Source organism: Massilia sp. TSP1-1-2 (assembly GCF_049896185.1).
Lineage (GTDB): Bacteria > Pseudomonadota > Gammaproteobacteria > Burkholderiales > Burkholderiaceae_D > Telluria_A.
The window spans coordinates 57,472-115,142 of record NZ_JAFCTU010000012.1 but is presented as its reverse complement, the minus strand read 5'-3'; the positions used below and the strand labels follow the sequence as shown (position 1 = coordinate 115,142).

Sequence of the window (57,671 nt, the reverse complement as noted above, 5' to 3'; positions counted from 1 at the left end):
TCTCTAGCTTTGATGTAGCGGTATGCGTTGGGTCAATCCACCACCGGCTGCGCGAACGTAATGACGAAGCGCCCGCTCGCCTTGTGGGCGGCAACAGCGTCGTAGCGGTACTCGTAATCGAGCGTCGCTTCGTTGTTCAAGCATAGTTCGCGCGCCAGGTACAGGCCCAGACCGGTTCCCTTGTTCGAGGTGGTGTAGAACGGTTCGAACAGGTGCGAGCGCACGTCCGGCGTGATGCCCGGGCCGTCGTCCTGCACGTGCAATTCGATGCGCCCGGCCTTGTCGCTGACCGCGTAGATGCGGATACTGGCCGCCGCGCCGCTTGCATAGCGCACCGCATTGGTGAGCAGGTTGACCAGCACTTCGCGCAAGTGCAGCGGATCGAAGCGGACCGGCGCCGTGCCGATGTTGCCTAACCACATCATATCACCGCTCAGGCCGTGAGTTTCCTGGAATTCGTTCTTCAGCTCGCTTAAAAAACTGTCCAAATGCAACGGATCGCCATTCGGCTGCACTTTGCGCGACAGTTGCAAGATGTCTTCGACCATGCGGTTCACACGCGCCACATTGTCGCCGACGATTTTCAGCAGGCGCACATGGCCCGGTTCGCCCAGGTCTTCGGCCAGCAGCGCCGTCGCGTGGCCGATCGCCGACAGCGGGTTGCGCACCTCGTGCGCGATGCTCGCCGTCAGGCGCCCCATGGAAGCGAGCTTGAGCTGCTGCGCCTGGTTTTCGATGGCGGTGACGTCCTGCATGAAGATGACGCAGCGCTCGGCCGCCTCGTCGGGCGTGTCGACGCGCGCAAAACGCAATTTCAGGTGCGCCGACAAATCGCGCCGCCCGGTCCACGCCGGCGCCTGCCCGTCGGCGAAGGTGACATGCGGCTTGACCGTGACGAAGGCCGTGCGCGGCGCCGGCCTGGCCCCGGCCTGCGCCAGCCAGGCCGAAAACGCTTGCCCGATCGGCGCCAGGGCCGGCATGTCGGCCAGCCGGAAATCGCGCTGCTCTTCCGACAGGCCAAGCATGAACTGGGCCGCCGGGTTGCCGGTAAACACGCGACCGTCGCGCCCCACCACCAGGATGCCGTCTTCGACGTCGGCCATGACGATCTCGTTGATCGCCTGCTGGATCTGCAGGTCGGCGCCGCGGCGGGCGGCCAGTTCTTCCTGGCCGATCAGCTTGGCGGCCAGGCGGCTGACAACCAGTACGATGGCAAAAAACACCATGCCGTACAGGCCCGCCTGGGTCAGCGGCACACTGCGGTCGCCCACGAACACCTGGTACAGCGTTTCGCCAAGCAGGAACAGCGCCACCAGCGACGCCGACAGCAGCGCCAGCGTCAGCGGCGCCAAAATGGCGGCGCCCGCCAGCGGAAACAGGTACAGGATCACCAAACCGCTGCGCGCGCCACCGGCCGTGACATACAGCGTCGAGATGATGGCGATGTCGACGCTGATCTGCGCCACGACCTGCAGCAGGAAGCGCCGGCGCACGTAGAACGAGAGCGCGCTAAAGCCGATCGCCAGGATCACGTAGACGATGCAGGTTTCGGCATACAGGTAGTAACTGGGGGCGTAATCCTGGCGGTCGAACGTCAGGTACAGCAGCAGCACCGCGGCGATCACGATGCGCGTGCCGTTCATCGCATTGAGCGAGCGCCAGAAGGTATCGCGCGACTCGCGCGTGAGCGCGCTCCAGCGGCGCATGCCTTATTGCCCGGGCAGGCCGACGTGGCCGGGACTGCAATACTCCAGTGCGCCAACGCGCACCGATTCGGAGGCGGGAAAATACACGTGGCAATGGGCGCAGCACGCCATCGCTTCGCCTTCGTCGAGCTGACGGGCGCCGCGCAGGGGGTCATTCTGGCCCTTGTTCAGCTTGCGCAACTTGCTGCGTACGGCAAACACGACCAGGATCAGCAAGGCCAGCCAGAACAGGGCGCGCATGATCATGCCGCACCCCGCTGCAAGACCACTTCCAGCACGAAGTGGCTGCCGACATAGGCCAGCACCAGCGTGGCGAAACCGGCCAGCGTAAAGCGCAGCGCGGTTTTGCCGCGCCAGCCGCGCCAGCGCCGCCCGATCAGCAAGGCGGCAAACAGGATCCACGACAACAGCGTAAAGATGCTCTTGTGGTCCCAGCGCATGACCTTGCCAAAAACCTGCTCCGAAAACACCAGCCCGGACAGCACCGTCAGCGTAAGCAAAATAAAACCCATCCAGATCAGCCGAAACAGCAGCTTTTCCATGGTCAGCAGCGCGGGCAGTTGGTCGACCGCGTGCGCCAGCCAGCCGCCCTGGGCGACCGGCACGTGCAGGCGCGAGAGCTGCAGCGTCATCAGCACCGCGTGGAAGGCGGCAATGGTCAGCATGCTGTAAGCGAGGATGGCGACCGCGATATGCCAGGCGAAAGCGGGCGGGCGCCCTTCGAGCTGCAGCACGCTGCCGGCAAACAGGGCCGGCAAGATGGCGGCGGCGGCGGCGCACGGCATCACCAGGCGGCGCAGGCCGTCGAGCGCGACATTGCGGTTTTCGATCCAGTAGGCCGATACCGACAGCCACAGCGCGGCCGAAATCATCAGCGCAAAGCCGATGCGCAAGGTGCCGGGCGCGAGCATGTCGAACCAGAGCGCGCCGCCGTGCAGCAGCCAGGCGCCGGCGGTGATGCCGGAAATCAGGCCGCCGCGGCGGGAAGGGAGAAAGGCGCACACCGCGTACAGCAGCGCCGCAAGGACAAAGAGAGTGATTTGCATGACGCTGAGTTTACACTATCGGACCGGGTGGCTGCTAGCGGCCCGCTTTGCGGACGGCATGTCGCGCACATCGCGCCTGCCGAGGCGGCAAGGGCAAAAACGCGCACCGGCACAGCGCTTCTTCACTGCGTTCATTGGATTTCCCGAGGCCGATTGCGTGCACCGGCTGGTGCTGGCCGCAAGACTATACCGACAGGCAACAAGTGTCAAACAGCGCGAGCGGCCGGCCTTATTTGACGGCCAGGCTTTTTTTGGCGGCCTCCAGCAGGTCGGTGCGCACCCATTCGCGCGCCAGCGGCAGCTTGCCCGCAGGCGCGAGGCCCGTGCGCAGCATGGTGTCGGTGGTCACCTGGATGTGGCGCGCGCTGACGTCGAGCGCATAGGGGAAGTTGGCGCTCGCTTCGCGAAACTCGGCGCGGCTCAGCTGACCGTGGAACAGTTCGCTGCGCGCGTAGCGTTCGGCCAGCGCCGGGTCGGCAATAAAGTGGCGGGTCGCTTCGACGAAGCAGTGCATGAATTTTTCGGCCAGCGCGCGCTTGCGGTGATAAAACGCCTCGGTCATGAACAGCACGCGCACCGGTTCGCCGACCGGCGTTTCGTAGGGCCTGAGCACCTCGACCCCCTCACCCTTGATAATCGCCTGCGACGCCTGCGGCTCGGCCTGGAGCATGGCGTCGATCTTTTTCGATGCCAGCGCCTGGTTCAGCGCGTCCGGCGCCAGGTACACCAGTTGCACGTCGCGCCCGGGCGCGCTGCCGGTGGCCATGCCGGCGTCCTGCAGGCTGGCGGCCAGCAGCACTTCTTCAATGCCGCCCTGCGCCACGCCGACTTTTTTGCCTTTCAACCCTTGCAGGTTCCTGATATGTTGCCCGGGCCGCGCGACCAGCCGCAGGCCGCCTTTGGCAAAGCCGGCCACCACAAAAATGGGCGCCCCGCGCGTGCGGCCCACGATGGCCGTCGATGACGCGGTGGCGCCAACGTCCAGTTCGCCCGCGACGATGGCCGCCATCAGCTCGGCGCCCTGGGCATAGCTTTTTTCGTCGACCCGGATGCCGCACTTGGGCGCGATCTCTTTGATATACGACAGCGCGCCAAAGTGGGACATGCCGAGGTTGCCCAGCCTGACAAGTTCTTGCGCCTGGACGCCGCCCACCAGCATCACCGCAGCGGCGGCCAGGGCCGTCCGTAGTATTGCCAGAGCCATGCGCTTCTCCCAAGTTGATCCGACGAGTCAATTGCTGCACGGAAATATAACCGCTACCAACCAGGGTGTCCCTCGAACAGCGCAAGCTTTTGCTTTTTCGCGCCGGCATGCTCAACACAGGCCTTCCGGCTGCCGCGCCCCTGATCCAAGACATGCAAAAGCGAGCCGAGTCCATGCTGCGGCCCGCCGTCTTGGCAGCCTGCACATAGGGTAAAATGGTGCACCATCGGCACTGCGCCGAATCGCCTCTGTGAATCGCCACTATATATATTAGTCAGGTCTGCCATGCTCGATAACTTAACCCAACGCCTTGCCAAGGTCGTCAAGACCATGCGCGGTGAGGCGCGTCTGACCGAAACCAACACGTCCGAAATGCTGCGCGAAGTGCGCCTGGCGCTGCTCGAAGCCGACGTCGCTCTGCCCGCGGTGCGCGAGTTCATCGGCCGCGTCAAGGAAAAGGCGCTTGGCGAAGAAGTCATCGCTTCGCTCAGTCCCGGCCAGGCGCTGGTCGGCGTGGTGCAGCGCGAGCTGGCCATCTTGATGGGTGCCGATCTCGGCCCCGAAGCGTCGCAGCTCAGTTTTGCGCAGCAGCCGCCGGCGATCATCCTGATGGCCGGCTTGCAGGGCGTGGGTAAAACCACCACCGTCGGTAAACTTGCCAAGTACCTGAAAGAAGAGAAAAAGAAAAAGGTCTTGACGGTATCGGCCGACGTCTATCGCCCTGCCGCCATCGCCCAGCTCGAGTCGGTGACCAAGCAGGTCGGCGCCGACTTTTTCCCGTCGACGTCAAGCGACAAGCCGGTCGACATTGCGCTGGCCGCACTGGACTGGGCCAAGAAGCACTATCACGACGTCTTGATCATCGACACTGCTGGCCGCCTGGGTATTGACGAAGCGATGATGCAGGAGATCGCCGCCGTTCACAAGGCGGTGAACCCGATCGAAACGCTGTTCGTGGTCGACGCCATGCTGGGCCAGGATGCGATCAATACCGCCAAGGCCTTCAGCGACGCGCTGCCGCTGACCGGCATCGTTCTGACCAAGCTCGACGGCGACTCGCGCGGCGGCGCGGCGCTGTCGGTACGCCATATCACGGGCAAGCCCATCAAGTTTGCCGGCGTGTCCGAAAAACTGGACGGCCTGGAAGCGTTCGACGCGCAGCGCATGGCCAACCGTATTTTGGGCATGGGCGACATCCTCGCGCTGGTTGAGGAAGCGCGCAAGGGCGTCGACAGCAAGGCGGCGGCCGACATGGCCAATAAGATCAAGGCTGGCGGGCGCTTTGACATGAACGACTTCAAGTCGCAGCTTGGCCAGATGAAGAAAATGGGCGGCATGGCCAGCCTGATCGACAAACTGCCGGCGCAGTTCCAGCAGGCTGCCGGCGGCGCCAACATGGACCAGGCCGACAAGCAGGTGCGGCGCATGGTCGGCATCATCGACTCGATGACGCCGCAGGAGCGGGCCAAGCCGGAACTGATCAAGGCCACGCGCAAGCGCCGCATCGCGGCCGGCGCCGGGGTCCAGGTGCAGGAAGTAAACCGCATGCTGGCGCAGTACGACCAGATGCAGACCATGATGAAAAAGCTCAAGGGCGGCGGCATGATGAAGATGATGCGCGGGATGAAGGGCATGATGCCGGGCGGGATGCGCTAGCCTATTGGAGGCGGGCGCGCTGAAAAACCGGGGCGGCGGGGCCTCTCCGGGCGTAGAAGGGGCTTTTTCCCTTTAAAAAGGGCGATTTTTCTTGAAAAACACTTGCGTCATCCGGGAAACCCCACCAATATAAGCCGTGCGATCAATTGCGCAATTTCCCATGTGTTCGTTAAGGAGGCTCGAAGATGGCAACAGCCAAAAAAACCCCAGCAGCAGCGCCAGCAAAAAAGGCTGCAGCAGCCAAGCCAGCAGCAGCGGCAAAGCCAGCAGCAAAGAAAGCCGCTCCAGCTAAAGCAGCACCAAAAGCAGCAGCAGCAAAAGCACCAGCAGCGCCCCGCAAGCCGAACGCCGCTTTCATGAAAGCGATGACTCCTTCCGCGACCCTGGCCGCAGTTGTCGGCGCAGCGCCGTTGCCACGCACCGAAGTGACCAAGAAAGTCTGGGACTACATCAAGAAGCTTGATCTCCAGGACGCAGCGAACCGCCGCATGATCAATGCCGACGACAAGCTGAAAGCTGTCTTTGGCGGCAAAGCTCAGGTGTCGATGTTCGAAATGACCAAACTCATTTCCGATCACCTGAAATAATAAAATTTAGCTGTCCAAGCCGAATTCGCAAAAAGCCCCGGTCGCAATACCGGGGCTTTTGTGTTTGTGTGGAGCGCGAGCTTGATACTACTGGCCACCATAACATCGTCCTCGCGCGCGCGGCTGTAGCAAAAGGGCCAGCAGTGCCGCAGGAGTTACATCGTCCTCGCGAACGCGGGGACCCATAGAACGGATGCCAATCCCTCCTTTTGAATCAATTAGTTACAGCAATCAGATCGATTCAAGGGGAACGTGACTCGTCAGTTCTATGGGTCCCCGCGTTCGCGAGGACGATGTGGGCCATGCCGGGCGTACGTGGCGACTTTGCACGTCACTGCAACCACAAACCTTTCTTGCATCCTCGTGTTTAAAACCCGAACGCCGCCTTCATCAAGTGGAACACCTTGGTGTTTTCCATCGTCCCCTTGAACACCTGCGAACCCGCTCCGGTGGCGAACAACTTCACATCGCCCCCGCCATGCGATTCGCCGGCCATCCTGACCCCCGTCTCCTGATGGTAGTCGTCACCGAGCGCCACGGCGCTATCGACGTCGGCGCGCACGTCCGGCCGGTTAGGCCCGTTCCCGAACACCAGCGTGGTGTAGGTCTTGCCATCGGCATCCTTGGCCGGCAAGCCGTCGCTATAATTGCGCACGATGTCGAGCACGGGGTTACCCCGCTTGGCGTAGCCATTCATGACGATGGTGTGATCATGGTCGGCCGTGACGACGATCAGCGTGTTCTTCAAGCCAGGGTCGAGCACCCGCATGCGTTCCAGCGCGGCTTGAATGGCGTCGTCGAACGCAATCGTATCGACCAGCGCCCGTTTGGCGTTCGAGTCATGCAGGGCATGGTCGATCTTGCCGCCTTCGACCATCAGGAAAAAGCCATCCGGATCGGGCGCGAGCAAGTCGATCGCTTTCACCGTCATCTGCGACAACGACGGCTGCGATGGCCGGCGCTCGATCTCGTAATCGAGATGGCCCACATCGCTGTAAATGCCGACGAACTTGCGCCCCGGCTGCGCGGCGGCCATCTCGTCCTTGTTGGCGGCAACGGTGTAGCCTCTGGCCGCAAACTGCGCCATCAGGTCGCGCCCGTCCGCGCGGCCGTTGGGATTGCGCGTGGCGTCAAACGGCGTGAAGTGATTGCGCCCTCCTCCCATCAGCACGTCAACCCCATCCTGCAAGGCGGGGTTGTAGCCCGCGCCGCCGGGCACGATCTGCAGCGCGATGCTGTAGGACGCGTTGCGCTGGCAAATGTGCGCAAAGGTTGACGCGGGCGTGGCGTGCGTCAGCTCGGTGGTCGTGATCGACCCGACCGCCTTGCCGTGTGCCTTGGCCAGCTCCAGGATCGTGGTGGCGGCTTGCCCGTTGCCGGCGCCGCAGTCGTCGATGCCGGCGTTGCCATTGGCGTCTTTGCGGGCCGCGATCGGCTTGGCGTGCGCCATCGAGATGACGTCGTTATTGATTTTGATGCCCGTCATGTAGGCGCCCATTGACGGCGCGCTGTCGGTCGTCTGCGCGTCGTTCGAATAGGTCTTGATGCGGGCGCTGCGCTCGAGCCGCTCCATGTTGAGAAAACCCTCCTCCTTGTACTTGAAGATGCGCGCGGCGGTGATGGTAGTCGGACCCATGCCGTCGCCGAGGAAAAAGAGGATGTTTTTTGCCGCGGGTGCGGCGCAGGCGCCGGTGCTGCACAAGGCAGCGAGCAGCAGTGCGGGGAGTCGACGTGGCGTCATGGCGAATTCTCGGAAAAAGGGGAGCACGGCTTACCAGCCGCCGGCAGCTTTGATCAGCTCAAAGACACGCGTGTTGTCGATCGCGCCGTGGAAGGCGTCGGCGCCGGCGCCGATCGCACCGAGAAAAACATCGCTGCCGCCGTGGGTTTCGTCACCGGCAGCCGTGCGCACCACGGCTTGCTGGTGGTAGTCGTCGGCCGTCACGATGGCATCGGTCAGCAGCGGCGCCGCAGCGCGCTTGCCCTGGACCCGGCTTTCGCCCGTGCCAAAGCCGATGATGGTGAACGGCGCCCCATCCACATCCACGCGCACCTTGCCGTTGTCGACCCGGCGCACCAGCCCCAGCACGCCAGGTTCGGTCGGCGTGGTCTTGCCGGTGCGGCGCGCGTAACCGTTTAGCAGCAGCGTATGGTCATGGTCGGCGGTGACGACGATCAGCGTATTTTTCAGGCCCGGATCGATGGCCTGCATTTGCGCGATGGTGGCTTTGAGCGTGTTGTCGAACGAGACCACTTCCTGCAGCGCGCGCTTGGCGTGCGTGTCGTGCAGCGCCAGGTCGATCAGGCCGCCCTCGACCACGAGAAAAAACCCATTCGGCTTTTTCGACAGCACGCTGATCGCCTTGCTCGCCATTGCGGCCAGGCCCGGATCGCGCGCCGGGTTGCGCACGGCGTCGTAGCTGAGGTTTTCAGGCGCGAACAGGCCGACCAGGGGAGCGCCCGAGGCGGCGTCGACGGCGTTCAGTTGCGCGCTGTCGGCCACGCTGCGATAGCCCCTGGTGCGCAGTTCGGCCAGCAGGTCGCGGCCGTCGGCCCGCTTGCCGCCTTGGGCTAGCGGCAGGAAGGCGTCGGTTCCGCCGCCGAGCAGGACGTCAAGGCCGCCAAGCGCGCTGTTGTAACCGGCCCCGCCTGGCACCAGCGCGCTGGCAATGTCGGCTTCCTTGCTGCGGTGGCACGCATGGGCATACACCGCCGCCGGCGTGGCATCGGTCACGCTGGTGGTGGTCACGACGCCAACGGCCATGCCGCGCCGCCTGGCCAGTTCGGCCAGCGAGGGCGCGGCGCGCCCGCCGGTGCAGCCCTCGCGCGCGGGCGTGTCGGTGCTCATCGAGATGGCGCCGTTGTTGGACTTTATGCCGGTCATGTAGGCCGACATGGAGGCGGCGCTGTCGGTGGTTTGCGCGTCATTGGAAAACGTCTTGACGAAGGCCGATTCAGGCAAGGTGTCGAGCGTCAGGTCGCCGTCTTCGCCCACGGCGTAGATGCGCGCGGCGGTCAGCGTGTTGATGCCCATGCCGTCGCCGAGGAAAAAGAGGATGTTCTTGGGGTGGCTGGATACGGCCTGCGGCGGCTGGACCGACACGCAGCCGGCCAGGGCGGCCAGCAGTGCGGCGCCGACGATGGAAAAACGCATGGAAAACTCTCGTGCTTGGGGAGAAACGGGAAGTCTACACTGCGGGGAGGCTTGCGGCGGCAAAAAATGGGATGGCGTTCCGGGCGGCGCATGGCGAAAAAGGGGGCCGCCACTACCCTTGGAACTCCCACTTCTTCCACGCACTTAACACCGAGTTGGGATACTGCGGCTTGCCCCGGCTGCCGTTATACCGCCCCAGGGCCAGGTACAAATTGCCGCCTTCCATGTCGATATACATGCGCAAAATCGCGCACCCATAGCGCAGGTTGGTCTGCATGTGAAACAGCTTGCTGCGGTCGCTGTCACCGACCACCCCGGTCCAGAACGGCATCACCTGCATGTAGCCGCGCGCGCCCACCATCGACACCGCGTACTTGCGATACGCCGACTCGACCTGGATCAGCCCCAGCACCAGGCCCGGATCGAGACCGGCACGGCTTGACTCATACCACGCCGCCTCGAGAAACTCGAGACGCACCTGGTCGTCGGGCAGCTTGCGCTTGAGGCGTTCGGACATCTGCCCCAGCCACAGCTGGTAGCGCGCCTTTGCCGCCTCATCGCGAAAAGTTGGCTTGGGCGGGCGGGCATCGCGGATGGCGTTGGCCAGCGCCAGCCGGAGCGAGTCGGCAATCGCCTCTTCCTTCTGGTTGCCGGCCAGCGCCGCCCCCGGCCAGCACAGCGCAGCCAGCAGCAAGGCCGGCGCCGTCATGCGGGCAATATACGCGCCCCTGCTCACAAGCGCAGTTTGCCCTGGATGAACGCGACCATGTCCGCCACCGGTACCGCCGTGGCCTCGGTGTCGCGCCGTCCCTGGTATTCAAGATTGCCTTCCTTCAGGCCTCGCTCGCCAATCACGACCCGGTGCGGCACGCCGATCAGTTCCCAGTCGGCGAACATGGCGCCCGGGCGCAAGCCGCGGTCGTCGACGATCACGTCCACGCCCGCTGCCTGCAGGGCTGCGTACAAGGCTTCCACTTCGGTCTTGACCATCTCGCTGCGGTCCATGCCCATCGGGCACAGCACCACTTCAAAAGGTGCGATCGCGGCCGGCCAGATGATGCCCTTGTCGTCGAAGTTCTGTTCGATCGCCGCGCCCAAAATGCGCGTCACGCCAATCCCGTAGCAACCCATTTGCAGCGGTGCGGGCTTGCCGTTTTCGTCAAGAAAAGTCGCCTTCATGCTTTCCGAGTAGGACGTCCCGAGCTGGAACACGTGGCCCACTTCGATGCCCCGTTCAATCGCCAGCACGCCCTTGCCGTCCGGCGAAGCGTCGCCTTCGATCACGTTGCGCAGGTCGGCCACGACTGGTTCGGGTATGTCGCGGCCCCAGTTGGCGCCCGTGTAATGAAAGCCTTCTTCGTTGGCGCCGCAGACAAAGTCGGCCATGTTGGCAACCGTGCGGTCGGCAACGATGGTGACGGGCGTCCTGGTGCTGATCGGCCCCAGGTAGCCGGGAATGGAACCGTAGCACGCGAGGATTTCCGCTTCGGTGGCGAAACGGTGGTTCGCCAGGCCAGGCACTTTGCCGACCTTGACTTCGTTCAGTTCATGGTCGCCGCGGATGAGCAGCATCCAGTTTTCCAGGACGGGCTTGCCGGCTACTTCCTTCTCGACCGTCAGCGCGATGGTCTTGACCGTTTGGCTCAGCGGCAGCTTGAGAAAGTCGGCAACCGACTCGCACTTGGTGGCGCCGGGCGTGGCGGTTTTGGTCAGCGCGTTGCCGGCCGGGGCGCGCACGGCGGCCAGCGGCATCGCTTCGGCCGCTTCCATGTTGGCCGCGTAGTCGGACGTCGGGCAGTAGACGATGGCGTCTTCGCCGGTGCTGGCGATGACGTGGAATTCATGCGAGCCGGAGCCGCCGATGGCGCCGTTGTCGGCCGCCACCGCGCGAAACTTCAGGCCGAAGCGGTTGAAAATGGCGGTATAGGCGTCGAACATGACCTTGTACGACGCTTTCAAGCCTTCTTCGTTGCGGTCGAACGAGTAAGCGTCCTTCATGGTGAATTCGCGTCCGCGCATCAGGCCAAAGCGCGGCCGGCGCTCGTCGCGGAACTTGGTCTGGATATGGTAAAAATTGAGCGGCAGCTGGCGGTACGACTTGATCTCGGAGCGCACCACGTCGGTGATGACTTCTTCGGACGTGGGCTGGATCGCATATTCACGGCCGTGGCGGTCTTTCACGCGCATCAGTTCCGGGCCCATTTTTTCCCAGCGGCCGGTCTCTTGCCACAACTCGGCAGGCTGCACCAGCGGCATCAGCAATTCGATACCGTTCGCCTTGTTCATTTCGTCGCGGATGATCGCTTCGACCTTGCGGATGACGCGCAAGCCGGTCGGCATATACGTATAGATGCCCGAACCGAGGCGCTTGATCATGCCGGCACGCATCATCAGCTGATGGCTGACGATTTCGGCGTCGGAAGGCGCTTCTTTTAAAGTTGAAATAAAAAAACGTGAGGCGCGCATATCGGTGAATTCTTTTTAAAAAGAGAGGGTTATAATCAACCTAATTTTAAAGGATTAGCTGGCTGATGCGTCCAATCTTTATACAAATGGGCCCGTTTCACGTGTTTCCCGCCGTTTTCGTACCCCGAAAACCTGGTGGGGAACAGAATTTGTGGGTAAATATGTAAGAAGGCGCACTCCCGGCAGAAAGTTTCGAGGTGCACTATGCTCGACCGTGAAGGGTTTCGGCCCAACGTCGGCATCATCCTGCTTAACGCCAATAACGAGGTGTGGTGGGGCAAGCGGGTGCGCGAGCACTCGTGGCAATTCCCGCAAGGGGGCATTAAATACGGTGAAACGCCTGAGCAGGCGATGTATCGCGAACTCGAGGAGGAAATTGGATTACGTCAGGAGCACGTCAAGATTGTAGGCCGCACCCGGGATTGGCTGCGCTATGAAGTACCTGATCATTTTATCAAGCGTGAGATTCGCGGGCATTATCGTGGCCAAAAGCAGATCTGGTTTTTGCTGCGCATGTGCGCGCGCGACAACGACGTCAATCTGCGCCTGACCGACCATCCGGAGTTTGACGCCTGGCGCTGGCATGATTACTGGGTGCCGCTGGACGTGGTCATCGAGTTCAAGCGGGATGTGTACCAGCGCGCGCTGCAGGAATTGTCGCGCTTTTTGACGTGGCCGGCCAGTGGCGGGCATACGCAGGAACGGCGCCATACGGCGCGCTACCTGCGCCAGCCGCACGCGCCGCGCAGCAGCCAGGCGCCGGTGGTGCTGGCCGAGGACAGCGGTTGCGAGCAGGAGCCGCAGCAGCTGGTGCTGGTGCCGACCAAAGAGTAATCAAGCAATTGTAGGGGCTCCGTGCCCCGCGGAAAAAGGCGAAGCCTGCATTGTTCCATGAGTCCCCGGCGGCTCGTGGCGGAATGCAGGCTTCGCCTTTTTCCGCCCTACGTTCGACACCGGGGAACAATCCGCCCATGCTCGCACCACTTCCCGCCACGTGCGTTCTGCGAAGAAGTCATGTAGGGCGGATAAGGGCACAGCCCGCAATCCGCCTTGAGTCGTCGGCGGCTCATGGCGGATTGCAGGCTTCGCCTTTATCCGCCCTACGTTCGACACCGGGGAACAATCTGCCCATGCTCGCACCATGTCCCGCCACGTGCGTTCTGCGAAGAAGTCATGTAGGGCGGATAAGGGCACAGCCCGCAATCCGCCATGAGTCGTCGGCGGCCCGTGGCGGAATGCAGGCTTCGCCTTTTTCCGCCCTACGTTCGACACCGGGGAACAATCCGCCCATGCTCGCTGCAAAGAAGTTCATGTAGGGCGGATAAGGGCGCAGCCCGCAATCGGCCATGAGTCGTCGGCAGCTTCGACACACGGGTACAATACGCCCATGTTCACACCCTCATCCCACGACGTGCGGCGCTTCTTCTGCGAAGCGTTCCGCAAACAGCGCTCGGGCGACATCCTGACCCCGATGGACGCCATCGCGGCCGACTGGATCGTCCAGCACCCCGAATACGCCGACGCCCTGACCGATATCGACGCCGCCATCGCGCGCGACTATTCCGTCGACGGCGGCCAGGCCAATCCCTTTCTGCACCTGTCGATGCACCTGTCGATCGCCGAGCAGGTCTCGATCGACCAGCCGCCCGGCATCCGCGCCGCGTGCACCGCCCTCACCGCCCGCCTGGGCGAACACGACGCCCACCACCAGATCATGGAATGCCTGGGCGAGATGATCTGGAAGTCGCAGCGCGACGGCGCCCCTCCCGACGCCGCAGCCTACGTCGACTGTGTGCGCAAGCGGGCCGGTTAGCACTGCGCGCGCCACATGCAAAAATCCTTCCGGGCCGGCTGGTTCAGCCGGCGGGAAGGATTCAGGGGCAGCGCGAGGAAGATAAACTTAACGCTCGATCATTAACGCTTGAGCATTAACGCTCGATCATTAACGCTCGATCATTAACGCTCGATCATTAACGCTTGAACATCAACGCTTGATCACGAGCTCCGACGGCAAGCTTTGCAGATAGGCGGCGATGTTGGCCATGTCGGCATTCGACAAGGGCTTGACCTGGCCCATCATGATCGCGTTGTTGCGCCCGTTAGGACCATCGCCACGCTTGTAAGCCCTGAGCGCGTGCTCGATGTACTCGGCATGTTGACCGGCAAGCTTGGGATAGCTCGGGTCGATCGGCTTGTTGAAATCGGCGCCATGACAGGCCGCGCAATTGAGTTCCTTGACTTTTTCCTGGCCCTTGGCGACGTTGCCGCCAGCAAAGGCGCTCATCGACACGGCGCCGCAGAACAGGGCGATCATCAGTTTTTTCATGGCTCTGTCCTTATTTCTTTTGCTGGGAGTAGTACGCAGCAGCGTCGGCGATTTCCTGGTCGGACATCGACGCGGCAACGCCGTGCATCGTCGGGTGCTTGCGGTCGCCTTTTTTGTAGGCGTTCAGCGCGTTTTCGATGTACTTGGCAGACTGACCGCCCAGCATCGGTACCGGATAAACTTCAGGGAAAGTTGCTTTGTAACCGGGAATGCCGTGGCAGCCGATACATTGTTCAACTTTAGCGGCCTTGGCGTTACCAACCGTATCCGCAGCCGCGGAGAAGTTGGCGACACCGGCGAGCACGAGAAGTGCGAAGAATTTTTTCATGGTGGCGATGGTAAGAGGTAGTCGGTACCGTACGTGCAAAATTGATACTTCTTGCACTATCAGCCTGCGAGTTTAACTGAATTAGCAAACCTCGTCCATCAATGCAGCCTGCGCAGCAACATCAAGCGAGCCGGGATCGCTTACTTTAACAACGGCGTAACGCGCGTCTTGAGGATGTTGTACTGGGCGTCGACCATTGGCCCATTGGGATCGTGGCCGGTCAGCGGCAGCAAGAAAAACGCTTTCTTCGGCGCCTTGATGGCGTCAAAGTAGCGCTTTGCCACCCCCGGCGTGGTAGTCAGGTCTTGCTCGCCGACGATCATGAACACCGGCATCCGGAACTCGGCACCCAGCTTGTACAGGTCGAGGGTGGCATGCATGCCGTCGCCCTTCATGCCCACATACTGGATCCACGAATAATCTTCGCCGCTTTCGTACTCGGCCTGCATTTTTTCAGATGCATAGGCCGGCGCAAGGCTCCACCAGGCCTTGGGCGCGGGCGTGGTCGTCTTCGCTTCGTATCCGCGCGAAATTTTCCTGAACTGGCCCGGGCTGCGCGGAGCGAGCCATGGCGGCGCGCCCAACGCTTCAAGTGCGGCGATGGTCGCAGCGTCGTTGGCGGCGCGGGCAAGGGCCATCAATTTGCGATAGCTGTCGGCTTCGTTCTCGCGCCCGTTCACCAGTTGCCCGGTGCTGAGGTAGGCGCCGAACAGCTCGGGCCGCGACTTGGCCATATGCACCGACAGTGCCGAACCCCACGATCCTCCCATCAAGATCAATTTCTTGGCCTTCAGGTGGCGGGCGACAAAGGCAGCCACTTCGGTGCCGTCGTTGGCCAGGCCGGCGATGCTCAGCGTTCCCTCTGCGGTGGCAGGATTGCGGGTGAAAGTGCGCCCCGCGCCGCGCTGGTCCCATTGCACGATGGTGAAGTCCTTTTCCCAAGCCACGTAAGGCAGCGCGCCGAACACCGTGTTCGGATTGCCCGGCCCGCCGTGCACCATCAGGATCACGGGATTGGTGCAGTCGGCACCCTTGATCGTCACCCATTGTTCGATACCGCCGATCTTGACGTAGCCTTCTTCATTGATCTGCTGGCCGGCCTTGCAGGGAAGCGGCGCGTCGGCAATGCTCTGGACAGACTGCGACGATGCCTGGAGGGGCGCTGCGGCAATCAGGGATGCAAACAACACGGTGGCGCGTATATTCATGAGGGGGATCGATGGCAGTGGGTTGATCAAGGGGTGCTACGGATGGACCATTGAACATGGTACGGCCCGCTAAGCAATCGAGCAAGGTTAATACTCTAACATTAAAGCTCGAAGTGCCCACAAAACGAGATGCCGCTTTTCCGTCCACGCGATGTCATTAGTGTGCGCACTCGGGTTCAGGGCGCCGGCGAGCCTGCACTTCCCGTTCTGCCGTATACTCCGATTAACTTCACTTTGACCATACACGCCCATGCAAGCACCGCACAACAAGGCTCACCGTTTCCAGGGTTCGGACAGCTACGTCGCCACAGCCGACCTGAAACTGGCGGTCAACGCCGCCCTCACGCTCCAGCGTCCGCTGCTGATCAAGGGCGAGCCGGGCACCGGCAAGACCATGCTGGCCGAAGAAGTGGCGCAGGCGCTCGACATGCCGCTGATGCAGTGGCATATCAAGTCCACCACCAAGGCCCAGCAAGGCCTGTACGAATATGACGCCGTCTCGCGCCTGCGCGACTCGCAGCTTGGCGACGAGCGCGTTCGCGACATCAACAATTACATCGTCAAGGGCGTGCTGTGGCAAGCCTTTACGGCGCCGGAACCGGTGGTGCTCCTGATTGACGAAATCGACAAGGCCGACATCGAGTTCCCCAACGACCTGCTGCGCGAACTTGACCGCATGGAGTTCTACGTCTACGAGACGCGCGAGATGGTCGTCGCCACCCACCGTCCGCTGGTGATCATCACCTCCAACAACGAGAAGGAACTGCCCGACGCCTTCCTGCGCCGCTGCTTTTTCCACTACATCAAATTCCCGGACAAGGATACGATGGAGCAGATCGTCAAGGTCCACTTCCCGACCCTCAAGCAGGAACTGCTGGCCACCGCATTGCAAAGCTTTTACGAAGTGCGCGACGTGCCTGGCCTGAAGAAAAAACCGTCCACTTCCGAGTTTCTCGACTGGTTAAAACTGCTGCTGGCCGAAGACATCCCGGCCGAAGCGCTGCGCAGCAAGGACGCCAAGGCCATCGTGCCGCCGCTGCACGGGGCGCTCCTCAAGAACGAGCAGGACGTGCACCTGTTCGAACGCCTGATCGCCATGCAACGGGCGAACCGCTGATGATCCAGGTCGCACCATTGCGGCTCGAGTTCAACGGCGTGCGCCTCGAACCGCTCTCGATGGCGCACGCCGACGGCCTGCGCGCGGCCGCCGGCGACGGCGAGTTGTGGAAGCTGCGCACCACGTCGGTGCCCGAGCCGCAGGACGTTGAGCACGACATCGCCAGCGCGCTGGCCACGCCGAACCGGCTCGCTTTCGCGGTGCTCGACGTCGCCAGCGGGGCCGTCATGGGCACCACCAGCTACCACGACATCGTGCCTGAAGTGGACCGCGTGGAAATTGGCTGGACCTGGTACGCCAAGAGCCGCCAGCGCAGCCATGTCAACACCAGCTGCAAGCTGCTGCTGCTCTCGCACGCCTTCGACACGCTCGGCTGCGCCGTGGTGGGACTGCGCACCGACAACTTCAATTTCCACTCGCAGGCCGCCATCGAGCGCCTGGGCGCCAAAAAAGACGGCGTGCTGCGCCACCACCACCTGCGCCGCGAAGGCACCGTGCGCGACACGGTCATGTATAGCATCCTGCGCGGCGAGTGGCCGGAAATCAAAGCACACCTGCATTACAAGCTGCAGTACACGCTGCAAAGGAACTAACGTGCTGATTGATTTTTTCTTTTCGCTCAAGGACGCCAAGATCCCGGTCACGATCAAGGAGTTCCTGACCCTGCTCGAAGCGATGCAGCAGGAAGTGATCGCGCCATCGATGGACGACTTTTACTATCTGTCGCGCCTCACGCTGGTCAAGGACGAAGCCCACTTCGACAAGTTCGACCGCGCCTTTGCCCAGTACTTCAAGGGCATCAACGCGGCGTTCGAAACGGGCACCGGCATTCCAATGGACTGGCTGATCAAGCGCATGGAGCGCGAGCTGTCGGCCGAACAAAAAGCCCAGCTCGAAAAATTCGGCTACGACAAGCTGATGGAGCGCCTGAACGAACTGCTCAAGGAGCAGAAGGAACGCCACGAAGGCGGCAGCAAGTGGATCGGTACCGGCGGCACTTCGCCGTTCGGCAATGGCGGCACCAACCCGGAAGGCATCCGCATCGGCGGCGCCGGCGGCAACCGGACCGCCGTCAAGGTGTGGGAGCAGCGCGCCTACAAGGATTACGACGCCGACCGCGAACTGGGCACGCGCAACATCAAGGTCGCGCTGCGGCGCCTGCGCAAATTCGCGCGCCAGGGCGCCGAGGACGAATTCGCGCTCGACGCCACCATCCGCGCCACCGCCAGCAACGCCGGCTACCTCGACATCAAGATGCAGCCCGAGCGCAAGAACAAGATCAAGGTGCTGATGCTGCTCGACGTAGGCGGTTCGATGGACGACCATATCGAGCGCACCGAAGAGCTGTTCTCGGCGGCCAAGACGGAATTCAAGAACATGGAGTTTTTCTACTTCCATAACTGCGTCTACGACTACCTCTGGAAGAACAACCGGCGCCGCACGGCCGAGCGCTTTCCGACCTGGGACATCTTGCGCAAGTACCCGGCCGACACCAAGCTCATTTTCGTCGGCGACGCGACCATGAGTCCTTATGAAGTGCTGGCCCCCGGCGGCTCGGTCGAATACAACAACGAGGAAGCCGGCGCCGAATGGCTGGCCCGCTTTTGCCACGCCTTCCCCAAATTCACCTGGCTCAATCCTGAGCCGGAAGGCGTCTGGCAGTATCGCCAGTCGATCTCCGTGATCAGGCAAATCATGAACAACCGGATGTTTTCGCTTACCATCGATGGGCTGGAACGCGCCATGCGCCTGCTGAGTAAATAAGGACTTTCCTCGGGATTCCCGCCATGTGGAATCGTGCGCGGGAGATCGGGTTGTAGAATCGGGCACGCAATGCCGCGTGCGATCTACCCGATCTACCACCGAGGACCTCATGCCCGATTTGCTGACGATTCTGACCGACCTGTCGTGGCCCGTGGCGATCTGCATCGCCTGGATCGCGGGAGAAATCGGCCAGCGCCTGACAAGCCTGCCGCGCATCAGTTTTTACGGCGTCACCGGCTTTGCGCTGGCGGCCCCGCAGATTGGCGTGCTGCCGCCCTCCGGCGCGGGGCCGATATTGTTTTTGGCGGACGTGGCCTTTGGCCTGATCCTGTTCGAGCTCGGTTACCGCATCAACCTGCGCTGGCTGCGCACCAACCCCTGGCTGGGAGCCGCTTCCCTGGCCGAAGCGCTGGCCACTTTTGTCGCTATCTACCTGGTCGCCAGCGCCTTCGACACCTCGTCGATGACGGCGCTGATGCTCGCCTCGCTGGGCATGTCGACCTCGCCCGCCACCGTCGTGCGCGTCATTAACGAAAGCCGCAGTTCGGGCCAGGTGACCGAACGGGTGCTGCACCTGTCGGCGCTCAACTGCGTGATGGCGGTGTTCACCTTCAACGTCATTGTCGGATTCTGGATTTTCAAGAGCTCGGCCGACATTGGCGATGCCACCTTGAGCAGTCTGGTTGCGCTGCTGCTGTCGGGCGCCATCGGCGCCGCGTTCGGCGTGGCCGTGCCGGCGTTGCTGCGCGCCCTGGGCAATCTGTCCGAGGACGCCACGGTGGGCTTTGCGCTGGCCGTGATCTTGCTGGTGTCAGTGTGCTACGCGGCGCAGCTCTCGCCGGTGGTGTCCACGCTCGCGTTCGGGCTGACGGCGCGCCACAGGCGGGTGGCGTTTGGCCAGGCGCAGCGCAATTTTGGACCGTTGGGCGAACTGCTCACGGTGCTGCTGTTCGTGTTCGCCGCCTCCACGCTGGACTGGCGCACCGTGGCCGACGGCATAACGCTGGCGCTGGCGCTGGTACTGGTGCGGGTGCTGACCAAGACCGCCGGCGTGACGGCGTTTTCGCACCTGTCGGGCATTTCGTGGCGCAAGGGTGCGCTGACCGGGATAGGGCTGGCGCCGGTGTCGGTATTTGTGATCCTGCTGCTCGAGCACACACGCTTGCGCGGCGTGAACCTGGCCGAGGAATTGCGCGCCATGGCCGGCGTGACCTTGCTGCTTGAAGTGTTCGGCCCGATCCTGATCCAGCGCGCGCTGGTGTGGGCCAAAGAAACGCCGGTGAAGAGCTGACATGCCGCTCGAACCATTCGCCCAGTCGCAGGCGCTCACCTTTGGCGTGGAGCTCGAGCTGCAGCTGGTGAACCTGTCGGACTTCAACCTGACGGCCGCCAGCCCCGACCTGCTGCACCTGTTGGCGCGCAAACCCTTTCCCGGCAACGTAACGCCGGAAATCGCCGAGAGCATGATCGAAATTAATTCGAGCGTGCACACCCACCACCTGCCGCTGCTGGCCGAACTGATCGAGATCCGCGACATCCTGGTGGCGGCCGGCGACCAGCTTAATATCGGCCTGTCGGGCGGCGGCACGCATCCGTTTCAGCATTGGTCGGAACAAAAGATCTTTGAAAAGCCGCGCTTTCGGGAACTGTCGGCGCTGTACGGCTATCTGGCCAAGCAGTTCACCGTGTTTGGCCAGCACGTGCACATTGGGTGCGCCTCGGGCGACGACGCCATGTTCCTGCTGCATTCGCTCAGCCGCTACATTCCGCATTTTATTGCGCTGTCGGCGTCGTCGCCCTTCGTGCAGGGGCATGACAGTCATTTCGATTCGGCGCGTTTGAATTCAGTCTTTGCTTTTCCGATGAGCGGGCGCGCGCCGTTCATGCTGACCTGGGACGAATTTGCCAATGCGTACTTTGCCAAGATGGAGGCCACCGGGATCATCAAGAGCATGAAGGATTTTTACTGGGATATCCGGCCCAAGCCGGAGTACGGCACCATCGAGCTGCGCGTGTGCGACACGCCGCTGACGGTGGAACGGGCGGCGGCGCTGGCGGGATACTTGCAGGCGCTGTGCCGCCACCTGCTGGAGCGGCGCGAAGAGGCGCCGGTGGAGGACGACTACCTGGTGTACAACTTCAACCGCTTCCAGGCGTGCCGGTTCGGGCTCGATGGATCGATCACGCATCCCAAGACGTACGAGACGACGTCGCTGCGGGACGATATTCTGGCGTCGCTGGAGCGGATGGAGCCGCACGGCGAGGCGCTGGGGAGCTTGGCGGCGTTACGGCATTTGTCGGCCGCGGCGCAGGGGTCGAGCGACGCGAGTTACCTGCGCATGGAGTATGCGGCGCATGGCAGCGCGGAGGCGATGGTGGATGCGGCGATCAGGCGCTTCAGGGGGAGCGGTGATTGAAGGGGCGATCGGTGGGAATACTATGCACTTCCACGGGCCGTAGGGCGGAAAAGGGCTTGCCCGCATTCCGCCATGCGTCTCGACGGCGCTTGACGCAAAAGGAGGCCGCCCAGCGCCTCCGGCCTTGTTCGACCTGGGCGTTGGCCAAGCCGATTGCAGCATCGGCCTTTTACAGCCGGGTTTCCCGCGCAGCCCGCAAAAACCGGTCCAAAATTGGCGTGCAATCGAGCAAATCCACGCCGCCCGCGCGGTGAAACTCCGGGTGCCACTGCAACCCCATCACAAAGTTCGCCCGCTGATACCGGATCGCTTCAATGATCCCGTCCGGGTCCGACACCGCCTCCACCACAATATCGCGCCCCAGATCCTTGACCGCCTGGTGGTGAATCGAATTGACAACCGGCCGCGCCCCCTTCGGAAACATCTGGCTGAGCGACGACCCCTCGGGAAACACGATCGCATGCCGATGCGCATCGTAATCCGAATGCACGTGCGCCAGCGCCTCAGGCACGTTGGTCGCCACATCCTGGTACAGGCTGCCGCCGAACGCCACATTGATCAGCTGGCAGCCACGGCAAATCCCCAGCACCGGTTTGCCCGCATCCACAAACTCATGCAGCAACTCCAGCTCATACAGGTCGCGCGCCCGGTCGCCATTCCACTCGGGCCTGGTCGGCGCCTCGGAATAGGTCTGCGGCGACACATCCGCCCCTCCCTGCAGCACCAGTCCGTCCAGATGGCGCGCGTAATGGCGCAAGGTGATGTTGCTGGGATGTAGAAGACCGCTGGTATTGACCGTCGGCACCATGAACACCAGCACGTCGCGCGACATCACCCACTGGGCGATCGATTCTTCAAGATATTGCAGATTTTTGCTGCGCAAACCCGTGGAACCAGGCTCCGGATGAAAAATGCGGGCAGAGACCCCGATGCGCAGCGTGCGGCGCAGAAAATCGCGTCCGATCTTGTCGCGCATCGCACGCCAGCGCGAACTGACGATGCGCCGGGCCAACGACAGTGGCGTGTCGTTGACCTTGAGATAGCGCGGCGGCGCATCGGCCGCGCGCCGGTCCGGAACGCGGGTGGCATGCGGCAGACCGTCTTTTTCGGTCGGCGGTCCGCGCCGGTCGGGCTTGTCATAATCGGGCATCCGTCAAATATAGCCCGATGTGCCCGTCGCACGATTCAAAGATGTAACAAAAAGGTTCCAGTGCAGCGTCACAGGGGAAACGACAGCAGCCTTTTGAGCGTGGCGACGATGTGGCGGTCGGCAACCGGTTTGTCGAGGATGCCGCGCACCCCCGCCGCCTTGGCCCGCTGGCTGTGATAGTGAAAGGCGCCGCCCACCAGCAGCACAATGGCGATGCGCTCGCCGCTGCGCTGGGTCTTGATGGCGCCGGCCAGGCCGTACGGATCGATCCCGGGCGTCGAGGTATTGATGAACACCACCGACACCGGCGTTTCCTCGCACAGCCGCACGGCGGTGGCGGCAGTATCGGTCCACTCGACGGCGATCGACTCGCCGATCAGCGTGGCCATGTGGTCGCGCAGCGCCCCGCTCTTGTCGATGATCAGCACGGCGCCCTTGATGGGCGCCTTGCGCCGCCTGGCGTACTCGTCCGGATCGGTGATGTCCAGGTCCAGCCGCGGCTGGCGCCGCCGCTCGGTGATGAAAGGCAGGCCGCGCGCGGTCAACTGCGCCTGCGCCTCGGCCCGGCGCTGCAGCAGCTCGCCCAGCACGGCGAACAGGCGCGGCAACTCGAGCGGGCGCGCCAGGCGCGGATACGGAAAATCGAGCACCGCATCGCCCACCACCAGCGCCGGTTCGAGCGCGGTGGGCGGCATGGCCATCAGGCGCGCCAGCGCCTTGATGTCGTCGCCGTTGGCGATCGTCAGGTCGGGGTCTTGCAAACTGTCTTCAAGCAGGCAAAAATAGCCCGGCCCGTCGACCGGCGCCTTGGCCAGGATATTGGCCAGGCGTGGTCTTTCCTCCGGGCAGAACCCGGTCAGGCGTATGGCAAAAGGGTATTTATGCATACATTTATGGCAACCCGGGGAAGAATTCACACGTCCGACACACTGTGCGTACGAATCTAACCACAATTGGCAGCGCTGGCAAGCAGTGATTCTCGCCGAATCTTCTTACTTTGCCGTCCGACAAGATAGAATGCGCAGGCATCCGCATAAAGAATTTTGACATGGCCACCAAAAAACCCGTATCCGACTACAGCGAATCATCCATCCGCGTTCTCAAGGGCCTCGAACCCGTAAAACAGCGTCCGGGCATGTACACCCGCACCGAGAATCCGCTTCACATCATCCAGGAAGTGATCGACAACGCCTCCGACGAAGCACTGGGAGGGCACTGCAAGAACATCGGCGTGACGCTCAACCCCGACGGTTCGATCACGGTGGAGGACGACGGCCGCGGCATCCCGGTCGGCCTGCACCCTGAAGAAAACGTGCCGACGGTGGAAATCGTCTTCACGCGATTGCACGCGGGCGGCAAGTTCGACAAGGGTTCGGGCGGCGCGTATGCGTTTTCGGGCGGCTTGCACGGCGTTGGCGTCTCGGTCACCAATGCGCTTTCCACGCGCCTGGAGATCACGGTCTGGCGCAAGGAAGAAAACGGCAACGGCATGCACAAGATGGCGTTCGCGCACGGCGACGTGATCGAACCGCTGGTCTCGGTGCCCGCCCCGCGCGACGGCAAAAAGAGCGGCACGCGCGTGACCGCCTGGCCCGATCCCAAGTATTTTGATTCGCCCGCCATCTCGCAGCCCGAGTTGCAGCGCCTGCTGCGCTCCAAGGCCGTGCTGCTGCCGGGCGTGACGGTCACGCTCACCAACGGCAAGACCGGCGACGTCACCACCTGGAAGTACGAAGAAGGCTTGCGCGGCTACCTGAACGAAATGCTGGCGCAAAGTTCGAGCGGCGAAACCCTGATCCCGGTGTTCGAAGGCGCCCAGTACTCGAACGGCGAAACCGACGGCTTTGCCGAAGGCGAAGGCGCGGCCTGGGTCGTGGCCTGGACCGAAGAAGGCGGCGTGGTGCGCGAGTCCTATGTCAACCTGATCCCGACCTCCAACGGCGGCACCCACGAATCGGGCCTGCGCGACGGCTTGTTTGGCGCCGTGAAAAGCTTCGTCGAGATGCACTCGCTGCTGCCAAAAGGCGTCAAGCTGCTGCCCGAAGACGTGTTTGCGCGCGTCTCGTTCGTGCTCTCGGCCAAGGTGCTCGACCCGCAGTTCCAGGGCCAGATCAAGGAGCGCCTGAACTCGCGCGACGCGGTGCGCCTGGTGTCGAGCTTTACCAAGCCGCCGCTCGAACTGTGGCTGAACCAGCACGTCGAATACGGCAAAAAGCTCGCTGACCTGGTCATCAAGCAGGCTCAGTCGCGCCTGCGCTCGCTGCAAAAGGTCGAGAAGAAAAAATCGTCGGGCGTGGCCGTTTTACCGGGCAAGCTGACCGATTGCGAATCGACCGACATTGCGCGCAACGAGATCTTCCTGGTCGAGGGCGACTCGGCGGGCGGCTCGGCCAAGATGGGGCGCGACAAGGAATTTCAGGCCATCCTGCCGTTGCGCGGCAAGGTGCTCAATTCATGGGAGACCGACCGCGACCGCCTGTTTGCCAACAACGAGATCCACGACATTGCGGTCGCCATTGGCGTGGACCCGCACAGCCACGGCGACGCACCTGATTTGTCCGGTCTTCGCTACGGCAAAATCTGCATCCTGTCGGACGCCGACGTCGACGGCTCGCACATCCAGGTACTGCTGCTCACGCTCTTTTTCAAGCACTTCCCTGCCCTGTTCACGAACGGGAACATCTGCATCGCGCGCCCGCCCCTGTACCGGGTTGACGCACCGGCGCGCGGCAAAAAGCCGATCCAGAAGCTGTATGCGCTCGACGCCGGCGAACTGCTGGCGATCGAAGACAAGCTGTCCAAGGACGGTTTGAAGGCAGGCGCGTGGAGCATCTCGCGCTTCAAGGGCCTGGGCGAGATGAACGCCGAACAGCTGTGGGAAACCACGATGAACCCGGACACGCGGCGCCTGCTGCCTGTGAAGCTGGGCGACTTCAGCCACGGCGACTCGTCGGCGCGCTTTAATATGTTGATGGGCAAGGGCGAGGCCGCAGCACGCCGCGCGTGGATCGAAGAGCACGGCAACGAAACGGAAGCGGATATCTGAGATGATCATCGGGATCGACCTTGGCACCACCAACAGCCTGGTAGCAGTCTGGCGCGACGGGAAGGCGAACATCATTCCCAACGCCCTGGGCCAGAACCTGACGCCCTCGTGCGTGGGCATGGACGACGACGGCACGGTGCTGATCGGCGAAGCGGCGCGCGCGCGCCTGCAGACCCACCCGCACCTGACGGCGGCCCTGTTCAAGCGCTACATGGGCAGCGAGCGCCAGACGCAGCTTGGCAAGCAGAGCTTCCGTCCGGAAGAACTGTCGTCGATGGTGCTGCGCTCGCTCAAGGAAGATGCCGAGGCCTTCCTCGGCCACAAGGTCACCGAAGCCATCATCACGGTGCCGGCGTATTTCAGCGACGCGCAGCGCAAGGCCACCCGCGTGGCCGGCCAGCTGGCAGGGCTGAAAGTCGAGCGCCTGCTCAACGAGCCGACCGCCGCGGCGCTTGCCTACGGCATCCAGGATACCCAGCGCGAGACCAAGTTTTTGGTGTTCGACCTGGGCGGGGGCACCTTCGACGTGTCGATCCTCGAACTGTTCGAAGGCGTGATGGAAGTGCGCGCCTCGGCCGGCGACAATTTTTTGGGCGGCGAAGACTTCGTCACCCTGATGTTCGACACTTTTTTCATCAAGAGTGGCCTGGACAAGGCACTCGGCGGCCAACCGCTCAGTCCCAGCCAGCGCCAGCGCCTGCGCGACGAGGCCGAACGCGTCAAGCGCGCGCTGTCGGAGGCCGCCACGGCGAAGATGACGTTCCACTACAACGGCACAGAATACAGCTGGGAGCTGAGCGAAGACGCGCTGGCGCAACTGTGCGAGCCGCTGATGCAGCGCCTGCGCACGCCGGTGGAGCGCGCGCTGCGCGACGCCACCATCAAGGCGTCCGAGCTCGATTCCGTGGTGCTGGCCGGCGGCGCCACGCGCATGCCGCTGGTGCGCAAACTGGCATCGCGCATGTTTGGCCGTTTCCCGATGATCCATCTCGATCCCGACGAAGCCATTGCCCTGGGCGCGGCCGTGCAGGCGGGCCTGAAAATGCGCGACGCGGCGCTCGACGAAGTGGTGATGACGGACGTGGCGCCGTATTCGCTGGGGATCGGCATTGCGCGTCAGGTCGGTCCCAACAACTATGAGGGCGGCCACTTCCTGCCCATCATCGAGCGCAATTCGACGGTGCCGGTGTCGCGCGTGGAGAACATCACCACCATCAACGACTACCAGAAGGAGCTGATGGTCAAGGTGTACCAGGGCGAGTCAAGGCGCGTTTCCGACAATATCTACCTGGGTACATTAACGTTTCCGATCGACGCGAAAAAAGCGGGCGAAGTGAGCGCCGACGTGCGCTTTACTTACGACGTGAGCGGCGTGCTGGAAGCGGAAATCACTGTGCTGCCCTCGCAGGAAAAGCACAAGCTGGTGATCACCGAAAACGCCGGCGTGATGACGCCCGCGCAGATCGAGCAGCGCCTGGTCGAACTGTCCGAACTGAAGATCCATCCGCGCGACCGGATTGAAAACCGCACGCTGGTGGCCCAGGCCGACCGTCTGTACGAACAGCTGCTCGGCCAGGACCGCGAATTTCTGGCCCAGCATATCGCCGCCTTCCAGGCCGTGCTCGACAAGCAGGAGCCGATCGCCACGCGCCGCGCGCGCGAGGTGCTCGAGCAGGTGATGCGCCAGCTCGAAGGCGGTATTTTCCTGTGAATGTGTGGACCATCCCGGGGACGAAGGCGACCGGCGACGAGCGCGAGATCAAGCGCGCGTGCGCCAGGAGGTTGAAAGTCACGCGTCCCGAGGAAAATCCCGAGGCGTTCCAGGAGCTGCGCGCAGCACACGATGCGGCGCTGCGGATGGGTGCCGGGCCGGTCGATGCAGCAAGCGGCCCGGCGCCGCAGATCTGGAATGACTTCGTGCTGCAGGAACCCGGCCAGGTGACGCGAGGACACAAGGCATTCTGCGACGGCGGTCCGCTGTTGAACTTGCTGGTTGCGGCCTGCGCCTTCCTGGCCCCTGCGCCTTTTGAAAGCGGGATCGCGCCGTGAATATCTGGTCCATTCTCGGGATAAAGGCCACCAGCGACGAACGCGCGATCAAACGCGCGTACGCCGCCAGGCTGAAAATTACCCGCCCCGAAGACGACCAGCAGGCGTTCCAGGCGTTGCGCGAGGCTTACGAGTCCGCCCTGCGGCTCGCAAGGCAAGCGGCGCTGGCCGACGAAGATGAGGACGAAGCTACTGAAGTTCCGGTGTACACCGCAGCCTACCAGCGCGGCCAGGAGGATGCGACCGAACCGGAAGCGCAAATCTATACCGCCGCCTACGAATTCGAACCGGCGTCCAGCTTGGCGGTGGATCCCATGATCGAAGCGCGCCGCGTATGGGTCGCTTTCCTGACCGACGTCCACGTAGAGCCGGGCCAGGCCCTGCGGCGGCTTGAAGTCGATGGCGAACTGCTCAACTTCGACGTGCGCCACTGCTTCGAGCTGTGCGCCGTCCAGTACTGTGCCGCAGAAGGATGCGCCGATGAATTGCGCGTGGCGCTGGCAGAGTACTTTCGATGGGAAGAGGACTGCATCCTGGTCTCGCGCGACATGCCAGAAGAGACAGGCGCCATGCTGTCATGGTTGCGCGCCTACCGCTCGCTCATGTATTTCCGCGCGCAGGCGGGCGAGGACGAAGCGGTTCGCGTATTGCTTGACGGCGAAGGCAAGAACAAGTTCCTGCGACTGTGCGATAAGGCGTTCACCGTCAGAATGCGCGAACTGGCAGCCTCGATCCGTTGGGGGCACGCCGACATGCTGCACTTTCACCTCGATGGCGACATCTTCGAAGCGTGGGAAGCAGCCGCCGAACGCAAGCGCTATTTTATTGGCACTGCGTTTGGCTCATTCCTGACCGGAATGGGATTGTGGTTGATCGCGGTTTTCACGCTGCACAATATTAATACAGTAACGCCTGAAGGGCAGACCGTCACCCTGCTGAAAGACTACGGTCTGCCGGCCTTCATCGTGGCCCATTCCATCTCCTTTATCGGCATTGGCTATCTGGTGTTCAAGGGACGCGATTACGCGGCGGCCCTGGGGAACTGGCTCGCGAAGATGGTGCATGACGTGCGCTTTCGACCGGGCGCACAATTTGGCTGGATGGGCGTGTTTGCGATTGCGTCGCTGTGCCTGTTCATCCCGAACCTGTCGAAGCTGGCCTCACTGTGCCTTTTTGCGGTGATGCTCGGTTGCGCCCTCGCCGCCACGTTTGCAAATTCAGCAGTAATGTCGCGCCGAGGGCTCGCTATTGCAGCTGTCGTCGGCGTCGTCGTCAGCCTGAGCATGGGTTACAGCAGTCATGGTGTCAACGGCATGTTGACATACATGCTGGCCGCATACTGCTTCTTCTTGCTGCTTAATCGCGGCGGGGCCGACCTGGCCGACTGGCTGGGCGTGCCGGACAGCTGGATCATCGTTGGCCGCGTTACCTGGCTCGCGGGCGTCGCCGCATTGACCGGCTACGCCGGCAGGGTGCAAGTCGATGCCGAGTACCCGCAGGGAATGTGGATCTGGCTGCTCGCCGGGATGCTGCTGTCACGGCCGACGATCCAGCATTTTTACGCCGTCATTGCAGCCTACGTCGTGCGCGCTCTTCTGTTCAATGTTTTCGGGGCGGCGTCGAGCCTCGCCAGCCAGCCCGTGGCCAGCCTCACCCTTGGCCTGATCTTTATCGCTACTTTCATGAGCGTGAACATGGTTCGCGCAAAAACCAATCAACATCAATTTTCATAAGCACCATGCCTAACCAAACCGATCTCTTTGAAGCACCTCCACCGCCGCCGGGCGACGACGACGCCGAAACGCTGACGCTGTCCACCTTCGCCGAACGCGCCTACCTCGACTACGCCGTCTCGGTCGTCAAGGGCCGCGCGCTGCCGGACGTGGCGGACGGCCAGAAGCCGGTCCAGCGCCGCATCCTGTACCGCATGAACGAACTGCGCCTCTCGGCCACGGCCAAGCCGAGCAAATCGGCCGCCGTGGTCGGCGACGTGATGGGTAAATTGCACCCGCACGGCGACCAGTCGATTTATGACGCCATGGTACGCATGGCGCAGGAGTTTTCGCTGCGCTACCCGCTGATCGACGGCCAGGGCAATTTCGGCTCGCGCGACGGTGACGGCGCTGCGGCGATGCGCTACACGGAAGCACGTCTGAGCCCTATCGCGGCGCTGCTGCTCGATGAAATCGACCAGGGCACGGTCGACTTCCAGCCCAACTACGACGGCGAACACAAGGAACCGAAGACGCTGCCGGCCCGCCTGCCAATGGTGCTGCTCAATGGCGCCTCGGGCATCGCGGTTGGTCTGGCGACGGAAATCCCGTCGCACAACCTGACCGAGGTGGCGCAGGCCGCGGTGGCGATGATCCGCAACCCGAAAATCACGCACACCGAACTGATGGCGCTGGTGCCCGGCCCGGACTTCCCGGGCGGCGGGCAGATCATCACGCCGCCGGCGCAGATCGCCGAGATGTACGCCACCGGGCGCGGCTCGATGAAGGTACGCGCGCGCTGGAAGATCGAAGAGCTGGCGCGCGGGCAGTGGCAGGCCGTGGTGTCGGAACTGCCGCCGGGGACGTCGTCGCAAAAGGTGCTCGAGGAAATCGAGGAGCTGACCAATCCGAAAATCAGGATGGGCAAAAAAGCACTCTCGCCGGAACAGCTCACGCTCAAGCAGCTGATCCTCGGTTCGCTCGACACGATCCGCGACGAATCGGGCCGCGCCGCACCGGTGCGCTTGGTGTTCGAGCCGAAGTCGAAGAACCAGGACCAGACCGAATTCATGCAGATGCTGCTGGCGCATACGTCGCTGGAGTCGTCGAACTCGATCAACCTGGTCATGATCGGCGGCGACGGCCGTCCGCGCCAAAAAGGGCTGACCGACATCTTGCAGGAATGGATCGACTTCCGCTTTGTGACGGTGCGCCGGCGCACCGAGCACAGGCTGGGCAAGGTCAATGATCGCATCCACATTCTGGAGGGGCGCGAGGCGGTCCTGCTCAATATCGATGAAGTGATCCGCATCATCCGCAATTCTGACGAGCCGAAAGCGGCCCTGATTGCAGAATTCAGGCTGTCGGACATCCAGGCCGAAGATATTCTCGAATTGCGCCTGCGCCAGCTCGCGCGCCTGGAACACATCAAAATTCAGCAGGAACTGGCCGCACTGCGCAAGGACAAGGCATCGCTGCAGGATATCCTCGACAACCCGGCAACGATGAAACGCCTGATCATCAAGGAGATCGAGGCCGACGCCAAGCAGTACGGCGACACGCGCCGCACGCTGATCGAGGAAGCGCAGCGCGCCAGCACCGAACAGAAAATCATCGACGAACCGGTCACGGTCATCATTTCCGAAAAAGGCTGGGTGCGCGCGCGTACCGGCATCGGCCACGATATCGCGCAATTCACCTTCAAGGCGGGCGACTCGCTGTACGGCGCCTTCGAATGCCGCACCGTTGACACCCTGCTCGGCTTTGGCGACAACGGCAAGGTCTATTCCGTGCCCGTGGCGGCCCTGCCGGGCGCGCGCGGCGACGGCGTGCCGGTGACGACGCTGGTCGATCTGTCGGGCGGCGTGCGCATCCTGCATTACTTTGCGGGGAGCGCCGCGACCAACCTGTTGCTGTCGTCTTCGAGCGGCTACGGTTTCGCGGCCAAGGCTGGCGACATGGTCAGCCGGCTACGGGGCGGCAAAGCTTTCATGACACTCGACGAAGGCGGCGCGCCACTGCCGCCGCAGGTCGTGGCGGCCAATGCCAGTGCCGTGGCGTGCCTGTCCGAAAAGGGTCGGCTGCTGGTGTTCGGCATGGATGAACTCAAGACGCTGACCAATGGCGGGCGCGGCGTCACGCTGATGGAACTGGAGCCGAAGGAAAAGCTGATATCGGTGCAGCCGATCAGCCAAAAGGGCGTGACCGTGCACGGCACCTGGGCCGGCAACAAGCCGCGCGACGTGGACTTGTCCGCTTCAGGGCTGGCGGTCCACTTTGGCAAGCGCGCGCGCAAGGGCAAGGCGCTGGTGGCCAAGATCAAGTGCATCACGCTCAAACCGATCGTATAGTGACGGCAAACGTAGGGCGGAAAAGCGAGAGCGCATTCCGCCGATGCATGCGTTAATGGGTCGCACGCACTGGCGGAATGCGCTTGCGCTTTTCCGCCCTACGGGAAGCGGCATCTCATGGCTTGATCAGACTTGATCAGCCAACAAAAAACGGAGCCCGCAGGCTCCGTTTTTCTTTACTGCTGAACCAATATTACTTGGTTGCGGCTTTTTTTACGTCAGCTTTGGCTTCCGCTTTGACTTCTGCAGTCTTGGCAGCAGCAACAGCCTTGTCGGCGCCAGCTTCAACAGCAACTTTCTCTGCTTTTGCATCAGCTTTGATCATCTTCTTTTCAGCCTTCAAGTTGGCGGAAGCAACTTTCTTCTCGCCCTTGGCTTCTGCTTTCATTTTGTCTTCTGGGTCTGCCTTGGCGACATGTTCCACTGCGTCGGCGTGAGCTTCAACAGCTTTCGCTTTGGCTTTGACTTTCTTTTCGTGGGCTTTAGCATGAGCTTTGGTGACTTTGGTGTCAGCCTTGGCGTCGACTTTGGCTTCTTTCATCTCTGCCTTGGCGATGTCCTTGTCACCTTCGGCAACTGCTTTAACAACAGCCGACGATGCTGGCGTAGCAGCAGTAGCCTTGGCGGTCACTGCAGGAGTTTGTGCAAAAACCGACGTAGCAAACAAACCGGCGATCAGGGTAGCGAGTAATTTATTCATGTTTAGGTGCCTTTAACTATATGGTGGAAATTCGTGAGCGTTTCGGAGCGAAGTTCCCGCTGATCTAGCGTCCTCAACTGTATGTTTCGTCAAGTAACGGATCCAGAATATGGTTTATAGACAACAGGGTCTGTGCGCCACCGCACGCACTTTATGGGTACTCAAAGGCAATATCAAGACGAGGAAAAAGGCGACCCCATCAACAGACCTCCCGTACCTGCGGGCACTACGCCTATTTCCCGCTGTAGAGATCGATGATCGTTTCAATGCCGTCGTTACAGACGTTACAGAATCTTTCACTTCGGTCAAACATAATGCATTGCATCTCAGAACGATAAAAGCCTTTCGCCTCGTAATTGGCGCCTTCGAAAGCGCCCACGGTGCGCCGCTGCGGAGCCTGTGAAAACAATTTGCCCGTAAACGCCAAGTCTTCGCGAAACAGGGCGTTCATGTCCGACTCCGGCCGATTGGCGGCGCGCAGCGCGGCGCGGCGCTTCTGGTAAGCGCGCGAATGCTCCTCGTATTCGGCCTTGGGCCAGGGCGTCGGCAAGGGCGTCCCGGCCAGGACATGGCGCTTCCATTTAAGCGCGGCCGGGTCGCGCAGCGCCGTCACATTCGGCTCCCACGGCTCCATGCGCTTGTCCGACGGCGCGTACGCCACCGGCGAAGTGTAGTACTCGTCGGCCAGGCCGGCGAAGTGGTGGCCGAATTCGTGCACGAACAAGTAATTGGCCCAGTCGTTGCTGGCCGCAGCGGTGCTGAACTGGCCGAAGATGCCGCCGCCCCCGTAAGTGTCGTTGTTGACCAAAATTTCAATGAACTCGTAGGGCGCGTGCTGGGCGATCTCGCGCAGGGCGCGGTTGTCGAGCGTAAGCACATAGCGCTCGCTGCCGAAAATGTCGTAGCGCGTGCCCAGGGCCGACGCATGGTGCACGCCGGTCGACGGGCGCGAAACGCCCGGCTCCTGGGTTGGTACGGCCAGGCCCCAGACATTGAAGTCTGCAGCGCGCTCCTTGAACGGCGAGACGGTGAACAAATGGTCGGCCAGGCGTTTTGCATCGGCTTCGAATTTTTTCATGTCGGCGGCGGTGTAGCCGTCGCCAATGACGAGCAGGTCGACCTTGTCGGGCGAGGCGCCGTTGACCCGGATCGGGATCGGCCAGGCGGGGGCAGGTTGCTGCTTGCGCACCACGTCCGGCGCATCGGTGTCGAGCTCCACGCTCCACGCCACCGAGAACTGATTGCGTTCATCGCGTTTCAGTACGCGCACGCGCACCGGAGCGGCCGGCTTGGGGAAGCGCACCGATTCCTGGAATGAGCGGCTGGCCTTGGTCGCTTCATCGGTAGTGCGCCATTCGCCGAAGATGGTGGAAAAGCCGCGCGAATAGAGCAAGTCGCCGGTTTTGGCGTCGACCACTTCGACCCGGTTCTGGCCACGGTCGGTGTTGTCGAGCCCTTGCGCCAGGCTGCCGGGCCACGGCAGCGGTTCGACGACGACGCGTTCGAGGGCGTACTGGTCGGACAGGGCATTGCCGCTGTGGGTGTAGTCGACGCGGATCGTGGCTGGTTGGGCGGCGTGCGCGGTGGCGGCGGCCAGCGCCAGCATGGCGGCGCAAAAACGCAGGATATGGAGCGGGGACAGGGGCATGGCGGGTCCTTGCGGGAGGGTGATTGTTGCTCCCATTGTAAGGCGCGTGTGAGGATCATCAATATATTGAGTTACACCCGGAACACCCGCCACATCGTCCTCGCGCACGCGGGGACGATGTGGCGGAAGCGCGGGGCACTTGGCGGCCCCCGCACAACGCCGATGTTACCTGTATTGGTAAAACGGCTGCTGAATCTTGATCGGCTTGACGTCCAGCCGAATGTCATACACCGAATACGCATCGGCCACCGTGGATGCATACCCCACGCTGTCGTTGATCCGGCTCAGCTTGAACTCGAAGCCCAGGTCCGCCTGCAAGTCGCGCGGGCTGCCAAAGGCAATGCCGATGGCGTCCGGCTGGTCGCTGTCAAGCAGCTTGGTCATCAGGTCGACAATGGTGGTGTGCCCCAGCACATCGGCCGTAAACAACGGCCCCTTGTAGTACGGATTGGCCGGATCGAATTTACCGCCAAGCTTGTCCGCGCCTGGTGTAAAAACGTGGCTGGCAATGTTGAAGCGGTCGCCATTGTCAAGATAGCTCAAACGCGCGTTGCTGACATTGAAAGGACCCGGCACGCTGCTCGCATGGCGCAGGTCGATCAGCAGCGCCCCCTTGTAACCCAGCACTTCCACGTCGCGGTTGGGATGGATGATCATGGCGGTATTTTCGTCGATCCCCAGCCCGGTCTTGTAACCCTTGGCCAGCATCACCGGCAGCATGCGCGCGAAGCGCCCGCGCACCAGCAGGTGCTGGTCGACGAACACGTCGTCGCCAATGAAGCCGATCCCCGGCGCCATCTCCATGCCGTCGGCCACGCCGCGCTTGAGCGTGGTCAGCACCGAGCTGACGTTGTAGAACATGGTCTTGCTCATGATCGCCGCGCCGGCGCTGGTTCCGGCGATTACGCCGCCGCGCCGGTACAGCTGCCACAGGGCGTCGAGCATCAGCGTGCTGCTGCCGTCCGGTTTGCGCAGCGCTTCGGTGATGCGGGCCTGGTCGCCGCCGACGAAATACGCGCCCGCCGCGGAACTGACCTGCGCCGCAAGCGCCGCATCATTGGCCAGCGCGCGGTAATCGGTATTGGGAAGCTTGACAGCGATCGGCACCACAAAGGCGTCGGCGCCGTAGAAATTGAGGCGCGCCACATCGAGCCTGGCGGCGCGTTCAGGATTGGCCGAGGCCGAGCCGAAGACGGCAATGCGCGCGCCCTTGCCGCCGGCCAGTTCGACGATCCGTTCCCAGACCGGTTCGTTCTCGCCGCGCAGGCCACCGCCAATGATCACCAGCGTGCCTTTCGGCGCCACCGCCGCCCCGGCCGGCGCCTTGGCCTCGGCCGGGCTACTTGCCTTGACCTGGTCCTGCGCCTTGATCTCCGGCTGCACCGGCGCGGCGGCCGGCGCCGGCGCCGGAACCGCTACCTGCGCCCCCGCCACGCCGGCCAGAGCGGCCAGCACCAGCGCCACTAATACACTCTGTGCAGATTGGCGGGCCATTTTCAACATCGGTGTTTCTCTCTATTTGAATGAGTAATTCACGCTCGCAAACGCACTGCGGCCGCGCGGGTCGGTATAGGTAGGATCATAACCGGCCAGGAAATAATATGCTTGATTAGAATACGGCGGAGCCGTGTCAAGCACGTTGAGCACGCCCGCCCGCAGCTTGACCGCGCCGCTCAAAGCGTAGCTGGCGCTCAGGTCCCACAGCGAATACGCCTTGACCCTGCGCGCCGCTAGCAGCGCATTGCTGGACGGGTCGTAGGTCGTGTTCTGGTCGCGGTACGACGACGAATACTGGTTCGCCAGCGTCGCGCTCAAGGGGCCGCGGTCGAAGCCAAAACTGATCCGGTGGCGCCATTTCTGGATCACCTGGTCATTGAGGAACACGCCAAGGTTGCTGCGGTCCGCTTCGAGCGGCCCGAACTGGCGGTCGTATTTTAGCACCAGGGTACCGCTCAGGTTAACGCTGAAGCGGCCCATCGGCGCCGGTGCGCTCTTGTAATCGACGCCGACATCGACGCCGGAGGTTTTCAGGCGGCCCTGGTTTTCCTTCTGCAGCAAGATGTTGGTAATGAAGCCATCAGCATCGCGCACGATGTACTTGGCGTTGTATTTTGCGGGGCTGTCGACGATGACCTGCTCGCCAAGGGTGCTGATCACATCCCTTTTTTCGATATTCCAGTAGTCGAGCGACAGGTTCAACTGGCGGGTAGCGTCCCACATCGCGCCCAGCGCGAACTGGCGCGACGTTTCAGGCTTCAAATCCGGATTCGAGCGGCGCTCCACTGGCCACTGGTCGGTGCAGCCGTCAATCTTGTCCAGGCCCGTGCTCACGCACTGCGGGTCGGTCAGGAAGCTCGCTGCGGTGCCATAGGTGGTGGGCCGGTTCAGGTCAGCGAGCGACGGTGCGCGAAAGCCCGTGTTGGCCGAGGCGCGCAGCAGTACCGTTTTGGAGGGCTGCCAGCGGATGCCGATTTTCGGGTTGGTGGTGGAACCGACCTGGCTGTAGTCGTCGTGGCGCAGCGCCAGTTGAATTTCGAGCGCGCGGGTCAATGGCACGTTCAGCTCGGCGAACACGGAATACACCTTGCGGCTGTCGTCGGTCGGCGTCAGATCGGCCGAGCCGGTGCTGCGGTCGCCCGCGATATTGTTCGACAATAGCAGCGGCGACGGCGTGAACGTGGTGTTCTCGCGCCGCGCTTCGCCGCCGATGGCAATGGCCATGTCGCCGCCTTCGAGCGCCATCAGCGACTTTGACACCTTGCCGTCGATGGCGCTCGAGACGCCCTTCGACTTGCGCGCGTCGTCATTGATCTTGATGCTGTTGATCAGGTCGCGGCCGGTCTGGCCGGAAGGCCCGAACGGGTTGATCAAGCCCGAACGCACGCCGGCGTCGAACTGGTCGAACAGCACGTAGCCGTCCACATAGCTGTCGGTGGCGCGGTTCTCGGCCCGGCTCACGCCCAGGTCGTAGTCCCAGCCGCCAAGCACGCCCGAGGCGCCCAGCACCAGGCGCTGCGCGCGGCTGGTCACTTCATTGGTGCGGTTGCCCGCTTCTTCCATGCGGTAGCGAATCCCGCTGACGGTGGCCGGCAGGCCGGGCGCGCCGAGCGCCGTGGCGTAGGCAGGCGGCAGCCGGTTGACGGCCAGGTTGCGGATGCGGATCGGGTTGGAACTGAGCACGTAGCGGCTGTTCGCCTGCGACTGCACCACTTCGGCGAATACCTGGTGATCCGGCGCGACCTGGAACGTGGCGCGGCCGATGAAGCCGATCTTGCGCGACTCAGGATACAGCTCGGTGTCCTGCATGTAGTCGTAGCTGCAGCCAAGCGGGCCGCCCGGGCCCTGCGGCGCGTACACGCTGGCCGGGCCATTGCAGGTTCGCGCGCTCGGATTGACGCGGTTGCGGGTGCTGCCCGCCGGCAGGGCGCCGGACGCGATCAGTGCATTGCGCTGGGCGCCGGAAACGTCGACGTTGGCCGGATAGGTGTTACTGGACATGAGCGCCGGCAGCGTGGTTGCCAATGGGCGTTCGGCGATAAAACCGCGCTGGGTCGAGCGCAGCGGATCGAGCTGCTGCACGTCGAGCACGCCGAAGACATTGAAGCGGTCTTTGGACAGGTCGCCCTTGCCGCCGCTGATGCTGGCGGTGCGCTTGCCAGCGCCGCCGTGCTGGGTGGCGGCAGCCGACGCGTTCAGGTCCACGCCCTGGTAGTCCTTGCGGGTGATGAAGTTGATCACCCCGCCGATGGCGTCGGTCCCGTAGATGGCCGAGGCGCCATCCTTGAGGATCTCGACGCGCTGGATCGCGCCGGCCGGGATGTTGTTCAAGTCAACGCCGGCATTGTCGCCGGGCGAGGCAAAGTTGGCCAGGCGCCGGCCGTTGAGCAGCACCAGCGTGGACGACACGCCCAGGCCGCGCAGGTTGGCGCCGTTAAAGCCGCGCTGGCCGGAGGTGCCGTCGGTGATACTGGCGCCGTCCGACAGCGGCGCGGTGTTGGCGCTGACGTTTTTCAGCAGTTCGGCGGCGGTGGTGACGCCGCTTTTTTCAATGTCTTCGCGCCGGATCGTCTGCACCGGCAGCGCGGTCTCGCTGGCCAGGCGCTTGATCGAGGAACCGGTAATTTCGACCCGCTGCACCTTGGCCGCCTCCTCCTGCGCCAGCACGTCGTGCGAGAACAAACCAAATGCGGCGGCCAATGCAGCGGCCAGAGCAGTCCGGGCGGGCTGCTTTTTATAGTGCTGGGTCATGTCGTTACTCCTGAGGGGTTTTTATGGTCTTCTTGGTGCGAACGGGGGGCCGGCGGCGGACGCCACCGGTACTGCTGTTGAAATCTGCATCGGCGCCCTGCAGCCAGGCCGCAATGGCATCGGTCAGGCGCGCGGCTTTGGCGACGTTGTCCTGGTTGGAGACCATCAGCGTAACGACCAGCGCTTCGATCACGGCGATGGCCGCGCTCGCGCTGCTGGGTAGCACCGGATGGGTGCTCTGGGCGTACAGCACGTGGTTGGCTACCTTGGCCAGCGCCGACGCCGGCGAGTCGGTGATCGATACCACGCAGGCGTCGCGCTGGCGGGCGAATTCGGCCAGCCGGATCACGTCGCGCGAGTAGCGCGGAAACGAGATCACGACCAGCGCGTCGTGGGCGGTGATGTTGGCCAGGTGGCCGGCGGCGACTTCGGTGCCGCCCTGCCCCGCCACTTCGATCACTTGCTGGCAAAACGGCTGCAGGTGCAGCGCCAGCATGGCGGCCAGTTGCGACGACAGGCCAAAGCCGAGCACATACACGGCGCGCGCACGGGTCAGTACCGTGACGATTTTTTCCAGTGCGGCCAAGTCGAGCGCCTGGCTGCACGCCTTGACGTTGGCGCTGGCGTATTCCAGGCTTTCGAGCGCCGGTGCGGTGGCGCCGGGCCGGCGCGCGATATTGTTGCGCAGCTTGTCGACCGGCTGCAGCACCGACTGCAGCGTGGCGGCGACCTCGTTGCGCATCGCCGCGTAATTCTTGAAGCCGATGTCGCGCGCAAAGCGGCTGATGGTGGCGGCCGACACTTGGCAGCTTTCGGCCAGCTCCTCGATGCCGACCGCCGTCACGCGCACCTGGTTGCGCAGCAGGTAGTCGGCAATGGCGCGGTTCGAGGCCGAACCCTCGGAGAGCACCTTGAGCAGCGTGACGCCGAGCGAAGATTCTGCAAAACCGATCTCGGGCGAGGCATAATCGCGGGGACTGGCAATCTGGGTCGACTTCATGGATGGTCCTGTGCGCTGGTTTGAAAAAAAACCTGTAAGAGTCTTTTTCATGAATATTTTCAAGATGACATTGACTGTACCGCCATAAAAAATAAAACTCAACTTCTTTTTGAAAATATTCTTGCATTTATTTACGACATGAAAAAAATGAGACATAATCGATTCATGCCACATTGTCGGCCAACCGCAGCAACTCCTACCTGATCATGCAATCACACACACACGCGATATCACCGCCGGGCAGCAGCATGTCCAGCCAGCTCACCAGCTTTCACTACGGCGCACCGGGCGCCGGCAAGAAGGTCTACATCCAGGCCGCGCTGCACGCCGATGAAGTGCCCGGCATGCTGGTGGCGCAGTTTTTGCGCACCGAACTGGCCGCGCTCGAAGCTGCGGGCAGCATCAAGGGCGAGATCATCCTGGTCCCGGCCGCCAATCCGCTCGGCCTGGCGCAGGCCATCCACGGAGCGCCGTTCGGCCGCTTTGACCTGAGCACCGGCACCAACTTCAACCGCGCCTACAAACACGTGGCCGACGACTTGAAGCAGTCGCTGGCGGGCAGCCTGGGGCAAGATGCCGCGGCCAACGTGGCACTGATCCGCGCGCACGCGCGCCAGTCGGTGGCCAGCTGGACACCGGCCACCGACGCCGAAACGCTCAAGAAAACGCTGCTGGGCATGGCGATCGATGCCGACATCGTGCTCGACCTGCATTGCGATAACGAGGCCGTGCTGCATATCTACGCCGGCACTCCGCTGGCGCAGGCTGCCGCGCCGCTGTCAGCCTACCTGGGCGCGCACGCGCTGCTGCTGGCGCTGGCGGCGGGCGAGGAACCGTTCGACGAAGCCTGCAGCCGCCTGTGGTGGGACTTGCCGGCGCACTTCGGCCCGGCGTTCCCGATCCCGCCGGCCTGCCTGTCGGTGACGGTGGAACTGCGCGGCGAGATGGACGTCAATTACGACTATGCGAAGCAGGATGCGCGCGCCCTGCTCAACTTTTTGGCGCATGCGGGCGTGCTGGACATCGTGCCCGATCCGATGCCCGCTCCCGTGTGCGGCCCCACGCCGCTCGAAGGCGTGGAGCCGATCGCCGCGCCGCACGCCGGCATCGTGGTGTTTCGCAAGGCGCTGGGCGAGCGCGTGCAGCCGGGCGACATCATCGCCGACCTGGTCGAGCCGGTGAGCGGCGCCACGACCGAGCTGAAAGCGACGGTTGAAGGCGTGTTCTTTGCCCGCACCGCGCACCGCCACCTGCTGCGCGGGATGGCGGTCGGTAAAATCGCCGGCCAGGTCGCTTTCCGCGCCGGCAAACTGCTGAGCCAATAATGAAAATCCGCCTCCCCAATACCTTTGTCCTGCTGTTCCTGATCCTGGCGATGATCGCCCTGTCCACCTGGCTGGTGCCGGGCGGGCAGTACGACAAGCTGATCGTCGACGGCAAACCGCGCATCGATCCCAACACCTTCCATCACATCGCCAGCAACCCGCAAGGCTTGGTGGAGCTGATGATGGCGCCCATCAAGGGCTTCATCGAGGCGGCCGAAATCATCGGCTTCGTGCTCATTGTCGGCGGCGCTTTTTCGGTCCTGCAGCGCACTGACGCCATCGATTCGATGATCAAGAGCGTGGCCCGCGCGCATACGCATTCGGCCTTTGTGCGCAGCATGATGATTCCGGTGTTCGTGACCATGTTCTCGCTGGGCGGGGCCACGTTTGGCATGAGCGAAGAATCGATTCCCTTCGTGCTCATTTTCGTGCCCATGGCGCTGGCGCTTGGCTACGATTCGATCGTTGGCGTATCGATCCCGTTTGTCAGCGCGCAGGTCGGTTTTGCGGCAGCGTTCCTGAACCCTTTCAATGTCGGCGTGGCGCAGGGTATCTCGGGCATCGAAATGTTTTCGGGGTTGGGGTACCGGATCATCGTGTGGCTGATCTTCACCGGCGTAACCATCGCGTTCCTGATGTGGTACGCGGCGCGCATCAAGCGCCAGCCATCGCTTAGCCCGACTTTCGAGATGGATCAGGAGCGGCGCCAGCAAAACAGCGTCAGTTTCGACGACTTTGCCGGCATGACCGGCAAGCACGCGGCCGTGTTGTTCATCTTCCTGGGTTTCATGACGGCGATGGTGGTCGGCGTGGTGCAGTTCAAGTGGGATATCGCGCAGATTGCCGCGCTGTTCATGGGGATGGCGATCGTGGTCGGCATTGTCGGGCGGCTCGACAGCGACGCTTTTGTCGACGCCTTCATCCATGGCGCGCGCGACCTGGTGACCACGGCGCTGGTGATCGCGCTGGCGCGCGGCACGCTGATCCTGGCACGCGAGGCGCACATCATCGACACCATGCTGCATTCGCTGATGCCGCTGGTGCAGTCGTCCAGTCCGGTGTTCGCCGCGCAGAAAATGTTTCTGATCCAGACCGTGATCAATTTTTTCGTCCACTCGGGCACCGGGCAGGCTGCGTTGACGATGCCGATCATGGCGCCGCTGGCCGACCTGGTGGGCGTGACGCGCCAGACCGCCATTTTGGCGTTCCAGTTCGGCGAGCTGACACTGCCGGCGATTCCCACCTCGGGGGTGACGATCGGCGTGCTGGCGCTGGCGCGCATCCCCTGGATAACCTGGTTCAAGTGGATGATACCGCTGCAGGCACTGTACTTCGTCCTGGCGCTGCTGCTGCTCATCCCCCCCTGCCTGATGAACTGGCAATAGAGCCAAAGAAATCTTACCCCGGGTGAGATTATGTGTGAAATTGCGGACTGATCGTTGCCGGGACTTTGGATGTGGGGCAGTGAGGCCGGCGAATTGCCGGGCGGGGGGCTAGCTGAGGTACATGTTCGGGAAGTAGCGTTCCATGAGCGTTTCGGGGCGCTGCGGCGCCGTAAAGCCGAATTTTTCGTACAGGCCATGCGCGTCGCCAGTGGCCAGCGTCAGGCGCCGCAAGCCCTTCAGGCTGGGATGGGAGATCACGGCCTTCATGATCTCGGCGCTGTAGCCGCGCCCCCGATACTCGGGAATGACGAACATGTCGACCAGGTTGCCAAAAGTGGCGTAGTCGGTCACCACGCGCGCAAACGCCACCTGGCGACCGTCGACGTAGCCGCCGAAACATAGGGAATTTTCAATCGACCGATCCACCAGGGCGCGGGTAATGCCCACAGCCCAAGTCGACTGCTCGCTCAGAAAACGGTAAATGAGCGGAACGTCAAGCTCCGTCCGGTCGGTACTGATCTGGAAATTCGACACACTGGCCATGGCTGCTCGGATCCTGCTGAAAGAAGCAATTCTAACGTTGAACGCGGAGACACCAACGTTCCCTTGTACGATTTTTGGATAAATATTTTCGAATGTTTTTCGCCCGCATTGCAGACCGGCTGACGATCGACCAAGTCACCAAGGTGCCGGAGCAATTGTACGCCTCACTCTTACCTTGTTTATAATCAGGTAAATATAAGGAACCTCCCACATGACCTCACAATTTTCCAAAAAGGCCGAAGCCTGGTCCGCCCGCTTCTCCGAACCCGTCTCCGACCTCGTCAAGCGCTACACCGCTTCGGTATTTTTCGACAAACGCCTGGCCCTGTTCGATATCCAGGGTTCGCTGGCGCATGCCGAGATGCTGCAAGATCAGGGCATCATCAGCGACTTTGACCGCGCCGAAATCGAGCGCGGCATGGCCCAGATCAAAAGTGAGATCGACGCAGGCACCTTTACCTGGCTGCTCGACCTGGAAGACGTGCACCTGAACATCGAAAAACGCCTGACCGAACTGGTGGGCGACGCCGGCAAGCGTCTGCATACGGGCCGCTCGCGCAACGACCAGGTCGCCACCGATATCCGCCTGTACGTGCGCGGCGCGATCGACGACATCACGGTACTGCTGAACGCCCTGCGCGGCGCGCTGACCGACCTTGCCGAACAGCACGCCGATACCATCATGCCGGGCTTTACCCACATGCAGGTTGCCCAGCCAATTACGTTTGGCCACCATATGCTCGCCTACGTTGAAATGTTCGGGCGCGACTGTGAACGCATGGCCGATACCCGCAAGCGCGTCAACCGCCTGCCCCTTGGCGCCGCCGCACTGGCCGGCACCACCTTCCCGATCGACCGCGAGCGCGTTGCCCGCACGCTTGGTTTTGACGACGTGTGCCACAACTCGCTCGATGCAGTGTCAGACCGCGATTTCGCCATTGAGTTCTGCGCCGCGGCCGCCTTGATCATGATGCACGTCTCGCGCATGTCCGAAGAGCTGATCATCTGGATGAGTCCGCGCGTGGGCTTTATCGACATTGCCGACCGCTTTTGCACCGGTTCGTCGATCATGCCGCAAAAGAAAAACCCGGATGTGCCCGAACTGGCGCGCGGCAAGACCGGCCGCGTCTATGGCCACCTGACGGGCCTGCTGACGCTGATGAAGGGCCAGCCGCTGGCCTACAACAAGGACAACCAGGAAGACAAGGAGCCGCTGTTCGACACCGTCGACACCGTCGTCGACACGCTGCGCATCTTCGCCGACATGGCCTCGGGCATCACCGTCAAGCCGGACAATATGCGCGCCGCCGCCCTGCAAGGCTACGCCACCGCCACCGACCTGGCCGACTACCTGGTCAAGAAGGGCTTGCCATTTCGCGACGCCCACGAAGCGGTGGCCCACGCCGTGCGCGCCTGCGACGACGCCAAGTGCGACCTGTCGGAGATGTCGCTCGAACGCCTGCGCGATTTTTCCAGCCTGATCGAGGACGATGTGTTCGCCGTGCTCACGCTCGAAGGCTCGGTCGCCGCGCGCGACCATGTGGGCGGCACCGCGCCGCGCCAGGTGAAGCTGGCGATTGCGCGCGTCAGGGAGCAGCTGGCGAAGTAAAACGGCAGGGCGCAGGCGCGTAGTTCAAACAATAGATAACGGAGACTCCTGCACATGTTCATGAAACTCTCACGCCTGATCGACGGCCTGAACGAAAAAATCGCAGGCCTGGTCGGCTGGGCGCTGCTGGGGGCCGTCATCATCTGCGCCGGCAACGCGCTGGTGCGCTACACCTTTAACTACAGCTCCAACGGCTGGCTCGAAATCCAGTGGTACCTGTACGCCGCCATCTTCATGCTGGCGTCGGCCTACACCTTGCGGCGCGACGAGCATGTGCGCATCGACGTCATCGTCGGGCGCTTTTCAAAACGCACGCAAGTCTGGATCGACCTGCTGGGCTTTCTCCTGTTCCTGATTCCGGTGTGCCTCTTGATCCTGTGGCATGGCATTCCGTTTGCGCTCATTTCCCTGCGCAGCGCCGAAATGTCGAGCAACGCGGGCGGCTTGATCGTCTGGCCGGCCAAGCTGCTGGTGCCGCTGGGCTTTTTGCTGCTGGTGCTGCAGGGCCTGTCGGAGATCATCAAGCGCATCGCTTTTCTGACCGGCCGCAGCGACGGCCACGAATTCGCCAAGCACGTTTCCACGCCACAGGACGAGATCGACGCGATCAAAGCCGCCAACAATCTCGACTGAGCCTTCGATCATGGAACACTTCCTCATTGCGAATATCGCGCCCATCATGTTCGGCGCGCTCGTCATTTTCCTGCTGTCCGGTTTTCCGGTCGCGTTTTCGCTGGCCGCCAACGGCCTGTTCTTCGGCCTGGTCGGGATCGAACTCGGGCTGCTCAAGCCGGAACTGCTGCAGGCGCTGCCCAACCGGATTTTTGGCATCATGGCCAACGACACGCTGCTGGCGATCCCCTTTTTCACCTTCATGGGCTTGATCCTGGAAAGGTCGGGGATGGCCGAGGACCTGCTCGACACCATCGGACAGCTGTTCGGCCCCGTGCGCGGCGGCGTGGCCTATGCCGTCATTTTTGTCGGTGCGCTGCTGGCCGCCACCACCGGCGTGGTGGCCGCCTCGGTCATTTCGATGGGTTTGATTTCGCTGCCCGTGATGCTGCGCTATGGTTACGACAAGCGCCTGGCGTCCGGCGTGATTGCCGCCTCCGGCACGCTGGCCCAGATCATTCCGCCTTCGCTGGTGCTGATCGTGATGGCCGACCAGCTGGGCCGCTCGGTGGGCGACATGTACCGCGCCGCCTTCCTGCCCGGCCTGATGCTGACCGCAATGTACGCCGGCTACGTGCTGGCGCTGTCGATTTTCAAGCCCAAGCACATGCCGGCACTGCCGCTCGAAGCGCGCAACCTGCGCCAGCCCAACGGCGACAGCGGCATCGGTTCGCTGCTGGTGCTCATTGCCGGCGCCATCGGCGTGTCCTTCGCGTTCGCCCACCTGTGGGGCGCCAGCCACGCTGACCTGGCGAGCGACAAACTGGGCATCTACTCGGCCGCCGTGGGCATCGTCAGCGTGTTCGTGTTCGCGCTGGCCAATCGCAAATTCACATTGGGGCTGTTGTCGGTCATGGCTGAAAAAGTCGTGTTCGTGCTGGTGCCCCCGCTCACGCTTATTTTCCTGGTGCTGGGGACGATTTTCGTCGGCATCGCCACCCCGACCGAAGGCGGCGGCATGGGCGCCATGGGCGCGCTGCTGATGGCGATGGCCAACCGCCGGCTCGACTTTGCGCTCCTCAAGCAGGCGCTCGGCCACACCACGCGCCTGTCGTGCTTTGTGATGTTCATCCTGATCGGTTCGACCGTGTTCGCGCTGGTGTTTCGCGGCGTGAGCGGTGACCTGTGGGTCGAGCACTTGCTGACCAGCCTGCCGGGCGGCCAAACGGGCTTTCTGATTGTCGTCAACGTGATGTTCTTCCTGCTCGCCTTTTTTCTCGATTTTTTCGAGTTGGCCTTCATCCTGGTGCCGCTGGTCGGTCCCGTGGCGCACAAGCTGGGCATCGACCTGATCTGGTTCGGCGTGCTGCTCGGCGTGAACATGCAGACCTCATTCATGCATCCGCCATTCGGCTTTGCGCTGTTCTACCTGCGCTCGGTGGCGCCCAAGGAAGTCAAGACGTCGGACATCTACTGGGGCGCGATTCCCTTTGTCTGCATCCAGGTCATCATGGTGGCGCTGATCATCGCCTATCCGCGCATTGTGTCGGTCGAAAAAGCGGTCGACATGGAAGAAAAGCTGGAACTGAAAATCGATGCGCCGCTGGCCGAGCCTGACGCGGTAAAAGACGACACGGACAGCACGTCGGAACTGAATTTTTCCACTGATGGGCAAGCCACGCCGGACCAGGCCAAGCCGGAAGCAAAGAAGGAAGAAGACACGACGCCGGCGCTGCATTTCTCGACCGACGCCGACCCGAAAAAATAAGGAACAGCATGCGCATAGGCGGCGCCACGATGGGCAGGGCAGGTGCTGCAGGCCCGGCAGTTTGTAGCCCGCCCCGAAGCCGTTCGCTTTCGACCATGCGGTGCGCGCGCGCGATAAAGTCCGCCACTTCCCCACCGCACGGGGCATGGCATCGGGATGGATATTCATGAGTGGCCTTACCTGGTGGGCAGCGACAGCACGCCGCTGGAAGTGGGCATGTGCTTTTCGAATGAGCCGATGATCTGCATTCCGGGGCAATTCGGGATCCGCCACGAAGACCATTTTTACATGACGGCGACGGGGCCGAAGTGGTTCACAGAGCCGGCGCACCGCATTGACGCCCGGTTCGGGCTCGCCGCTCACTCGGTCTTTTGCACCAAGCCCACATACAGGCGCCGCGCGACGAAGTGATCGAAGCCACTCTGCCGAAAGGTACTCGATTCGGTTTGATAGGTGCGCTTGCTGCCGTCGAAAATATCGCTGGCGTTGACCGTCATGCTGAGCGTCTTCGTCAATCGGTGTTTCCAGCTCAGGTTCACACTGCTGGTGGCCCCATAGCGCCCGAGCGGTGTGATTCCCGCCGACTGGCCATGCGCGTCAAGCGACACCTCGTCCGGTCCCGCGTTGTAGGTGGCCGTGACGTTGATGTAAGTCGAGATACGATCCTGGCGCACCAGGCCGGGCAGGTCGGGCGTCTGCAGCATCACGCGGTAGGCGCCGCCGTCCAGGCCCACCTGCAGCTTTGCGTCGCGCTTCCAATTCACCGCCCCGGTGACGCCGGCCGAGCGCGCGCGCCCGCCATTTTGCTTGGAGGTCACCAGCACCTGGTCGGCAAAACTGCGCGCATCGGTGACCGTATCGCTGCTGGCGCGGTAGAAGGCACCCACACTGCCGCTCAAGTGCTCCAGGGCGGCATCGGCGCCTGCTTCCCATGAGGTGAGCAACTGCGGCTTGAGGCGGGGATTGCCGCGGCTGATATTTTGCACGTCGACGTAGGTGCTGAACGGATTGAGGTCGCGCGAATCGGGCCTTTGCAAACTGCGCCGGTAGCCAAGCGTCAGACCGGTGCTGTCGCTGACGGCATACTTCAGGTTCAGGCTGGGATTGAACGCCTGCCAATGGCTGGTCTGCGCGCTGTTTTGCACGCTGCCCTGCGCGGGACTGACTCGCAGCGCCATGCGCTCGGCCCTGGCGCCCAGCAGCACTTCCCATTGCCCGCGTTTGATCTGGTCGGTCAGATAGACCGCGCTCAGCGTGGTGCTCACCGCGTAGCCGTTGGTGGTGTCGGCCGCGGGCGTCTCGGCCCCGGTCGCAGGATCGACTGCGCCCTGGTAGTTGTCGATGTCGTCGCCCTGGCGCTGGATATCGACGCCCAGGCCCCACTGGCCGTGTTCCGATGGACGGCTCCAGTCGATGCTCGCTTCGCTCAGGTGGCGCGCCGACCTGGTGGCGCCGTGACTGTAGGCGGTGGCGCGCACAGGTTGCACGAACACGTCGCGATACGACTTGTCGATCAGCCCGTGCGTATCGCTACGCTGGAGCGTGGCCTTGAGCGCGGCACCGCTGTCCTGGCGGCTGTAACTGAGGCTGGCGCTGCCGTCAGACTGCTCGTTGGGGCCAAGCGAAATGCGGTGAAAAATGCTCTGGGCCGCACCCGTACGTTCTTCGTTCAACACGTCGAACAGGGGGCGCGAGCGGCGCCGGTTATAGCGCGTCGAAAGGCTCAGGCTATCGGTGTCGCTCAGGGTGTAGTCGACGCCCAGTACCGCGCTTTGCACGATGCGGCGCACGAACACTTCCGACGCCTGCAGCGTTTGCCCGGTCTGGCCGTCGAGACGATTATGCCAGCCGACGGCCGAGCGGCGCACTTTGAACGTGCCGTCATGGCGTAGCGCCAGGCTGCCATGCACGCTCATCGCCTTGCGCGTCACGTCGCCGGAAGTGCTGACATTCCACAAGCCCTGGTCGGCGGCGCTGGCCTGCACCTGCCTGTGCGCGCCCGGCTTGCGATTGCGCTTCAAGACGATATTCAAAATTGCCCCGCCATTGGCATAGGCGGCGGACGGATTGGTGATGACTTCGATGCTGGCGATGTCGGCGCCGCTCATGGTTTGCAGCGCCACCGCCCGCCCGTCACCCGACAACATGGCCGTTGGCTTGCCGTCGACCAAAACCGTGACCTGGCCATTCCCCTTGACCGAGATCTGCCCGTCGACCGTCACCGACAAACCAGGTGTCGACTGCAAAACGTCTTGCGCCGTACCGTTGGCCGCCCGCGGCATGTTCGATGCGTCATACACTGTCTTGTCGAGCTTTTTGACGACCGCCTCTTTCTTGGCTGTCACCGTGACCGTGGCGGGCGGCTCTTGCGCACGGGTTGCCGCCGGCAGCGCGACCAGGCCAAGGACGATCATGCTCAGTGTCTTGAGCGCGTCGGCACGCGACGCCGCAGCCGCAGCCGCAGCCGCAGCCGCAGCCGCAGCCGCAGCCGGGACGATTTTGGCAGAGGTGAAAACTCGATTGGAAGGCATATCGGCATTATAGATTTTTGCAATGACGAATGTGCGTGGCATCAGCCGAGAATGTTCACCGGCACTAGGCCCTAGTGGCAGCGCCTTGCCATCAGTGCCTGGCGTTGATCAGCAAGGCCGCCAGCACGGCGGCGAAGGCGTCTTGCTGTTCGGGCGCCAAGCGGCTGTTGAGCCAGAAGGTCCCGGGACGGGCGAGCGCCAGCGCGGCCACATTCTGGCCGCCGCGGTCGATGCGCAGGCCCAGCACATCGGAAACCGTACCAGGGTCCGCCGCAGAATTGTCGTGTGAAAAACCGCGCATGTCGTAGCGATCGCTGCCGATCTGGACCAGTCCGTATAAACCCTTGGCGTTGTCGTGCAGTTCCAGCGTGGCGCGCTGCGCGCCGCTGCCCAGTTCGCAATACAGCATGGACTTGCTCGATTCCACATCCACCCGGCGCAGTGCAATCGCCCTCGACTGGAACACGCGGTTGCATTGCGCGCTCCAGGCGGCGCGCGGGCCGGCGATGGCAAAGGTAAAACGTCCCGTCGCGCTTGCCTGGCTGTACTGGCCGATGCTCAGCTCATTTCCAACGCTGATGTCATGGTGTATCCCCGTCACCCCATAGCTGCCCACTTGAAAGTATCCGTCGCTAAATAGCTGGTACATGCGGCCGGCTGAGCGTACTTCGAATGGCGTGTCGGTCGAGGCAATATCTTGAGGGATGGTGTGGGTCACAGTGGCGCATCCGGTCACCGCGAGCGACAGGACCAGCGCGGCAGCTGTGGCGCCACGCTGCCGGATGGTTGATGACATGGTTTGCATGGAGCAGGTCAGTGACTTTACGATGATCACCAAGTATATTTAGGATCAAGGCCACACCCGCTGCGCAATGAAAAGTCTCTCCTGGCGGGACCAAACAGCGCGCCAGGCGATACTTTTACAGCGTTCACGGCCATCACTTCGCCACGGATGGTACAGCAAATCCATTCACAAATATTTACAAATGGGAGATAGGTTACTTTCCTAAAATCATCTATTATCGACAGACAAACGAACACATCAGGGTGGTTGCCATGCCAGTGTCACATGATGATTGTCTGACCGATATCGAAGCTGATTCCCTCGACAAGTCCCGCGCCGCGCCGCCTTCGTTGGCCCTGCCAATTGGCGCCCTGCTTTCCGGCGTGGCGCTTTCCGCCTGCGGCGGCGGTGGTGGCGGTGGTGGCGGCGCTCCCACCCCGACACCAACACCGCCCCCGGTGGTTGTTCCGCCCGAACCCGTCACCCCCGAACGGGCCTCGCGCTTCCTGGCCCAGGCCTCGATGGGCGCCACGCGCGAGCAAATCACCAAAGTGCAATTGCTCGGCTACGCCGGCTGGCTAGACGAACAATTTGCCATGCCGGCCAGCGGCGCGCGCTGGGACTATCTGGTGGCAGGCGGCTACGACGCGGCGGCCAACAAGAACAGCGAAGCGGGCGCCGACGCCTGCCAGTGGCGCAAGCTGCTCACCGCGCCCGACACCTTGCGCCAGCGCGTCACGCTCGCGCTCTCCGAAATTCTGGTCGCGGCCGTCACCGGTTTCGTCGGTTCGGGCTGGAAGGCATTTTCGGCCGCCGCCTACCTCGACCTGCTGGAAGAAAACGCCTTTGGCAGCTACCGCACGCTGCTGCAACAAGTCTCGCTCAGCGCGCCGATGGGTGAATTTCTCACCTACCGCAACAACGTCAAGTTCAACGCGACCACCGGCGCCATGCCGGACGAGAACTACGCGCGCGAAATCATGCAGCTGTTTACCATCGGCCTGGTCCAGCTTAACCTCGACGGCACGCCAAAACTGCGCACTGGCCTGCCCACGGAAACCTATACGCTGGACGACATCACCGGCCTGGCGCGCGTGTTCACCGGCTGGAACTACGACTTGACGGGCACCACCACCGACACGCCGGACTTCAAGCGTCGCCCGATGATTCAAACCGCCACCCGTCACGAGGGGGGCAGCAAGACATTTTTGGGCACCACGATCGCGGCCGGCGTCGACGGTGTCGCCAGCCTGAGCCAGGCGCTGGACGCTATCTTTGCGCACGCCAACGTGGGGCCGTTCATCGGCCGCCAGCTGATCCAGCGCATGGTGTGCAGCAACCCGAGCGCGGCCTACGTGACGCGCGTGGCTACCGTGTTCAATAACGATGGCAGCGGCGTCAAGGGCAACCTGAAGGCCGTGATCAAGGCTATTTTGCTCGACGACGAAGCGCGCAGCGCGGCGCACCTGCTCGAGCCTGGCTTCGGCAAATTGCGCGAGCCGATCCTGCGCTTGACCGCCTGGGGCCGCGCCTTCAAGGCCACCTCCCCCAGCGACGCCTGGGCCATTGGCAATACGTCCGATCCGGGCACGCGCCTGGGCCAGAGCCCCTTGCGTTCCGGCAGCGTGTTCAATTTTTTCCGGCCCGGCTACGTGCCGCCCAACAGTGCCATGGGCACGGCCGGCCTGGTGGCGCCGGAGTTTCAGATCACTAACGAGTCGACCGTGGTTGGCTACGTCAATTACCTGCAGACCGTGATCAGCCGCGGCGTGGGCGACGTCAAGGGCGACTACAGCGCCCTGCTGCCGCTGGCCGACACGGCGCAAACGCTGCTCGATGAAATCAACGTGGTGCTGGTCGCCGGCCAGTTGTCGGCGCCAACGGTGGCATTGATCAAAGGCGCGCTGGACAGCATGCCATCGGGCACCGATGCAAGCCGACTTAACCGCATTTACGCAGCGCTCGTCATGGTGATGGCCGCGCCTGAATTCATTGTGCAAAAATAGGAGCCGCCTTGAACAGCAAAGATGGAATGACCGCATCGCGGCGCGCCTTTCTGAAACGCGCATCGGCCCTGTCCGTTGCCGGCGTGGCGGCGCCTTGGGCAATCAACCTGGCTGCGATGGCGGAAGCGAGCGCGGCAGGCGCCACCGATTACAAGGCGCTGGTCTGCGTATTCCTGTACGGCGGCAACGACTATGCGAACACGCTGGTGCCGTACGACACCAGCAATTACGCTATTTACCAGCAGGCGCGACCGTCGTTTGCCCACAGCCGCGACAGCCTGGCCGCCACCGCGCTCACGAGCGCCACCGCTCCGCTCGACACGGCCGGGTTCGCCCACCAGTACGCGCTGGCGCCGGGCCTGGCGCCGCTCGTGCCCTTGTTCAATACGGGCAAGCTGGGCGTGCTGCTCAACGTCGGCACGCTGGTGCAGCCGACCACCAAGACGCAATACACGAACAAGTCAGTCAAGCTGCCGCCAAAGTTGTTTTCGCACAATGACCAGCAATCGGTATGGCAATCATCCTCGCCGGAAGGGGCAACCTCGGGCTGGGGCGGGCGCATGGGCGACCTGTTCCAGGCGGGAAACACGTATGCTACCTTCACCTGCGTGAACGTGTCGGGCAATGCCGTCTATTTGTCCGGCAAGAGCGCCGTGCAATATCAAGTATCGACCAGCGGCTCGGTCCCGCTTTCCGGCTTGAAAAATCCCTTGTTTGGTTCGAGCGCGGCGAGCGCTGCCCTGCGCACGCTGATTACCCAGCCACGCGCGCACATGCTGGAAAACGAATACAACATCGTCAGCAAGCGCTCGATCGAGGCCAATGACATCTTGACTGGCGCGCTGGCAAGCGCCCCGGCGCTCACCACGGTGTTCCCGGCCGGGAACAGCTTGGGCGACCAGCTCAAGCTGGTGGCGCGCATGATCTCGGCATCGGGCACGCTGGGTACCAAGCGCCAGGTGTTTTTCGTGTCGCTGGGCGGCTTTGATACGCACGACGGCATGCTGACCGACCACCCGGTATTGATGAGCAAACTGGGCGACGCGCTGGCGGCCTTTTATGCAGCGACGGCGGAACTTGGCGTTGCCAATCAGGTCACAACGTTTACCGCATCAGACTTTGGCCGTACGCTGACGGGCAACGCCAACGGATCCGACCACGGCTGGGGCAGCATGCATTTTGTCATGGGCGGCGCAGTGAACGGCAGCAAGTTTTACGGTACCGCGCCAATTGTCGCCAACGGCGGCCCGGACGATGTGGGCCAGGGGCGCTTGTTGCCGACCACATCAGTCGAACAAGTTGCCGCCACCGTCGGCGGCTGGCTCGGCGTCTCGGACAGCGAATTGCTGTCGCTATTGCCTAACTTGTCGAACTACAATTCAACCGTGCGCAAGCTCGGCTTCGTTTAAACTTCAGTCTTGAAACACTACCGCATCTTTTGCTAGCTGCATTTTTTACAACGTACGGCGTCGCAGTTTCCATGCGGTCGAACTTTCTTGATGGCAGAACCGAACGACACGTCGTTTGACGAACTTTTCCTGGCGCACCCGCTGCCAATGTGGGTGTACGACCTGGAGACGCTGGCGTTCCTGGCGGTAAACACGGCCGCTGTCGTTCACTACGGTTACAGCGAGGCGGAATTTCTGGCGCTGACGATCGCCGATCTGCGCCCCGCCGATGAACTGCCCAGGCTGTACGCCAACCTGAAAAGCGCGCCGCGCGACACGTTCGAGAAATCCGGCACCTGGCACCATTGCACAAAAGAAGGCGCGCTGATCGACGTTGAGATCAGCTCGCACCCCTTGTTGTTTCACGGCCGCGCGTGCAAGTTCGTGCTGGCCCATGACGTGACGGACCGGGTCCAGGCGCAGCGCAAGATCGCTCGCCTGAACCGCGTCTATGCGCTGCTGTCGGGGATCAATTCGGCCATTGTGCGCATTCGCGACCGTGATGCCCTGTTCAAGGAAGCGTGCCGCCTGGCGACCATGGAAGGCGGCTTCGTCGCGGCCAGCATCGACAAGGCGGAGGCGCACGGCGCAACGCTGCGCAATGAGTCCCATGCAGGGTGCGCTTTGCCGGCGCGGGCGGCGCTGCTTGACAGCGGCTGGATTGCCACGCGCGCGGCGCGCGAGCGCACCCCGGTCGTGTGCAACGACATCGATACAGATGGGGCCATGGTCCCCTTCTGCGACCACCTTGCCGCGCGCGGCTTTCGGGCCGTGGCGTCGTTTCCGCTGCTGGTGGGCGAGCGCCTGGAGGCGGTGCTCACGCTGGTGTCCGACACGCCCCACGTGTTCGACGCCGACGAACTGAAAGTGCTCAACGAACTGGCCGGCGACCTCTCGTTTGCGCTGCTGTTCCTGGACCGCGAAGAGCAGCTGAGCTACATGGCCTATTACGACGTCATGACCGCCCTGCCCAACCGGCGCCTGTTCCAGGACCGGCTGGCGCAACTGCTGCATGCCGGGTCGCACCCGCTGCTGGGGGTGGCGCTGATCAACCTGGACCGCTTTGCGCAGTTGAACGACGCGCTGGGCCGCCACGCCGGCGACGCCTTGCTGGTACAGATCGCCCAGCGCCTGGGCGCCTGCCTGCCCGACGCATACAACCTGGCGCGCATCGGCGGCGACACCTTTGCACTGACGCTGGCCGAACTGGCGCGCGGCGAAGACGCGGCCGAAGTCTTGCAGCAGGCGGTGTTCGGCGCGCTCGACCAGCCGTTCGAGCTTGACGGCCACGACGTGCGCATCTCGACCCGCGCCGGGCTGGCGCTGTATCCGGCCGACGGCGCGGACGCTGAGACGCTGTTCAAGCACGCCGAGGCGGCGCTCAAGAACGCCAAGTCGTCGGGCGAGCGCTATCTGTACTACGCGCCGCGCATGAACGCTGCCCTGGCCGCGCGCATGGCGCTCGAGCACGCGCTGCAGACGGCGCTCGAAGAGCATCAGTTCGAGATGTACTACCAGCCGCGCGTGGACCTGGTCAGCGGCGCGGTGGTCAGCGCCGAAGCCTTGATCCGCTGGAACCATCCGGAGCGCGGCGTGGTCGGGCCGATCGACTTTATCGCGCTGGCCGAGGAGACCGGCTTGATCCGGCCGATCGGAGCGTGGGTGATCGACGCGGTCTGCGCGCAGCAAAAGGCGTGGCAGGACAGCGGCGCGGCCATTGTGCCGGTGGCGATCAATTTGTCGGCGGTGCAGTGCATGCAGGCCGAGCTGCTCAATATGATCGCCGGCACGATGGCCGCGTATGGGCTCGAGCAGCGGTTTATTGAGTTCGAGCTGACGGAGACGGCGGTGATGGACAACCCGGACGAGGCTGCGCGCAATCTGCGCGCGTTAAAGGCGCTAGGGGTGCAGTTGTCGCTCGATGATTTTGGCACCGGGTATTCGTCGCTGGCGCAGCTCAAGCGCTTTCCGTTCGATTTCGTCAAAATCGACCGCTCGTTCATATCGGGCGTGGGCAGCAATGCCGGGGATGAGGCGATTGCCGCAGCCATTATCGCCATGGCGCACAGCATGGGACTGAAGGTGGTAGCTGAAGGCGTGGAGACCGACGCGCAGCTGGCGGTGATGCGCACGCTTGCGTGCGATGAGATGCAGGGTTTCTTGTTCAGCAAGGCGCTGCCGGCGGGTGAGTTCGAGGCGCTGGTGCGGTCGGGCAGGCATCTGTAGCTCGCTTGGCGGAATGCGGCCAAGGCCTTTTCCGCCCTACGGTCCGAGGTATGCGTAGGGCGGAAAAACGAAGTGCATTCCGCCAGGCGAGCCGAGGTTTACGTAGGGCGGAAAAACGAAGTGCATTCCGCCATGTTCCGCCCGGGACCAGCTTAGGTTTGCACCAGCCGCAATGAGCGCTTCATCACCAGCGTCAAAATATCATAGCTCGCCACCAGTTCGTCATTCTGGTTCGTCACCTGCACATCCCACGCCACAACGCCCTGCCCGACACCCTGTTCATCGGTGCGGTTGCGGTCCACTTTGCGCTTGCACGTGAGCCGCGCGCGGATCGTGTCGCCAATGGCCACCGGCGTAATGAAGCGCAAATTATCGAGCCCGTAGTTGGCCAGCACCGGCCCCGGCGCGGGCGAAACGAACAAGCCCGCCGCGGCCGACAGCACAAAGTAACCGTGCGCAATGCGCTTGCCGAACTGCGACTCGCGCGCCGCGATCTCGTCAAAGTGCATGTAGAAAAAATCGCCCGAGATCCCGCCAAAGGCGACGATATCGGCCTCGCTCACGGTACGCCGGTGCGTCAGCAGCGAGTCGCCCATTTCCAGGTCCTCGAAGTACTTGCGAAACGGATGCAGCTCGCTTTCCTTGACCGCTGCGCCCCGCACATACTCGCCCGTGACGGCGGCCAGCATGGTGGGCGAACCCTGCAACGCGGCGCGCTGCAGGAAGTGGCGCACCGCGCGGATCCCGCCCAGCTCCTCGCCTCCACCGGCGCGGCCGGGGCCACCATGCTTCAATTGGGGCAATGGCGAACCGTGCCCGGTCGAATCGACCGCCGCTTCGCGATCGAGCACCAGCACGCGTCCGTGCGAGGCGGCGATTACCGGCACCGCCCTGGCCGCGATCATCGGGTCCCTGGTGCACAGCGTGCTGACCAGGCTTCCCTTGCCGCGCGCGGCCAGCGCCAGCGCTTCGTCCAGGTCCGTGTAAGCCATCATGGTGCTGACCGGGCCAAAGGCTTCGATGTCGTGCACGGCGTCGTTGCTCATGCCGTTACGGCACAGCAGCAGCGTAGGCGAAAAGAAGGCGCCGTCAGCTACGCCTTCGCCTACCGGCGCAAAGCCATCCTGTGAACCGAACAGCACCTCATTGCCCTTGGCCAGAAGCGCAACGCGCTCGCCCACGTCGCGCTGCTGGGCCATCGAAGCCAGCGCGCCCATGCGCACGCCTTCTACCGACGGGTCGCCCACCACGATCTTGGCCAAGCGCGCGCGCAACCGCTCGCCAACCGCCTCGATGCGGTTTTGCGGCACGATGATGCGGCGAATCGCGGTGCACTTCTGGCCGGATTTTCCAGTCATTTCGCGCACCACTTCCTTGACGAACAGGTCGAATTCTTCATCGTCGGGCGACACGTCCGGGCCCAGGATGGCACAATTGAGCGAGTCCGCTTCGGCGGTGAACGGCACCGAATTGGCGACCAGGTTTTTGTTCACGCGCAGTATGGCGGCGGTGTCGGCCGAACCGGTGAAGGTGACTGCGTCAAAGCCGCTCAAGCGGTCGAGCAGGTCACCGGTACTGCCGATGACGAGCTGCAGCGATCCCTCCGGCAGGATGCCGGCATCGTGGATCATGCGCACCACCGCCTCGGTCAGGTAGCTGGTGGCCGTGGCAGGTTTACCGATGCAGGGCATGGCGGCCAAAAAGCTGGGCGCGAATTTTTCAAGCAAGCCCCAGATCGGAAAATTGAAGGCGTTGATGTGCACCGCCAGGCCGCCGCGCGGCACCAGGATGTGGGTGCCGGCAAAGCCGCCGTTTTTGCCCAGCGCGAGTGCCGGGCCTTCATGCAGCACATTGCTGGACGGGAGTTCGCGGCTGCCCATGCTGGCGTAGGCGAACAGGGTGCCGATGCCTCCTTCAATGTCGACCCAGCTGTCGCTGCGGGTGGCGCCGGTCAGGGCCGAGACCTTGTACAGCTCTTCCTTGCGCTCCATCAGGTACAGCGCCAGCGCTTTTAAGGCCAGCGCGCGCTTTTGAAAGTCGAGCGCCATCAGCGCCGGCACGCCGGTCTTGCGGGCGTAGGTAACGGCTTCGTCGAAGTCAATTTTCTCGGCGTGGGTGTGATAGATCAGCGCATTGTTCAGGGCACTGTGGAGCGGAACGGATGCTTCGGCGCCGAGCCAGCGGCCGCCGATCAGGCTTTGCAGGGTTGCTACGTTGGACATGGTGGGTCTCCAGATTTAGTTTTTTGGGGCGTGCGCGTCAACGCCGAAGTCGATGCGGCGACGGTCGGTTTCGGGTTCGGTCAAGGCGTCGACTTCGCGCATGGTCTGCAGCGAGCGCACGGCCAGGTCGTGGTACTGTTTTGTGCCGAAGCTCTTCCAGGCGACGTCCTGGTCGGTCAGCGCGCGCACCACGCGGGCGGGCGTGCCCATGACCATGCTGCGCGGGGGGATGATCATGCCGGCCTTTACAAAGCTCATGGCGGCGACGATCGATTCTTCGCCCACAACGGCTTGGTCCATGACCACGGCGTTCATGCCGACCATGGCAT

The 57,671-nt window shown here is 62.9% G+C and carries 45 protein-coding genes and 1 pseudogene (1 of these 46 running past the window's edge); 23 read left to right on the top strand and 23 right to left on the bottom strand.

The annotated features are described in order from the left end of the window. Positions 1-32: 32 nt before the first annotated feature. The 4 genes from ACP7BV_RS12810 to ACP7BV_RS12795 form a co-directional block, all read right to left on the bottom strand. A complete protein-coding gene (locus tag ACP7BV_RS12810; RefSeq protein ID WP_426104225.1) occupies positions 33-1,706 on the bottom strand; it encodes a sensor histidine kinase in 1,674 nt (557 codons plus the stop codon). 3 nt (positions 1,707-1,709) lie between these two features. Beyond that, positions 1,710-1,952 (bottom strand): PP0621 family protein, encoded by a 243-nt coding sequence (locus ACP7BV_RS12805; protein ID WP_426104223.1) that lies wholly within the window; start codon positions 1,950-1,952, stop codon positions 1,710-1,712. Continuing rightward, positions 1,949-2,752 (bottom strand): cytochrome C assembly family protein, encoded by an 804-nt coding sequence (locus ACP7BV_RS12800; protein ID WP_426104222.1) that lies wholly within the window; start codon positions 2,750-2,752, stop codon positions 1,949-1,951. Before ACP7BV_RS12800 ends, ACP7BV_RS12805 begins: the two co-directional genes overlap by 4 nt. Before the next feature lie 229 nt (positions 2,753-2,981). Further along, positions 2,982-3,956 (bottom strand): ABC transporter substrate-binding protein, encoded by a 975-nt coding sequence (locus ACP7BV_RS12795; protein ID WP_426104220.1) that lies wholly within the window; start codon positions 3,954-3,956, stop codon positions 2,982-2,984. Between the two features lie 285 nt (positions 3,957-4,241). Here ACP7BV_RS12795 and ffh point away from each other — a divergent pair, with 285 nt between their 5' ends. Both ffh and ACP7BV_RS12785 read left to right on the top strand, forming a co-directional pair. Beyond that, a complete protein-coding gene (gene ffh / locus ACP7BV_RS12790; RefSeq protein WP_426104219.1) occupies positions 4,242-5,612 on the top strand; it encodes a signal recognition particle protein in 1,371 nt (456 codons plus the stop codon). Between the two features lie 185 nt (positions 5,613-5,797). Beyond that, the gene (locus tag ACP7BV_RS12785) at positions 5,798-6,199 is read left to right on the top strand and encodes an SWIB/MDM2 domain-containing protein (RefSeq protein WP_426104218.1); all 402 of its coding nucleotides are present in this window, start codon (positions 5,798-5,800) and stop codon (positions 6,197-6,199) included. A gap of 367 nt (positions 6,200-6,566) precedes the next feature. Here the strand turns inward: ACP7BV_RS12785 and ACP7BV_RS12780 are convergent, their stop codons facing one another. The 4 genes from ACP7BV_RS12780 to ACP7BV_RS12765 form a co-directional block, all read right to left on the bottom strand. Beyond that, positions 6,567-7,940 carry an alkaline phosphatase gene (locus ACP7BV_RS12780; RefSeq protein ID WP_426104216.1) on the bottom strand — a complete coding sequence of 458 codons (1,374 nt, stop codon included), beginning with the start codon at positions 7,938-7,940 and terminating at the stop codon, positions 6,567-6,569. 30 nt (positions 7,941-7,970) lie between these two features. Beyond that, the gene (locus tag ACP7BV_RS12775) at positions 7,971-9,353 is read right to left on the bottom strand and encodes an alkaline phosphatase (protein WP_426104214.1); all 1,383 of its coding nucleotides are present in this window, start codon (positions 9,351-9,353) and stop codon (positions 7,971-7,973) included. Between the two features lie 112 nt (positions 9,354-9,465). Continuing rightward, positions 9,466-10,062: a lytic transglycosylase domain-containing protein gene (locus ACP7BV_RS12770; RefSeq protein ID WP_426104308.1), complete on the bottom strand. Its 597-nt coding sequence runs from the start codon at positions 10,060-10,062 to the stop codon at positions 9,466-9,468. Positions 10,063-10,085: 23 nt separating this feature from the next. Continuing rightward, entirely contained in the window at positions 10,086-11,819 is a 1,734-nt protein-coding gene (locus ACP7BV_RS12765; protein ID WP_426104213.1) for a proline--tRNA ligase, read from the bottom strand. Positions 11,820-12,023: 204 nt separating this feature from the next. Here ACP7BV_RS12765 and ACP7BV_RS12760 point away from each other — a divergent pair, with 204 nt between their 5' ends. Both ACP7BV_RS12760 and ACP7BV_RS12755 read left to right on the top strand, forming a co-directional pair. Beyond that, a complete protein-coding gene (locus ACP7BV_RS12760) occupies positions 12,024-12,653 on the top strand; it encodes an RNA pyrophosphohydrolase (protein WP_426104211.1) in 630 nt (209 codons plus the stop codon). A gap of 553 nt (positions 12,654-13,206) precedes the next feature. Then, on the top strand, positions 13,207-13,632 hold the full coding sequence (locus tag ACP7BV_RS12755) for a DUF1841 family protein (protein WP_426104210.1): 426 nt from the start codon (positions 13,207-13,209) through the stop codon (positions 13,630-13,632). A 171-nt stretch (positions 13,633-13,803) separates the two neighbouring features. On the opposite strand, the gene ACP7BV_RS12750 is transcribed toward ACP7BV_RS12755, so the two are convergent. From ACP7BV_RS12750 to ACP7BV_RS12740, 3 genes are all read right to left on the bottom strand, one after another. Continuing rightward, on the bottom strand, positions 13,804-14,145 hold the full coding sequence (locus tag ACP7BV_RS12750) for a c-type cytochrome (protein WP_426104208.1): 342 nt from the start codon (positions 14,143-14,145) through the stop codon (positions 13,804-13,806). A 10-nt stretch (positions 14,146-14,155) separates the two neighbouring features. After that, positions 14,156-14,473: a c-type cytochrome gene (locus ACP7BV_RS12745; RefSeq protein WP_426104206.1), complete on the bottom strand. Its 318-nt coding sequence runs from the start codon at positions 14,471-14,473 to the stop codon at positions 14,156-14,158. Between the two features lie 140 nt (positions 14,474-14,613). After that, the gene (locus tag ACP7BV_RS12740) at positions 14,614-15,681 is read right to left on the bottom strand and encodes an alpha/beta hydrolase (RefSeq protein WP_426104204.1); all 1,068 of its coding nucleotides are present in this window, start codon (positions 15,679-15,681) and stop codon (positions 14,614-14,616) included. 250 nt (positions 15,682-15,931) lie between these two features. On the opposite strand from ACP7BV_RS12740, the gene ACP7BV_RS12735 reads away from it, so the two are divergent. The 5 genes from ACP7BV_RS12735 (at position 15,932) to ACP7BV_RS12715 (ending at position 20,979) form a co-directional block, all read left to right on the top strand. Continuing rightward, positions 15,932-16,798 carry an AAA family ATPase gene (locus ACP7BV_RS12735; protein ID WP_426104202.1) on the top strand — a complete coding sequence of 289 codons (867 nt, stop codon included), beginning with the start codon at positions 15,932-15,934 and terminating at the stop codon, positions 16,796-16,798. Further along, positions 16,798-17,391, top strand: coding sequence for a GNAT family N-acetyltransferase (locus tag ACP7BV_RS12730; protein ID WP_426104200.1), 594 nt, complete (start codon positions 16,798-16,800; stop codon positions 17,389-17,391). Before ACP7BV_RS12735 ends, ACP7BV_RS12730 begins: the two co-directional genes overlap by 1 nt. Before the next feature lies 1 nt (position 17,392). Continuing rightward, positions 17,393-18,562, top strand: a complete 1,170-nt coding sequence (locus ACP7BV_RS12725; RefSeq protein ID WP_426104198.1) for a vWA domain-containing protein — start codon at positions 17,393-17,395, stop codon at positions 18,560-18,562. Positions 18,563-18,671: 109 nt separating this feature from the next. Continuing rightward, positions 18,672-19,853: a cation:proton antiporter gene (locus ACP7BV_RS12720; protein WP_426104197.1), complete on the top strand. Its 1,182-nt coding sequence runs from the start codon at positions 18,672-18,674 to the stop codon at positions 19,851-19,853. A 1-nt stretch (position 19,854) separates the two neighbouring features. Further along, positions 19,855-20,979, top strand: coding sequence for a YbdK family carboxylate-amine ligase (locus ACP7BV_RS12715; protein ID WP_426104196.1), 1,125 nt, complete (start codon positions 19,855-19,857; stop codon positions 20,977-20,979). A gap of 169 nt (positions 20,980-21,148) precedes the next feature. On the opposite strand, the gene ACP7BV_RS12710 is transcribed toward ACP7BV_RS12715, so the two are convergent. Further along, entirely contained in the window at positions 21,149-22,129 is a 981-nt protein-coding gene (locus ACP7BV_RS12710) for a gamma-glutamyl-gamma-aminobutyrate hydrolase family protein (protein WP_426104194.1), read from the bottom strand. 68 nt (positions 22,130-22,197) lie between these two features. Then, positions 22,198-23,016, bottom strand: coding sequence for a response regulator (locus ACP7BV_RS12705; protein ID WP_426104192.1), 819 nt, complete (start codon positions 23,014-23,016; stop codon positions 22,198-22,200). A 161-nt stretch (positions 23,017-23,177) separates the two neighbouring features. Between ACP7BV_RS12705 and ACP7BV_RS12700 the strand changes: the two genes are divergently transcribed. Genes ACP7BV_RS12700 through parC form a run of 5 tightly spaced genes read left to right on the top strand, consistent with a single transcriptional unit; the run spans position 23,178 to position 31,287 of the window. Continuing rightward, positions 23,178-25,175: a DNA topoisomerase IV subunit B gene (locus ACP7BV_RS12700; RefSeq protein ID WP_426104190.1), complete on the top strand. Its 1,998-nt coding sequence runs from the start codon at positions 23,178-23,180 to the stop codon at positions 25,173-25,175. Between the two features lies 1 nt (position 25,176). Further along, positions 25,177-26,886, top strand: a complete 1,710-nt coding sequence (locus ACP7BV_RS12695; RefSeq protein WP_426104189.1) for a molecular chaperone HscC — start codon at positions 25,177-25,179, stop codon at positions 26,884-26,886. Next, positions 26,883-27,224 carry a hypothetical protein gene (locus ACP7BV_RS12690; protein ID WP_426104188.1) on the top strand — a complete coding sequence of 114 codons (342 nt, stop codon included), beginning with the start codon at positions 26,883-26,885 and terminating at the stop codon, positions 27,222-27,224. Before ACP7BV_RS12695 ends, ACP7BV_RS12690 begins: the two co-directional genes overlap by 4 nt. Further along, positions 27,221-28,957 (top strand): hypothetical protein, encoded by a 1,737-nt coding sequence (locus ACP7BV_RS12685; RefSeq protein WP_426104187.1) that lies wholly within the window; start codon positions 27,221-27,223, stop codon positions 28,955-28,957. The genes ACP7BV_RS12690 and ACP7BV_RS12685 overlap by 4 nt, the downstream gene beginning before the upstream one ends. Positions 28,958-28,962: 5 nt before the next feature. Beyond that, a complete protein-coding gene (gene parC / locus ACP7BV_RS12680) occupies positions 28,963-31,287 on the top strand; it encodes a DNA topoisomerase IV subunit A (RefSeq protein WP_426104185.1) in 2,325 nt (774 codons plus the stop codon). 193 nt (positions 31,288-31,480) lie between these two features. On the opposite strand, the gene ACP7BV_RS12675 is transcribed toward parC, so the two are convergent. From ACP7BV_RS12675 to ACP7BV_RS12655, 5 genes are all read right to left on the bottom strand, one after another. Further along, on the bottom strand, positions 31,481-31,987 hold the full coding sequence (locus ACP7BV_RS12675) for a hypothetical protein (RefSeq protein ID WP_426104184.1): 507 nt from the start codon (positions 31,985-31,987) through the stop codon (positions 31,481-31,483). Between the two features lie 232 nt (positions 31,988-32,219). Continuing rightward, a complete protein-coding gene (locus ACP7BV_RS12670) occupies positions 32,220-33,635 on the bottom strand; it encodes a M64 family metallopeptidase (RefSeq protein ID WP_426104183.1) in 1,416 nt (471 codons plus the stop codon). A gap of 165 nt (positions 33,636-33,800) precedes the next feature. Then, positions 33,801-35,138: a cyanophycinase gene (locus ACP7BV_RS12665; RefSeq protein ID WP_426104182.1), complete on the bottom strand. Its 1,338-nt coding sequence runs from the start codon at positions 35,136-35,138 to the stop codon at positions 33,801-33,803. Between the two features lie 12 nt (positions 35,139-35,150). Further along, positions 35,151-37,883 (bottom strand): TonB-dependent receptor, encoded by a 2,733-nt coding sequence (locus tag ACP7BV_RS12660; protein WP_426104181.1) that lies wholly within the window; start codon positions 37,881-37,883, stop codon positions 35,151-35,153. Positions 37,884-37,887: 4 nt separating this feature from the next. Further along, on the bottom strand, positions 37,888-38,883 hold the full coding sequence (locus tag ACP7BV_RS12655) for a MurR/RpiR family transcriptional regulator (protein ID WP_426104180.1): 996 nt from the start codon (positions 38,881-38,883) through the stop codon (positions 37,888-37,890). A 206-nt stretch (positions 38,884-39,089) separates the two neighbouring features. Here ACP7BV_RS12655 and ACP7BV_RS12650 point away from each other — a divergent pair, with 206 nt between their 5' ends. After that, positions 39,090-40,208, top strand: coding sequence for a succinylglutamate desuccinylase/aspartoacylase family protein (locus ACP7BV_RS12650; protein WP_426104179.1), 1,119 nt, complete (start codon positions 39,090-39,092; stop codon positions 40,206-40,208). Then, a complete protein-coding gene (locus ACP7BV_RS12645; protein WP_426104178.1) occupies positions 40,208-41,593 on the top strand; it encodes a YfcC family protein in 1,386 nt (461 codons plus the stop codon). Before ACP7BV_RS12650 ends, ACP7BV_RS12645 begins: the two co-directional genes overlap by 1 nt. A 108-nt stretch (positions 41,594-41,701) precedes the next feature. Here the strand turns inward: ACP7BV_RS12645 and ACP7BV_RS12640 are convergent, their stop codons facing one another. Next, positions 41,702-42,136, bottom strand: coding sequence for a GNAT family N-acetyltransferase (locus ACP7BV_RS12640; protein ID WP_426104177.1), 435 nt, complete (start codon positions 42,134-42,136; stop codon positions 41,702-41,704). A 211-nt stretch (positions 42,137-42,347) separates the two neighbouring features. Here ACP7BV_RS12640 and argH point away from each other — a divergent pair, with 211 nt between their 5' ends. From argH to ACP7BV_RS12620, 4 genes and pseudogenes are all read left to right on the top strand, one after another. Beyond that, a complete protein-coding gene (gene argH, locus ACP7BV_RS12635; protein WP_426104176.1) occupies positions 42,348-43,745 on the top strand; it encodes an argininosuccinate lyase in 1,398 nt (465 codons plus the stop codon). 60 nt (positions 43,746-43,805) lie between these two features. Beyond that, positions 43,806-44,378 carry a TRAP transporter small permease subunit gene (locus ACP7BV_RS12630; RefSeq protein ID WP_426104175.1) on the top strand — a complete coding sequence of 191 codons (573 nt, stop codon included), beginning with the start codon at positions 43,806-43,808 and terminating at the stop codon, positions 44,376-44,378. A 10-nt stretch (positions 44,379-44,388) separates the two neighbouring features. After that, positions 44,389-46,125 carry a TRAP transporter large permease gene (locus tag ACP7BV_RS12625; RefSeq protein WP_426104174.1) on the top strand — a complete coding sequence of 579 codons (1,737 nt, stop codon included), beginning with the start codon at positions 44,389-44,391 and terminating at the stop codon, positions 46,123-46,125. 141 nt (positions 46,126-46,266) lie between these two features. After that, positions 46,267-46,536 (top strand): annotated as a pseudogene (locus tag ACP7BV_RS12620) (M24 family metallopeptidase); the annotation flags it as partial. Here ACP7BV_RS12620 and ACP7BV_RS12615 read toward each other — a convergent pair. Both ACP7BV_RS12615 and ACP7BV_RS12610 read right to left on the bottom strand, forming a co-directional pair. After that, positions 46,485-48,539 carry a TonB-dependent receptor gene (locus tag ACP7BV_RS12615; protein WP_426104173.1) on the bottom strand — a complete coding sequence of 685 codons (2,055 nt, stop codon included), beginning with the start codon at positions 48,537-48,539 and terminating at the stop codon, positions 46,485-46,487. The pseudogene ACP7BV_RS12620 and the gene ACP7BV_RS12615 sit on opposite strands and share 52 nt — an antisense overlap. A gap of 208 nt (positions 48,540-48,747) precedes the next feature. Further along, on the bottom strand, positions 48,748-49,452 hold the full coding sequence (locus ACP7BV_RS12610; RefSeq protein ID WP_426104172.1) for a hypothetical protein: 705 nt from the start codon (positions 49,450-49,452) through the stop codon (positions 48,748-48,750). Between the two features lie 260 nt (positions 49,453-49,712). Here ACP7BV_RS12610 and ACP7BV_RS12605 point away from each other — a divergent pair, with 260 nt between their 5' ends. The 3 genes from ACP7BV_RS12605 to ACP7BV_RS12595 all read left to right on the top strand — a co-directional run bounded on the left by ACP7BV_RS12605 (position 49,713) and on the right by ACP7BV_RS12595 (position 55,120). Beyond that, positions 49,713-51,446: a DUF1800 domain-containing protein gene (locus ACP7BV_RS12605; RefSeq protein WP_426104171.1), complete on the top strand. Its 1,734-nt coding sequence runs from the start codon at positions 49,713-49,715 to the stop codon at positions 51,444-51,446. A 26-nt stretch (positions 51,447-51,472) separates the two neighbouring features. Further along, positions 51,473-52,855 carry a DUF1501 domain-containing protein gene (locus ACP7BV_RS12600; RefSeq protein WP_426104306.1) on the top strand — a complete coding sequence of 461 codons (1,383 nt, stop codon included), beginning with the start codon at positions 51,473-51,475 and terminating at the stop codon, positions 52,853-52,855. 90 nt (positions 52,856-52,945) lie between these two features. Beyond that, on the top strand, positions 52,946-55,120 hold the full coding sequence (locus ACP7BV_RS12595; protein WP_426104170.1) for a sensor domain-containing protein: 2,175 nt from the start codon (positions 52,946-52,948) through the stop codon (positions 55,118-55,120). Between the two features lie 152 nt (positions 55,121-55,272). Here ACP7BV_RS12595 and paaZ read toward each other — a convergent pair whose 3' ends face one another. Both paaZ and ACP7BV_RS12585 read right to left on the bottom strand, forming a co-directional pair. After that, positions 55,273-57,342 (bottom strand): phenylacetic acid degradation bifunctional protein PaaZ, encoded by a 2,070-nt coding sequence (gene paaZ, locus ACP7BV_RS12590; RefSeq protein ID WP_426104169.1) that lies wholly within the window; start codon positions 57,340-57,342, stop codon positions 55,273-55,275. A gap of 15 nt (positions 57,343-57,357) precedes the next feature. After that, positions 57,358-57,671, bottom strand: partial view of a phenylacetic acid degradation protein PaaY gene (locus ACP7BV_RS12585; protein ID WP_426104168.1) — the 3' portion only. The gene runs 283 nt beyond the window's last position; the window shows 314 of its 597 coding nt (coding positions 284-597); its start codon lies beyond the right edge, outside the window — the gene reads right to left on this strand; it ends in the stop codon at positions 57,358-57,360.

Coding starts and splice junctions, on each gene's coding strand:
- ACP7BV_RS12770 (WP_426104308.1), bottom strand. CDS start 10,062: ATGACGGCGCCGGCCTTGCTGCTGGCTGCGCTGTGCTGGCCGGGGGCG.
- paaZ (WP_426104169.1), bottom strand. CDS start 57,342: ATGTCCAACGTAGCAACCCTGCAAAGCCTGATCGGCGGCCGCTGGCTC.
- ACP7BV_RS12650 (WP_426104179.1), top strand. CDS start 39,090: ATGCAATCACACACACACGCGATATCACCGCCGGGCAGCAGCATGTCC.
- ACP7BV_RS12740 (WP_426104204.1), bottom strand. CDS start 15,681: ATGAATATACGCGCCACCGTGTTGTTTGCATCCCTGATTGCCGCAGCG.
- argH (WP_426104176.1), top strand. CDS start 42,348: ATGACCTCACAATTTTCCAAAAAGGCCGAAGCCTGGTCCGCCCGCTTC.
- parC (WP_426104185.1), top strand. CDS start 28,963: ATGCCTAACCAAACCGATCTCTTTGAAGCACCTCCACCGCCGCCGGGC.
- ACP7BV_RS12730 (WP_426104200.1), top strand. CDS start 16,798: ATGATCCAGGTCGCACCATTGCGGCTCGAGTTCAACGGCGTGCGCCTC.
- ACP7BV_RS12700 (WP_426104190.1), top strand. CDS start 23,178: ATGGCCACCAAAAAACCCGTATCCGACTACAGCGAATCATCCATCCGC.
- ACP7BV_RS12780 (WP_426104216.1), bottom strand. CDS start 7,940: ATGACGCCACGTCGACTCCCCGCACTGCTGCTCGCTGCCTTGTGCAGC.
- ACP7BV_RS12800 (WP_426104222.1), bottom strand. CDS start 2,752: ATGCAAATCACTCTCTTTGTCCTTGCGGCGCTGCTGTACGCGGTGTGC.
- ACP7BV_RS12615 (WP_426104173.1), bottom strand. CDS start 48,539: ATGATCGTCCTTGGCCTGGTCGCGCTGCCGGCGGCAACCCGTGCGCAA.
- ACP7BV_RS12655 (WP_426104180.1), bottom strand. CDS start 38,883: ATGAAGTCGACCCAGATTGCCAGTCCCCGCGATTATGCCTCGCCCGAG.
- ACP7BV_RS12810 (WP_426104225.1), bottom strand. CDS start 1,706: ATGCGCCGCTGGAGCGCGCTCACGCGCGAGTCGCGCGATACCTTCTGG.
- ACP7BV_RS12765 (WP_426104213.1), bottom strand. CDS start 11,819: ATGCGCGCCTCACGTTTTTTTATTTCAACTTTAAAAGAAGCGCCTTCC.
- ACP7BV_RS12630 (WP_426104175.1), top strand. CDS start 43,806: ATGAAACTCTCACGCCTGATCGACGGCCTGAACGAAAAAATCGCAGGC.
- ACP7BV_RS12720 (WP_426104197.1), top strand. CDS start 18,672: ATGCCCGATTTGCTGACGATTCTGACCGACCTGTCGTGGCCCGTGGCG.
- ACP7BV_RS12610 (WP_426104172.1), bottom strand. CDS start 49,452: ATGTCATCAACCATCCGGCAGCGTGGCGCCACAGCTGCCGCGCTGGTC.
- ffh (WP_426104219.1), top strand. CDS start 4,242: ATGCTCGATAACTTAACCCAACGCCTTGCCAAGGTCGTCAAGACCATG.
- ACP7BV_RS12795 (WP_426104220.1), bottom strand. CDS start 3,956: ATGGCTCTGGCAATACTACGGACGGCCCTGGCCGCCGCTGCGGTGATG.
- ACP7BV_RS12625 (WP_426104174.1), top strand. CDS start 44,389: ATGGAACACTTCCTCATTGCGAATATCGCGCCCATCATGTTCGGCGCG.
- ACP7BV_RS12805 (WP_426104223.1), bottom strand. CDS start 1,952: ATGATCATGCGCGCCCTGTTCTGGCTGGCCTTGCTGATCCTGGTCGTG.
- ACP7BV_RS12675 (WP_426104184.1), bottom strand. CDS start 31,987: ATGAATAAATTACTCGCTACCCTGATCGCCGGTTTGTTTGCTACGTCG.
- ACP7BV_RS12745 (WP_426104206.1), bottom strand. CDS start 14,473: ATGAAAAAATTCTTCGCACTTCTCGTGCTCGCCGGTGTCGCCAACTTC.
- ACP7BV_RS12600 (WP_426104306.1), top strand. CDS start 51,473: ATGACCGCATCGCGGCGCGCCTTTCTGAAACGCGCATCGGCCCTGTCC.
- ACP7BV_RS12605 (WP_426104171.1), top strand. CDS start 49,713: ATGCCAGTGTCACATGATGATTGTCTGACCGATATCGAAGCTGATTCC.
- ACP7BV_RS12715 (WP_426104196.1), top strand. CDS start 19,855: ATGCCGCTCGAACCATTCGCCCAGTCGCAGGCGCTCACCTTTGGCGTG.
- ACP7BV_RS12640 (WP_426104177.1), bottom strand. CDS start 42,136: ATGGCCAGTGTGTCGAATTTCCAGATCAGTACCGACCGGACGGAGCTT.
- ACP7BV_RS12595 (WP_426104170.1), top strand. CDS start 52,946: ATGGCAGAACCGAACGACACGTCGTTTGACGAACTTTTCCTGGCGCAC.
- ACP7BV_RS12735 (WP_426104202.1), top strand. CDS start 15,932: ATGCAAGCACCGCACAACAAGGCTCACCGTTTCCAGGGTTCGGACAGC.
- ACP7BV_RS12705 (WP_426104192.1), bottom strand. CDS start 23,016: ATGCATAAATACCCTTTTGCCATACGCCTGACCGGGTTCTGCCCGGAG.
- ACP7BV_RS12660 (WP_426104181.1), bottom strand. CDS start 37,883: ATGACCCAGCACTATAAAAAGCAGCCCGCCCGGACTGCTCTGGCCGCT.
- ACP7BV_RS12710 (WP_426104194.1), bottom strand. CDS start 22,129: ATGCCCGATTATGACAAGCCCGACCGGCGCGGACCGCCGACCGAAAAA.
- ACP7BV_RS12670 (WP_426104183.1), bottom strand. CDS start 33,635: ATGCCCCTGTCCCCGCTCCATATCCTGCGTTTTTGCGCCGCCATGCTG.
- ACP7BV_RS12755 (WP_426104210.1), top strand. CDS start 13,207: ATGTTCACACCCTCATCCCACGACGTGCGGCGCTTCTTCTGCGAAGCG.
- ACP7BV_RS12645 (WP_426104178.1), top strand. CDS start 40,208: ATGAAAATCCGCCTCCCCAATACCTTTGTCCTGCTGTTCCTGATCCTG.
- ACP7BV_RS12665 (WP_426104182.1), bottom strand. CDS start 35,138: ATGTTGAAAATGGCCCGCCAATCTGCACAGAGTGTATTAGTGGCGCTG.
- ACP7BV_RS12760 (WP_426104211.1), top strand. CDS start 12,024: ATGCTCGACCGTGAAGGGTTTCGGCCCAACGTCGGCATCATCCTGCTT.
- ACP7BV_RS12695 (WP_426104189.1), top strand. CDS start 25,177: ATGATCATCGGGATCGACCTTGGCACCACCAACAGCCTGGTAGCAGTC.
- ACP7BV_RS12750 (WP_426104208.1), bottom strand. CDS start 14,145: ATGAAAAAACTGATGATCGCCCTGTTCTGCGGCGCCGTGTCGATGAGC.
- ACP7BV_RS12785 (WP_426104218.1), top strand. CDS start 5,798: ATGGCAACAGCCAAAAAAACCCCAGCAGCAGCGCCAGCAAAAAAGGCT.
- ACP7BV_RS12775 (WP_426104214.1), bottom strand. CDS start 9,353: ATGCGTTTTTCCATCGTCGGCGCCGCACTGCTGGCCGCCCTGGCCGGC.